The sequence below is a fragment of the Bradyrhizobium sp. MV1.5 genome, assembly GCF_055807615.1.
Genome location: NZ_JBVVPL010000025.1, coordinates 57,672 through 113,081, shown reverse-complemented (window position 1 = coordinate 113,081; position 55,410 = coordinate 57,672). Strand labels below are relative to the sequence as shown.

50 protein-coding genes, 1 other RNA gene and 1 pseudogene (1 of these 52 cut by a window edge) are annotated in these 55,410 nt (G+C 64.4%); 31 read left to right on the top strand and 21 right to left on the bottom strand.

Annotated features, from left to right (window positions below; genetic code table 11):
- Positions 1-965, bottom strand: a 965-nt coding sequence (locus tag AC0L2J_RS22750; RefSeq protein WP_473394568.1) for an ATP-dependent helicase, incomplete at its 3' end; no start/stop codon positions are given.
- 250 nt (positions 966-1,215) lie between these two features.
- Between AC0L2J_RS22750 and AC0L2J_RS22745 the strand changes: the two genes are divergently transcribed.
- Positions 1,216-1,389: a DUF1328 domain-containing protein gene (locus AC0L2J_RS22745; protein WP_007613448.1), complete on the top strand. Its 174-nt coding sequence runs from the start codon at positions 1,216-1,218 to the stop codon at positions 1,387-1,389.
- A gap of 122 nt (positions 1,390-1,511) precedes the next feature.
- On the opposite strand, the gene AC0L2J_RS22740 is transcribed toward AC0L2J_RS22745, so the two are convergent.
- Entirely contained in the window at positions 1,512-2,018 is a 507-nt protein-coding gene (locus AC0L2J_RS22740; protein ID WP_473394563.1) for a thioesterase family protein, read from the bottom strand.
- A gap of 87 nt (positions 2,019-2,105) precedes the next feature.
- Here AC0L2J_RS22740 and AC0L2J_RS22735 point away from each other — a divergent pair, with 87 nt between their 5' ends.
- Both AC0L2J_RS22735 and AC0L2J_RS22730 read left to right on the top strand, forming a co-directional pair.
- Entirely contained in the window at positions 2,106-3,530 is a 1,425-nt protein-coding gene (locus tag AC0L2J_RS22735; RefSeq protein ID WP_247358743.1) for an FAD-binding oxidoreductase, read from the top strand.
- Positions 3,531-3,580: 50 nt separating this feature from the next.
- Positions 3,581-3,943, top strand: a complete 363-nt coding sequence (locus AC0L2J_RS22730) for a hypothetical protein (protein WP_473394557.1) — start codon at positions 3,581-3,583, stop codon at positions 3,941-3,943.
- Between the two features lie 158 nt (positions 3,944-4,101).
- On the opposite strand, the gene AC0L2J_RS22725 is transcribed toward AC0L2J_RS22730, so the two are convergent.
- From AC0L2J_RS22725 to AC0L2J_RS22715, 3 genes are all read right to left on the bottom strand, one after another.
- Positions 4,102-5,769, bottom strand: a complete 1,668-nt coding sequence (locus AC0L2J_RS22725; protein WP_473394554.1) for a SulP family inorganic anion transporter — start codon at positions 5,767-5,769, stop codon at positions 4,102-4,104.
- Positions 5,770-6,017: 248 nt separating this feature from the next.
- Entirely contained in the window at positions 6,018-7,502 is a 1,485-nt protein-coding gene (locus tag AC0L2J_RS22720) for a caspase family protein (protein ID WP_473394550.1), read from the bottom strand.
- A 43-nt stretch (positions 7,503-7,545) separates the two neighbouring features.
- Complete coding sequence (locus AC0L2J_RS22715; RefSeq protein WP_473394547.1) at positions 7,546-7,833, bottom strand: hypothetical protein; 288 nt, start codon at positions 7,831-7,833, stop codon at positions 7,546-7,548.
- 96 nt (positions 7,834-7,929) lie between these two features.
- Here AC0L2J_RS22715 and AC0L2J_RS22710 point away from each other — a divergent pair, with 96 nt between their 5' ends.
- The 3 genes from AC0L2J_RS22710 to AC0L2J_RS22700 are packed head-to-tail and all read left to right on the top strand — an operon-like array spanning position 7,930 to position 11,824.
- A complete protein-coding gene (locus tag AC0L2J_RS22710) occupies positions 7,930-8,961 on the top strand; it encodes a TRAP transporter substrate-binding protein (RefSeq protein ID WP_473394546.1) in 1,032 nt (343 codons plus the stop codon).
- 7 nt (positions 8,962-8,968) lie between these two features.
- Positions 8,969-10,834: a TRAP transporter large permease gene (locus tag AC0L2J_RS22705; protein WP_063995268.1), complete on the top strand. Its 1,866-nt coding sequence runs from the start codon at positions 8,969-8,971 to the stop codon at positions 10,832-10,834.
- Between the two features lie 12 nt (positions 10,835-10,846).
- Positions 10,847-11,824 carry a hydroxyacid dehydrogenase gene (locus tag AC0L2J_RS22700; protein WP_473394542.1) on the top strand — a complete coding sequence of 326 codons (978 nt, stop codon included), beginning with the start codon at positions 10,847-10,849 and terminating at the stop codon, positions 11,822-11,824.
- A gap of 7 nt (positions 11,825-11,831) precedes the next feature.
- Here the strand turns inward: AC0L2J_RS22700 and AC0L2J_RS22695 are convergent, their stop codons facing one another.
- The gene (locus AC0L2J_RS22695; RefSeq protein ID WP_473394540.1) at positions 11,832-12,998 is read right to left on the bottom strand and encodes an ABC transporter substrate-binding protein; all 1,167 of its coding nucleotides are present in this window, start codon (positions 12,996-12,998) and stop codon (positions 11,832-11,834) included.
- Between the two features lie 318 nt (positions 12,999-13,316).
- On the opposite strand from AC0L2J_RS22695, the gene AC0L2J_RS22690 reads away from it, so the two are divergent.
- From AC0L2J_RS22690 to AC0L2J_RS22680, 3 genes are all read left to right on the top strand, one after another.
- Positions 13,317-15,707: a bifunctional diguanylate cyclase/phosphodiesterase gene (locus AC0L2J_RS22690; protein WP_473394537.1), complete on the top strand. Its 2,391-nt coding sequence runs from the start codon at positions 13,317-13,319 to the stop codon at positions 15,705-15,707.
- 258 nt (positions 15,708-15,965) lie between these two features.
- Positions 15,966-17,258, top strand: coding sequence for an MFS transporter (locus AC0L2J_RS22685; RefSeq protein ID WP_088931182.1), 1,293 nt, complete (start codon positions 15,966-15,968; stop codon positions 17,256-17,258).
- Positions 17,259-17,410: 152 nt separating this feature from the next.
- Positions 17,411-19,996 (top strand): EAL domain-containing protein, encoded by a 2,586-nt coding sequence (locus AC0L2J_RS22680; RefSeq protein WP_473394534.1) that lies wholly within the window; start codon positions 17,411-17,413, stop codon positions 19,994-19,996.
- A gap of 39 nt (positions 19,997-20,035) precedes the next feature.
- Here AC0L2J_RS22680 and AC0L2J_RS22675 read toward each other — a convergent pair whose 3' ends face one another.
- Complete coding sequence (locus AC0L2J_RS22675; RefSeq protein ID WP_473250111.1) at positions 20,036-20,347, bottom strand: hypothetical protein; 312 nt, start codon at positions 20,345-20,347, stop codon at positions 20,036-20,038.
- Positions 20,348-20,764: 417 nt separating this feature from the next.
- On the opposite strand from AC0L2J_RS22675, the gene AC0L2J_RS22670 reads away from it, so the two are divergent.
- From AC0L2J_RS22670 to AC0L2J_RS22645, 6 genes are all read left to right on the top strand, one after another.
- Complete coding sequence (locus tag AC0L2J_RS22670) at positions 20,765-20,956, top strand: hypothetical protein (RefSeq protein WP_035974339.1); 192 nt, start codon at positions 20,765-20,767, stop codon at positions 20,954-20,956.
- Between the two features lie 24 nt (positions 20,957-20,980).
- A complete protein-coding gene (locus AC0L2J_RS22665) occupies positions 20,981-21,946 on the top strand; it encodes a class I mannose-6-phosphate isomerase (protein WP_473394531.1) in 966 nt (321 codons plus the stop codon).
- Positions 21,934-24,210 (top strand): glycosyltransferase family 4 protein, encoded by a 2,277-nt coding sequence (locus AC0L2J_RS22660; RefSeq protein WP_473394528.1) that lies wholly within the window; start codon positions 21,934-21,936, stop codon positions 24,208-24,210. Before AC0L2J_RS22665 ends, AC0L2J_RS22660 begins: the two co-directional genes overlap by 13 nt.
- A 44-nt stretch (positions 24,211-24,254) precedes the next feature.
- Positions 24,255-25,559, top strand: a complete 1,305-nt coding sequence (locus tag AC0L2J_RS22655) for a glycoside hydrolase family 130 protein (protein ID WP_035975183.1) — start codon at positions 24,255-24,257, stop codon at positions 25,557-25,559.
- 188 nt (positions 25,560-25,747) lie between these two features.
- Positions 25,748-27,121, top strand: coding sequence for an HD-GYP domain-containing protein (locus tag AC0L2J_RS22650; RefSeq protein WP_473394524.1), 1,374 nt, complete (start codon positions 25,748-25,750; stop codon positions 27,119-27,121).
- A 116-nt stretch (positions 27,122-27,237) separates the two neighbouring features.
- Positions 27,238-27,693, top strand: a complete 456-nt coding sequence (locus tag AC0L2J_RS22645) for a hypothetical protein (protein ID WP_473394521.1) — start codon at positions 27,238-27,240, stop codon at positions 27,691-27,693.
- Between the two features lie 76 nt (positions 27,694-27,769).
- Here the strand turns inward: AC0L2J_RS22645 and AC0L2J_RS22640 are convergent, their stop codons facing one another.
- From AC0L2J_RS22640 to AC0L2J_RS22625, 4 genes are all read right to left on the bottom strand, one after another.
- Positions 27,770-28,195, bottom strand: coding sequence for a hypothetical protein (locus AC0L2J_RS22640; RefSeq protein WP_473394518.1), 426 nt, complete (start codon positions 28,193-28,195; stop codon positions 27,770-27,772).
- 16 nt (positions 28,196-28,211) lie between these two features.
- On the bottom strand, positions 28,212-28,565 hold the full coding sequence (locus AC0L2J_RS22635) for a hypothetical protein (protein WP_084777512.1): 354 nt from the start codon (positions 28,563-28,565) through the stop codon (positions 28,212-28,214).
- A 60-nt stretch (positions 28,566-28,625) separates the two neighbouring features.
- Positions 28,626-29,162, bottom strand: coding sequence for a hypothetical protein (locus AC0L2J_RS22630; RefSeq protein WP_007613402.1), 537 nt, complete (start codon positions 29,160-29,162; stop codon positions 28,626-28,628).
- 192 nt (positions 29,163-29,354) lie between these two features.
- Positions 29,355-29,966: a TetR/AcrR family transcriptional regulator gene (locus tag AC0L2J_RS22625; RefSeq protein WP_007613400.1), complete on the bottom strand. Its 612-nt coding sequence runs from the start codon at positions 29,964-29,966 to the stop codon at positions 29,355-29,357.
- Between the two features lie 129 nt (positions 29,967-30,095).
- On the opposite strand from AC0L2J_RS22625, the gene AC0L2J_RS22620 reads away from it, so the two are divergent.
- The 4 genes from AC0L2J_RS22620 (at position 30,096) to AC0L2J_RS22605 (ending at position 36,914) form a co-directional block, all read left to right on the top strand.
- Positions 30,096-31,325 carry a cytochrome P450 gene (locus tag AC0L2J_RS22620; RefSeq protein WP_007613393.1) on the top strand — a complete coding sequence of 410 codons (1,230 nt, stop codon included), beginning with the start codon at positions 30,096-30,098 and terminating at the stop codon, positions 31,323-31,325.
- 140 nt (positions 31,326-31,465) lie between these two features.
- The gene (locus AC0L2J_RS22615; RefSeq protein ID WP_473394510.1) at positions 31,466-35,095 is read left to right on the top strand and encodes an AsmA family protein; all 3,630 of its coding nucleotides are present in this window, start codon (positions 31,466-31,468) and stop codon (positions 35,093-35,095) included.
- A gap of 399 nt (positions 35,096-35,494) precedes the next feature.
- A complete protein-coding gene (locus tag AC0L2J_RS22610) occupies positions 35,495-36,613 on the top strand; it encodes a DUF2336 domain-containing protein (protein WP_007613391.1) in 1,119 nt (372 codons plus the stop codon).
- Positions 36,614-36,671: 58 nt separating this feature from the next.
- Positions 36,672-36,914, top strand: a complete 243-nt coding sequence (locus tag AC0L2J_RS22605; protein ID WP_007613389.1) for a hypothetical protein — start codon at positions 36,672-36,674, stop codon at positions 36,912-36,914.
- A gap of 44 nt (positions 36,915-36,958) precedes the next feature.
- Here the strand turns inward: AC0L2J_RS22605 and AC0L2J_RS22600 are convergent, their stop codons facing one another.
- Entirely contained in the window at positions 36,959-37,858 is a 900-nt protein-coding gene (locus AC0L2J_RS22600; protein WP_007613388.1) for a LysR family transcriptional regulator, read from the bottom strand.
- 297 nt (positions 37,859-38,155) lie between these two features.
- Between AC0L2J_RS22600 and AC0L2J_RS22595 the strand changes: the two genes are divergently transcribed.
- Together AC0L2J_RS22595 and AC0L2J_RS22590 are read left to right on the top strand one after the other, a co-directional pair.
- Positions 38,156-38,551, top strand: coding sequence for a (R)-mandelonitrile lyase (locus AC0L2J_RS22595; RefSeq protein WP_198287912.1), 396 nt, complete (start codon positions 38,156-38,158; stop codon positions 38,549-38,551).
- 61 nt (positions 38,552-38,612) lie between these two features.
- Positions 38,613-39,794 carry an MFS transporter gene (locus tag AC0L2J_RS22590; protein WP_007613386.1) on the top strand — a complete coding sequence of 394 codons (1,182 nt, stop codon included), beginning with the start codon at positions 38,613-38,615 and terminating at the stop codon, positions 39,792-39,794.
- Here AC0L2J_RS22590 and AC0L2J_RS22585 read toward each other — a convergent pair.
- A complete protein-coding gene (locus AC0L2J_RS22585; protein WP_007613384.1) occupies positions 39,776-40,273 on the bottom strand; it encodes a GNAT family N-acetyltransferase in 498 nt (165 codons plus the stop codon). The two genes, AC0L2J_RS22590 and AC0L2J_RS22585, sit on opposite strands and share 19 nt — an antisense overlap.
- 163 nt (positions 40,274-40,436) lie before the next feature.
- On the opposite strand from AC0L2J_RS22585, the gene soxC reads away from it, so the two are divergent.
- The 4 genes from soxC to AC0L2J_RS22565 are packed head-to-tail and all read left to right on the top strand — an operon-like array spanning position 40,437 to position 43,123.
- Positions 40,437-41,708, top strand: a complete 1,272-nt coding sequence (gene soxC / locus AC0L2J_RS22580) for a sulfite dehydrogenase (protein ID WP_007613382.1) — start codon at positions 40,437-40,439, stop codon at positions 41,706-41,708.
- A complete protein-coding gene (locus AC0L2J_RS22575; protein WP_007613380.1) occupies positions 41,695-42,243 on the top strand; it encodes a c-type cytochrome in 549 nt (182 codons plus the stop codon). The genes soxC and AC0L2J_RS22575 overlap by 14 nt, the downstream gene beginning before the upstream one ends.
- Before the next feature lie 10 nt (positions 42,244-42,253).
- Positions 42,254-42,724, top strand: a complete 471-nt coding sequence (locus AC0L2J_RS22570; RefSeq protein ID WP_007613379.1) for a DUF302 domain-containing protein — start codon at positions 42,254-42,256, stop codon at positions 42,722-42,724.
- Between the two features lie 45 nt (positions 42,725-42,769).
- Positions 42,770-43,123 (top strand): hypothetical protein, encoded by a 354-nt coding sequence (locus AC0L2J_RS22565; RefSeq protein ID WP_007613378.1) that lies wholly within the window; start codon positions 42,770-42,772, stop codon positions 43,121-43,123.
- Positions 43,124-43,157: 34 nt separating this feature from the next.
- Here AC0L2J_RS22565 and AC0L2J_RS22560 read toward each other — a convergent pair.
- Positions 43,158-43,289 (bottom strand): annotated as a pseudogene (locus AC0L2J_RS22560) (GNAT family N-acetyltransferase); the annotation flags it as partial.
- A 142-nt stretch (positions 43,290-43,431) separates the two neighbouring features.
- On the opposite strand from AC0L2J_RS22560, the gene AC0L2J_RS22555 reads away from it, so the two are divergent.
- Both AC0L2J_RS22555 and AC0L2J_RS22550 read left to right on the top strand, forming a co-directional pair.
- Positions 43,432-44,598 carry a GAF domain-containing sensor histidine kinase gene (locus tag AC0L2J_RS22555; protein ID WP_007613376.1) on the top strand — a complete coding sequence of 389 codons (1,167 nt, stop codon included), beginning with the start codon at positions 43,432-43,434 and terminating at the stop codon, positions 44,596-44,598.
- A 281-nt stretch (positions 44,599-44,879) separates the two neighbouring features.
- Positions 44,880-46,541, top strand: coding sequence for a hypothetical protein (locus AC0L2J_RS22550; RefSeq protein ID WP_007613375.1), 1,662 nt, complete (start codon positions 44,880-44,882; stop codon positions 46,539-46,541).
- 169 nt (positions 46,542-46,710) lie between these two features.
- Here AC0L2J_RS22550 and feoB read toward each other — a convergent pair whose 3' ends face one another.
- The 7 genes from feoB to ssrA form a co-directional block, all read right to left on the bottom strand.
- A complete protein-coding gene (gene feoB, locus AC0L2J_RS22545) occupies positions 46,711-48,582 on the bottom strand; it encodes a ferrous iron transporter B (protein ID WP_473394490.1) in 1,872 nt (623 codons plus the stop codon).
- A gap of 20 nt (positions 48,583-48,602) precedes the next feature.
- Positions 48,603-48,878, bottom strand: coding sequence for a FeoA family protein (locus AC0L2J_RS22540; RefSeq protein ID WP_007600961.1), 276 nt, complete (start codon positions 48,876-48,878; stop codon positions 48,603-48,605).
- Positions 48,879-49,008: 130 nt separating this feature from the next.
- Positions 49,009-49,260: a ribbon-helix-helix domain-containing protein gene (locus AC0L2J_RS22535; protein ID WP_007613372.1), complete on the bottom strand. Its 252-nt coding sequence runs from the start codon at positions 49,258-49,260 to the stop codon at positions 49,009-49,011.
- On the bottom strand, positions 49,257-49,445 hold the full coding sequence (locus AC0L2J_RS22530; RefSeq protein WP_007600963.1) for a DUF4169 family protein: 189 nt from the start codon (positions 49,443-49,445) through the stop codon (positions 49,257-49,259). The genes AC0L2J_RS22535 and AC0L2J_RS22530 overlap by 4 nt, the downstream gene beginning before the upstream one ends.
- A 276-nt stretch (positions 49,446-49,721) precedes the next feature.
- A complete protein-coding gene (gene fumC, locus AC0L2J_RS22525; RefSeq protein ID WP_473394486.1) occupies positions 49,722-51,194 on the bottom strand; it encodes a class II fumarate hydratase in 1,473 nt (490 codons plus the stop codon).
- Between the two features lie 87 nt (positions 51,195-51,281).
- Positions 51,282-51,797: an SspB family protein gene (locus tag AC0L2J_RS22520; RefSeq protein ID WP_007613370.1), complete on the bottom strand. Its 516-nt coding sequence runs from the start codon at positions 51,795-51,797 to the stop codon at positions 51,282-51,284.
- A gap of 114 nt (positions 51,798-51,911) precedes the next feature.
- Positions 51,912-52,277, bottom strand: a transfer-messenger RNA (tmRNA) gene (ssrA, locus tag AC0L2J_RS22515).
- An 84-nt stretch (positions 52,278-52,361) separates the two neighbouring features.
- Here ssrA and AC0L2J_RS22510 point away from each other — a divergent pair.
- From AC0L2J_RS22510 to AC0L2J_RS22495, 4 genes are all read left to right on the top strand, one after another.
- Entirely contained in the window at positions 52,362-52,979 is a 618-nt protein-coding gene (locus AC0L2J_RS22510) for a chromate transporter (protein WP_473394480.1), read from the top strand.
- Positions 52,976-53,506, top strand: a complete 531-nt coding sequence (locus AC0L2J_RS22505; protein ID WP_473394475.1) for a chromate transporter — start codon at positions 52,976-52,978, stop codon at positions 53,504-53,506. Before AC0L2J_RS22510 ends, AC0L2J_RS22505 begins: the two co-directional genes overlap by 4 nt.
- Positions 53,507-53,601: 95 nt before the next feature.
- The gene (locus AC0L2J_RS22500) at positions 53,602-54,363 is read left to right on the top strand and encodes a tripartite tricarboxylate transporter TctB family protein (RefSeq protein WP_007613365.1); all 762 of its coding nucleotides are present in this window, start codon (positions 53,602-53,604) and stop codon (positions 54,361-54,363) included.
- Positions 54,364-54,370: 7 nt separating this feature from the next.
- On the top strand, positions 54,371-55,410 hold the 5' portion of the coding sequence (locus tag AC0L2J_RS22495) for a tripartite tricarboxylate transporter permease (protein ID WP_007613363.1). It continues 526 nt past the right edge of the window; 1,040 of the gene's 1,566 nt are visible here — the first part of the coding sequence; its start codon is at positions 54,371-54,373; its stop codon lies off the right edge, out of view.

Genomic DNA, 55,410 nt, shown 5'->3' with positions numbered 1-55,410 from the left:
CCCGGGGGGCACTCCCCCCCCCCCCCGCCCACCGGGGGGGGGGGGGGGGGGGCCGGCCCCCCCTCCACGAGCTCAGCTGGCGGAGAGTCCCCCTCACCCGCATCGCTGTGCGATGCGACCTCTCCCCGCACGCGGGGAGAGGTGAAAGAGGAGGGCGCCTGCGACAACAACCGCAGCCACAGATACTGCGCGACGTTGGTGTCTTGATACTCGTCCACCAGGATGAATTTGAAACGCTGCTGGTACTGCCGCAGGATATCCGGGTGCTCACGGAAGATGCGGATGTCCTCGAGCAGCAGATCGCCGAAATCGGCGGCGTTGAGGATCTTCAGCCGCTCCTGGTAGCTCGCATAGAGCTTGCCGCCCTTGCCGTTGGCGAACACGGCGGCTTCGCCCGACGGCACCTGCGACGGCGTCAGGCCGCGGTTCTTCCAGCCGTCGATCAGGCCGGCCAGCATGCGCGCGGGCCAGCGCTTGTCGTCGATGTTGTCGGCTTGCAGCAGCTGCTTCAACAGCCGCACCTGATCGTCGACATCGAGCACGGTGAAGTTCGACTTGAGCTGCGCCAGCTCGGCGTGGGTGCGCAGGATGCGGCCGCCGATGGAGTGGAAGGTGCCGAGCCACGGCATGCCTTCCACGGCATGGCCGAGCATCTGGCCGAGCCGGTGCTTCATCTCGCGTGCGGCCTTGTTGGTGAAGGTCACCGACAGGATTTCGGATGGGCGGGCGCGGCCCTGGCTCAGGATATGGGCGATGCGCGTGGTCAGCACGCGGGTCTTGCCGGTGCCGGCGCCGGCCAGCACCAGAACCGGGCCGTCCAGCGTCTCCACCGCCTCGCGCTGTTCCGGATTGAGCCCGGACAGGTATTGCGGACCCACGGAGGCGCGCGCGCGCGCGGCGATGCCGCCGGCTGCGGGCTGGTGATCGGGGACGCCCTGGGACGTGATTTTGCTCGGCTCGGTCATGCGAATCATTTGCCCCACGTTGGCACCGCGGGGTGGTGAAAGGGGAGCCTTCTTAACAGGGATTGGTCCCTATATGGGGCCGCGGGCGGGGGTTTTCCACGTGCGCGGAAAGCCAATTTGTTCCTGAGGGTCAGGCGAATTTCCGGCCCCAGCGGCCCGGAACCATTGTTCCGAGTTGGCGATTGGTTCTGCAAGTGAGGCGCGTCAGCCGCGCCGATCGCAGACAGACATCGAAACAGAGGTTCGGATCATGCTTAGCTGGGTAGTGACGTTTCTGGTTATCGCCCTGATCGCCGGTATCCTTGGCTTTGGCGGCCTCGCCGGCGCGTCGATCGAAATCGCCAAGATCATCTTCTTCATCGCGGTCGTGTTGTTCCTGGTCTCGGCCGTTGTTGGTTTGGCCCGCGGCCGCACAAGGGTCTAGCAATGTGATCCTCATGGTGAGGAGCGCGGAACGCGCGTCTCGAACCATGAAGGCCCGGCTGTGGCCTTGCATCCTTCGAGACGCCCGCTTAGCAGGCTTTTCAGGATGAGGAGTCAGCGCCGTTACCGCTTCGAGGGCATCGCCACGGTGCGGCCGATGCCCTCGGGCCGCGGCACGGCACTGTGGGCCTTGACCGCCGCCGCAATGCGCTCACGGATGTCTGGTGGAAAGGCCGCCACCTTTCGTGAGCCCATGTCGATGTGCAGCGACATGTTTTCGGAGGTCGCCGACAACCAGCCTTCGGTCGCGTGTCGCAGCTCCTGGAATGTGTGCAGCCGCTTGTCGTCGGCTTCGAGCAGCCAGACCGACACCTGCACGGGATCGCCGAGGTGGATTTCGCGCAAATACCGCACGTGGCACTCGGCGGTGAAGGTCGAGCCGCCTCGCTCCTTCATGTAGCCCGGCCCGATCCCCAGCGTCAGCCACATCTGGTCGATCGCGCGGTCGAACATCACGTTGTAATAGGCCATGTTGAGATGGCCGTTGTAGTCGATCCATTGCGGCTCGATCTGCATGATCGAGGCGCGGAACGGTGCGCCCTCGATCGTCGTGGCAGCAGTCTCCGGCATGTGTCCTTCCCCAGCTATGCGTCCGGTCGCTTGACTTGACCGGTGAGATGTCCTTTGCCACGGTTCGTCTCGTCGGGAGGAACGTCCGTGGGTACGACCATCACCAATAATCCGCCGCGGCCGGCGCCGAAAGCCCTCGCGAGCGCGCTGGAGCAGCTTGCCGCGCGGTTCGGCAACCGCCTCATCACCTCGCAGGCCGTCCGCGAGCAGCACGGCCATACCACCACATGGATCGTGAACCAGCCGCCGGATGGCGTGGTGATGGCGCAGGAGACCGCCGACATCCAGGACGTGGTGCGGATCTGCGCGAAAAACGGCGTGCCCGTCATCGCCTTCGGCACCGGCACCTCGCTCGAGGGCCAGGTCAACGCACCCGCCGGCGGCATCTGCATCGACCTGCGTGACATGAACAAGGTGCTCGCGGTGCATGCCGAGGACCTCGACTGCGTGATCCAGCCCGGCGTCACCCGCAAGGCGCTCAACGAGCATCTGCGCGACCAGGGCCTGTTCTTCCCGATCGACCCCGGCGCGGATGCCTCCCTCGGCGGCATGGCCTCGACCCGTGCCTCCGGTACCAACGCGGTGCGCTACGGCACCATGCGCGACAGTGTGCTGGCGCTGAAAGTGGTCCGCGGCGACGGCGAGATCATCACGACTGGCACGCGTGCGAAGAAATCATCCGCCGGCTACGACCTGACGCATCTGTTCGTCGGCGCCGAGGGCACGCTCGGCATCATCTCGGAACTGACCATCCGCCTGCGCGGCATCCCCGATACGATCGCGGCCGGAGCGGTGTCGTTCGAGACCGTGCACGGGGCGTGTCAGGCCGTGATCCTGGCGATCCAGACCGGCATTCCCGTGGCGCGCATCGAGCTGCTCAACGCCGCGCAGGTGCGGGCCTGCAACGCCTATTCGAAGCTGACCCTTCCGGAAACGCCGCTGCTGCTGATGGAATTCCACGGCAGCGAGATCGAGGTCGCCGAACAGTCCAAGGCCTTCGGCGAGATCGCAAAGGACTGCGGCGGCGGCGATTTCTCCTGGACCACCAAGCCGGAGGATCGCACAAAACTGTGGCAGGCGCGGCACGACGCCTATTGGTCGGTAAAGGCGCTGCGGCCCGGTGACAGCATCGGCGTGGTCGCGACCGATGTCTGCGTGCCGATCTCGCGCCTTGCCGAATGCGTCGGCGAGACCGAGGAAGATCTCAAGCGTCTCAACCTGTTGTCGCCGATCGTCGGCCATGTCGGTGACGGCAATTTCCACTGCTCGCTGGTCTGCGACACCAACGATGCCGACGAGATGGCGCGCGGCGAGGAGTTCATGCATCGGCTGGTTGAGCGCGCGCAGGCGATGGACGGCACCTGCACCGGCGAGCACGGCATCGGCCAGGGCAAGCAGAAATACCTCAAGGCGGAGCTCGGCCCCGAGGCGATCGACGCGATGCGGGCGCTGAAAAAGGCGCTCGATCCGCAAAACATCTTCAATCCCGGCAAGATCGTGCCGGAGGCGTAGCGCGCGGCGCGGCCGCCGTTTATGCTCGCTCCCTCACCACGGAGCAGGCAATGCAGTGGTTCGCCCGCAAGACGCGCCGGGACATCTGGGACGAAGCGATCGAACGGCCGCTCGGCGACATCGAGGCCGCCGAGCGCATCCGTGCGATCTGTGACGCCGCGGCGGCGAGCGCGGCAAGCAGTGCGCGCAACGACAAGCGCGACAGCGAGCGCTACGAGCGCGCGGCGAAGGTCGCGATGGAAATCGCGATGAAGATCGCGGACGGACTGATGCGCGACGACGCAGTCCGTCGCATCGTCGATCTCTGCATGACAGCGAACGACCTCAAGACGGCGCAGATCCTGTTTCGCGCGATCCACGCCAGCTGGATCCGCGAAACGGTGCAGCGGGATCACCCGACATTGGCGCAGTGAAGGCGGCTTTCCCGATCTCCACTGCATCCAGACCCTCATGGTGAGGAGCGCGTCTTCGCGCGTCTCGAACCATGCAGGCCTGGATATCGCCCGCGGCCATCCTTCGAGATGCCCGCCTTTGCGGGCTCCTCAGGATGAGGATCGAGTGCGTAGCAGGACTATCTCACCAGCTTGCGCACGGCCTCGTCGACGCTGTGGAAGACGTGCTCCCGGGGCAGCGCCTCGAACAGTTTGAACCGCTCGAACGCGTCCTGCGCACGCACCGATTCCAGCCGGGCCAACGCGACCGTGACGCCCTGTTCGCTGCATGCCCTGAACACGTCAAGCAGGATCTGCGCGGCGGTGAAGTCGATCTCGACCATGCCGCTCGCCTCCAGCACCAGCAGCTGCGGGGGCGTCGTGCCGAGCACCTTGGTCACGTCGCTGCGAAAGCCGGGCGCGTTGAGGAAGGACAGCGGCGCCTGCAGCCCGATCACGGCAACGCCGGCGATGCGCTCGCCGGCGATGTGCGGATGCGCCGGCCACCAGATGGTGGTGCCCGGCACGCGCTCGAACTCGACCAGCCGCGCGCGCGTCGTGCTCCAGATGCCGTGCAGCAGCGACAGCATGATGCCGAGGAACGCACCCTGCTGGATCGGCAGCACGACGATCAGCGCGGCGGTGGCAGCGATCAGCAGGAATTCGCTCGGGGATTGGCGAAAGATCGTGACGATCTGCTTCACGCGGATGATGCGCAACGCGACGAACAGCAGGATGCCGCCGAGGGCTGCGTCCGGAACGTGCTGCAGCAATCCCGTTCCAAACGCGAGCAGCGCCAGCACGATCGCAGCGGCGGCGAGGCCCGCGAGCTGCGATTGTCCGCCGGTCTCGGCGACGATGCCCGTCCGCGGCGGGCTGGCATTGACCGGAAACGCGCCGAACAGGCCCGACAGTACGCTGCCGGCACCCGCACCGAGAAAGTCGCGATCGACATCGGCCGGCTTGTCGGGATCGGACGGGAACGAGCGCGTCGTCGCCGCAGTCTGCACCATCACCACGACCGTGATCACGAACGCGAGCGGCACGAGGCGGATCCATTGCTCCGGTGCAAGCTCGGGGAAGGTCGGCCGTGGCAGCGTTCCCGGCACGGCGCCTACGACATTGACGCCCTTGCTCTCGAGGCCGAGCACGATCGTGGCCAGGGTCGCGGCGACGAGCCCGATCAGCGCGCCCGGGATTTTTGCGCTGACCTTCTCGGCGACGAAGACGACGGCCAGCACACCGAGGCCGATGCACAGCGTGAAGGGATTGCTGCGGCCGAGCTCGCTTGCGAGCACACCGATGCGATCGAGCGTCGGCCCGTCCGGCGAGTCCAGACCCAGCACGCCCGGCAATTGCGACACGATGATGTGGACGGAGATGCCGGCGAGGAAGCCGACCATGACCGGCACGGACAAGAGATTGGCGATGCCGCCGAGGCGGAAGGCGCCGCCGGCCAGCATCATCGCACCGACCATCAGCGCCAGCGCGATCGCGAGCCCCTGATACTCAGGCGAGCCGGCGGCGGCCAGCGCCGCCAGTCCGCCGGCGAAGATCGGCGTGATCGTGGAATCGGCGCCGCAGGACAGGAAGCGGTTGCCGCCGAGCATCGCAAAGCCGAGCGACCCTGCCATGAAGGCGAAGAAGCCGATCTGCGGCGCGAAGCCGCCGAGCCGCGCCGTGGCCATCTGCTCGGGAATCGCGATCGCCGCGAGCGTCAGGCCGGCCATGAGGTCGCCAGGTAGCGAATAGGACGCAAGCGAGCGGAATAGCGGCCATGCGCTTCGGGCGCGGGAGTCGTGCGGCATCGTGCTGAAGTCCCCGGAAGACCTGCGTCGAACGTCGAACGATCAGACTACAGCATTTCCGGATCGGAAGGCGGCGGATGGCGGATATCCGCAACTCTCCCCTGTCTCGGACGCGCTGCAGCGCGTAGCGTTGCTGCGCAGAGCCGGGCCCCAGGATGTTGCACATTGCGCTGTCACGGGAGCCGCATCAACAGAAATGTCCGCAAGCCATGGGCTCGCGGACATCTCTCTCGACGTGGGCGAAAGTCTCAGTATCGGCCGCGGTCGTTGTGATAGTCGCCGCCGCGGCCGCCACCCATTCCCATGCCAATCCCGACACCGATGCCGATGCCTTGCATGATGGCCCCGGGCGGCGGGCCGCGATCCGGCGGCGGCGCGCGCTCGTAGATCACCTCATCAGGCGGCGGCCGGCGCTGCCTGGGCGGCGTGTCGACCACCTTGCGCTTCGGCGGCGTGTCGTCGACGCGCTTCTTGATCACGGGCGCGATTGTCGGGTTGACCGGCGAGGCCGGCGCTGTGGGTGTCGAGCAGGGGCAGGTCGGGGCCAGCGCGACGGCGATCGGGGCAGGAGTCGCAGCCGCGGCGACCGGCAAGACGTAGTTCCGGTTCTGCACGCGGAGCAGCAGCCTGCGTGCGGTCGCAGCCAGGTCGCTGTTGTCCCAGTTCGCCAGATACGCCTCGAACGAGGCGCGGGTGTTGATCGCGGTGGCGCGCTCCCACGCCAGCATCTGGCGCCGGCGTTCCATGATCGTGCGCAGCCGCGGCGTACGGGTATCCTGACCATACAACTCGATATAGGCCTGATACGCCGGCACGGTGTCGTCGGTGATCACCATCTCATAGGCGACCATGGCCGGCTTGCCCTGCAAATCCTTGCGCCAGTCCTCGAGGCTGCGCGTGCCGCCCGCAAGTGCCATGGAGGATGCGCCAGGAAGCGCAGTCTGAGCGCTGCTGTCGCCCCCGAAGAACTTGAAGTCGGTCGTCAGCGACGAGCTTTCCCAGGGGATCTGGCGTCCGTCGGTCGATTGCGCCACGGCGACGCGAATGCGCTTGAACACTTCCTCGATCGGCAGATTGGGCTGCTTGGCGACGGTCAGCGCCGCGGTGGTGTAGGGACTGTCGATGCCGGAGCCATCCTCGGCTTCGGAGCCCGGCGAGGTCGAATAGGAAATGAAGGAGCCCGGCGCGCCGGCCTTGGTGTCGACGATCGCAAGCCCGTGTCCGGCGCCGCTCAGCGCCGGGAACGGATTGTTGCGGCAGGCATCGAGCATGAAGATGCGGGCTCGTGTCGGCAGCGCGCCGAGCGTGTTAAGCAGGTCGTTGAGCCGCACACCCTGCAGCGGAATGTCGGCTTCGCGCTTGGGGTCGAGATCGACGGGAACGAGATAGTTCTCGCCGTCGATCTGGAGACCGTGGCCGGCATAGAACACCAGCGCGACAGTGTCGGCGCCGCTGGCGCTGACCTTGCCGGCGAAATCCGAGATCGCCTGACGCATATCGTTCTGCGCCAGATTGGATGCCGTGGTGACGGTGAAGCCGGCATTGCCGAGCAGTTCCGTCATGCCCTTGGCGTCGTTGGCCGCGTTGGGCAGTTCTGGCACGGTGCGATAGGCCGATTGACCGATCACGAGTGCGAGCCGCGCTTCGGCCGCGGCCTCCGTCGGAATCGTCAATTGCGTGAGCGCGAGAAGACCGGATGCTAGAAACAAATTGCGAAGAATTGGACGGCGCATGGTGTCACCTCCATCGGCAATGCGCGCGATAATGTCACCTTTTCTAGGTGGCCGCCATGCGTCCGTCTGTGCACTGGATCACGTTGAGCTGCGGCAAAAAGGGGCAGGGGGTCTGCCAGAGCTGGTGCGGCATCGTTCTGGAGCCATCCATGTGAATCGCGCATTGATCCATGCGCCAATTGGATTGATCGCCGATGTCGCGCGAAAGCATCCTCGCGCACAATCGGCCCGATGCAGGTCTGGGCGAGAATCCCGCAAAAACACGGTTGTTTCGCCGCGCGCTGAAGTCGTCGATGTTCGCGACATGCCGCTTTGCGACGACCGGCCGCAAGTCTTGCCTGCGCCGTCGCTTTGGCCATACAGTCCGCGCAACGGGCTGCGGCAACGTCCGCGGCGCGAAAAACAATAATCGGGGAGAGACCGCACCATGTCCATCGTGCCCGTGAACCGTCGCGCGTTCATCAAGTCGTCGACGGGACTTGCCGCCGGCCTCGTGTTTTCCCCCGCACTCATCGGCCGCGCCGAAGCCGCGACTTTGAAGCTGAAATGCTCCTCCTCGCTGCCGAACGATCCCAAATTCGCCAACGGCCGCGTCTATTACGACAATCTCGTGAAGAGCCTGAAGGCGAACGGCCTCGGTGAGCAGGTCGAGGTCGCGTTCTTTCCCGACAACCAGTTGGGTCAGGAAATCGATGTCATCAACTCGGTGAAGCTCGGCGTCATCGACCTCATGGTGTCGGGCTCGTCGATCTCGGCCAACCTGGTGCCGCTGGTCGGGACCTTCGATCTCGGCTTCCTGTTCTCGAGCTTCCCGCAGCAGACCAAAGCGTTCGATTCGGGCGCCGCCAAGCCGATCGAGGACGCGCTGCTCAAGGGCGGCAACATCCGCATCATCGCCTGGGCCTATAATTTCGGCTCGCGCAGCGTGCTGGCGCGGAAGCCGGTGAAGACGCCGGAAGATCTCGCCGGTCTCAAGATCCGCACGCTGCCAAATCCCGTCATCACGGAATGCCTGCGCCTGATGGGAGCCGCCGCGACGCCGCTGGCGTTCGGCGAAATCTACACGGCATTGCAGGCCGGCGTGCTGGACGGGCTGGAGCACGATCCGCCGACCATCCTGGCCAGCAAGTTCTTCGAAACGGCGAAATTCTATGCACTCACGCAGCACAATTTCTCGCCGCTCGCGATCTATTTCAGCGACGCGACCTACAACCGCATGGATCCGAAGCTACGCGACGGGTTTCTCGATGCCGCGAAGAAGGCCGCGGCCGACACGCGGACCCACGGGCTCGCCGTCGAGAAGGAGGCGCTGTCGGCTCTGACCGAAAAGGGCGTGACGGTGGCCGAATGCGACCGCGAGGCGTTCAAGAAGCGCGTCGCGCCGCAAATCGAGAACTTCATCAAGGCGCGGCCGGACTCCAAGGCCGTCATTGACATCATCCGCGCCACGCAGGCCTGACGTGGCAATGACAGCTGCCGTACCTCTCTCGGGCGGCCGCCACGGGAGCATCGCCCTGCTGCTTCGCGTCAGCGACGCGGTCGCGGCCGTTTTGCTGGCCGCGGATCTGGTCGTCGTCTGCGGTTCCGTGGTGCTGCGCTTCTGCTTCAACGCGCCGGTGGAGTGGTCCGATGACGTGGCGCGCGGCCTGATGGTCGGCTCGGCCTTCTTCGGCGCGGCGAGCGCGCTCGCGCGCGGCGAGAATGTCGGCGTCTCCTTCTTCCGCGACCTGGCGCCAGTCCGGCTGCGTGCGCTGGTCGATGCGGCCAGTGCATTGCTGGTGGTGCTGATTTCGGCCTATGTCGCCTACAATGCCATCAAGCTCGGCTCGCTGACGGCGGGGCAGACCACCGGGTCGGGCCTGCCGCTGGAGCTGACCTTCTACCCGATGGGCGCCGGCGCGCTGTTCATGACGGTGTTTGCGATCGACCAGCTCTGCGCCAGGCCGCTTCCCGATATCGTCAGAGGCCTCGTTGCGGTTGCCGTCGTGACCGGCCTCTATCTCGCCTGGGATTATCTGTCGCCCGCCACGGTGCCCTCGGCGGGCACGCTGATGCTGATCGGTTTCTTCGCGACGTTGGTCGGCGGGTTGCCGATCGGCTTTGCGCTGGCGCTGGCCGCGCTGATCTTCATCTGGGTCGAGGGCGCGCTGCCCGGCGTGATCTTCGCCCAGCAGATGGCGCGCGGCATCGACAATTTCGTGCTGCTCGCGATTCCCTTCTTCATTCTCGTCGGCTACCTCATGGAAGCCAACGGGATGTCGGTGCGGCTGATTGAGCTGTTGCAGCGCGGGGTCGGGCGCATGCGCGGCGGTTTGAACGTCGTGATGGTGGCGTCAATGGTGCTGTTCTCCGGCATCTCCGGTTCGAAGATGGCCGATGTCGCGGCGGTCGGCTCGGTGCTGATTCCGGCCGCGCGCCGCTCCAAGCAGAATCCGGGCGGCGCGGTGGCGCTGCTCGCGGCCTCCGCCGTGATGGCGGAGACCATTCCGCCCTGCATCAATTTGATCATCCTGGGCTTCGTCGCGAACCTGTCGATCGGCGGCCTGTTCGTCGCAGGGCTGTTGCCGGCGGCGCTGATGGCGCTGGCCTTGATCGCCGTCTCGATCATCTTCGGCAAGACTCCGGCTGAGACTGCGGCTGATGCCGAGGAGGTCGCGCCGCAGATGCCGGTGTCGGGGCTGTGGAGCGGCGCGATCGCCTCGTTCGGGCTGATCTTCATGATCTTCTTCGGCTTCAAGAGCGGCTTTGCCACCGCGACCGAGATATCCGCCTTCGCGGTGGCCTATGCGCTCGTCGTCGGCAGTGTCGTGTTCCGCGAACTCAGCTTTACATCGGCCGCGCACAGTTTTGTGCAGGGGGCGACGCGCGCGGGGCTCGTGCTGTTCATCGTTGCCGCGGCGCAATCGCTGGCGTTCACGCTGACCTTACAGCAAGTGCCGCATGCGGTCGGCGATTTCATGCTGGGATTGTCCAAGACCAGCGGCACCTGGCTGTTCATCCTGCTCGCGATCGGCGTGCTGATCGTGATGGGCTCGGTGCTGGAGGGCGCGGCCGCGCTGATCATCTTCGGGCCGTTGCTGCTGCCGGTGGCCGTGCAGCTCGGCATTGATCCCCTGCATTTCGGCGTGGTGCTCGTGATTGCGATGGGCATCGGCCTGTTCGCGCCGCCGCTTGGGCTCGGGCTTTACGGCGCCTGCCTGATCGGCAACGTGCCGATCGAGCAGACTGTGAAACCGATCATGGGCTATCTCGGCCTGTTGTTCCTTTGCCTGCTCGTGATCGCGTTCGTGCCATGGCTCAGCACGGCATTGCCGCGCGCGTTCGGCTACTGAGGGAGTGTTGCCGTGAAAGTCCTGCTGGCCCACACGCCGGAGATGCGCCGCAATTACTACGGTGATCGCAGCCTGAACGGTTTGCGCGCGGCCGCCGAGGTGATCCTGCACGAGAGCGAAGAGACGCTGGTCTCAGCCAGCCTCGTGCGCGCTGCGCAAGATGTCGACATCATCGTGGCCGACCGCATGACCGAGGGACGCGGCGAGATCTTTGCGCAACTGCCGCGTCTGCGCGCCTTCGTGCGCTGCGCCGTCGACATCCGCAATGTCGATGTCGAGGCGGCCTCGAACGCCGGCGTGCTCGTGACCCGCGCCGGGCCCGGCTTCGTGCAGGCGGTCGCCGAGCTCGCGCTCGGCTTCATGGTCGATCTTTCCCGCGGCGTGTCCCGGGCGACGGCCGACTACCACGCCGGCCGCAAGCCGGAAGCGCGGATGGGCCGTCAGCTCGCCGGCAGCAAGATCGGCATCATCGGCTATGGCAGCATCGGGCGTTACCTCGCCGACATCGCCAAGGTGATGCGCATGGAGGTGCTGGTCGCAGATCCGTTTGCGACCGTGAGCGACAGCGCCGTCCGCCAGGTCAGCCTCGACGAGCTCCTCGCCGCGTCCGACTATGTCGTCTGCCTTGCCATCGCCAACGAGCAGACCGAAAATCTGATCGGCGAGTCGGCGCTGGCGCGGATGCAGAAGCATGCGGCCTTCATCAATCTCTCGCGCGGCAACCTCGTCGATGAAGCGGCGCTGGCGAAGGCGTTGCTCGAGAATCGTATCGCGGGTGCCGCGATGGATGTCGGCCGCGCGCCCGACCAGATGCCAAGTCCTGAGCTCGCGAAGCTTCCCAACGTCATCGCCACGCCCCATGTCGGCGGACTGACGCCGCAGGCGATCGAATATCAGTCGCTGGAAACCGTGCGCCAGGTCGAAGCGATCGTCAAAGGCGAGATCCCGCAAGGCGCCGTCAACGCCGAGCGCTGGACGCGCCGGCCGTGATCCGGCTCTACAGCCGGTCCACCGCTTTGAACGTCCCGTCCTTCTGGATCACCGTCAAAAACACTTTTGGTGGCGCGTCGAGCATGCGCATGCCGACCGTGATGGTGCTGCCGCTGATGTCGAAGCGGCCGACATCGTTGATGGCGCGAAGCAGGCCCGCGCGCGTCGGTTGCGGTCCGGCTTGTTCCAGCGCCGCGGCCCCGAGACGGCCGGCGATATAGCCTTCGAGCGACACGAAATTCGGCGTCAGCGCCGGGTCGAACGCCGTCTGCGCCGCCTGGTAGTCGGCGACCAGCTTGAGCGAGCGGTCCCAGGGAAACGGCACGACCTGAGAGACGACGACGCCTTCGCCCTCGGGGCCGAGCTCCCGGGCGAGCGCCACGGCCCCGACGAAGGAGATGTTGACGAAGGTCGGACGAGCGCCGCTGCGGTGCGCGAGCTTGATGAACTCCGCGCAGGGACCGTAGGTTCCGACCATGACGATTGCCTCAGGTTCGACGCGCTTGATCGTGCGCCAGGCCGAAGCGACCGCGCGGGTGTTGCGCTCGAAGGTGCCTTCGGCGGCGAGCTCGAGGCCGCGTTTGGCAAGCGCGCGCTTCACGCCGGAAAGACCGTCGCGCCCGAAGGAATCGTCCTGGTAGAAAATGGCGATGCGGGTGAAATGGCGATCCTCCGTGAGGTGCTTGACCCATGCCTCGGCCTCGGCGCCATAGCTCGCACGGATGTTGACCACGTTCGCAAGCTCGAGGTCGCGCAAGAATTCAGCGCCGCTGAACGGACCGATGAAGGGCACGTTCCTCGCGCTGGTGATCGGTATGGTCGCCACCGCGGTCGGCGTGCCCACCGCGCCGATCAACGCGAACACCTTGTCCTCCTCGATCAGCCGCAGCGTCTGCGCCGCCGAGCGGTCCGGATCGTAGCCGTCGTCGCGGCTGATGAGCTGGAGCTTGCGGCCGTGGACGCCGCCCTTGGCGTTGATCTCGGTGAAGGCTGCGACGATGCCCTGCCGCATCCGCTGCCCGAGTGCGGAGGAGGGACCTTCGAGCGCTGCGGCCTGGCCGAACAGGATCGCATCCTCGCTGACGCCGATCTCGTCGGCTTTCGCCGGGAGCATGGTTGCTGCCAGGAGGACGACCGTCATGACGAGGCATGTCGCAGATCGAGATCGATACATCAGGAAAAGTCTTGCCGGGTGCGGGGAGTGGTTTCGGGAAAGCTATCTCCGCAGGATGAATCGGCGATGTATCGGCTGCTCCGTACTACTCCGGGGAAAACCGGCAACTTATTGCGACAAAGTCCGCATCATCCTGCATTTCATTAACTAAGGCGGGTCATGCGGAACAGCCGTGTTCTGAAATTGTGCAGTTCTTAACCGCGGTCCTGTTCCGATAGTGGCTCCGGCGGCTCAACCAGAGGTTCGGTCGATCGGGAAGAGGGGACGGCGGTTTCTGGAATGGGCGGTCGGGATCAGAACGATCAGGATCGGAGGCGTATGACCGGATGGTGGCGTGGCGCGCCGCTGCTCGGGCTCTATCGTCCTGCGCTCGTTGCGGTCGGAATCGGTATTCTGTTTTCGGTGTTGGCTGCGGCCGCCGTGGCGCGATGGGAAGGCCGCGTCAACAAGATCGAGTTCGAGAACGCGGCCGAGACTCAAGTGATCGTCATGCAGAACGGCATGGGCGAGTACATCTCCAGGCTCGTCGCGCTGCGCACGCTGTTCGAATCGACCAACCAGGAGATCACCCGCAGCGAATTCGAGACCTTCAGCGCCCGCCTGTTCGAGCGCCATCCCGGCATGCTGCGCATCTCCTGGGTCCCGCGCGTGAACCGCAAGGAGCGCGCCGAATACGAGGCCGCGGCAATCACGGACGGCGTGTCCGGCTATCGCATCAAGTCGCTCCAGGGCGATGCGTTCGCGACCGCGCCGCAGAGCGACGAATATTTTCCGGTGCTCTACTCGACCCAGCCGAAGACGTCTCCGGTCTACGGCATGGACTACGCGACCGTTCCGGAGCGCCGCGCGGTCCTCGAGCGCGCGCGCGACACCGACCGCGTCTCGGCCATTCGCACCCGCCTCTACGAGCCGAAGGCGGGCGGCCGGTTGCCCGACGTACTCGTCGCCATTCCCGTCTACGCCAAGGGAACGTCGCGCGACACGGTCGTGGACCGGCGCCGCAATCTCGCCGGCTTCGTCGTCGGCGTCTTCGACCTGCCGCTGCTGATTCAGTCCATTCGCGTGACGACCGGGGCAAGCCCCGCGGTCAGCGTGAACGTCTATCCGCCGTTTACGGGGCAGATCGTCGGCCTGGAGGACATGCTGCCGGATTATTCGTCGGCCCCAACGGCGCCGCAGTCGATGCGGGACGTCGCGCGCGCCCTGCACTGGTCGGGCAATCTCAAGATCGGCGACATGGATTGGCAGGTGCGGGCGGTTCCGGCTGCCGGCGGTCCGCTGGAGACGACCTACGATCGCGCGGGCGCGGTGCTGATCGTCGGCATGCTGCTGACGCTGTCGCTTTCGACCTATCTCGTGCTCGCAAGCCGCAATTCGCAGCGGCTGTCGCTGGCGAACCGGCGGGTGCTCGAACTCGCCCAGACCGACATCCTGACCGGATTGCCGAACCGCGCCTTCTTCCTTGCCCGGCTCGACGAGCTCAATGGCCGTTTGAAGGACGGCGGTCCGACCTTCTCGATCCTGATGCTCGACCTCGACCGCTTCAAGAACGTCAACGACTCGCTCGGTCACGGTGCCGGCGATGTGCTGCTGCGTCAGGTCGCACAGCGGCTGAAATCGGCGCTGCGCCCCAGCGACGTGCTGGCCCGGCTCGGCGGCGACGAATTCGCCGTCATCCAGGAAGCTTGCGAGGATCAGCGCGTCTGCTCAACCGAGCTGGCGGGGCGGATCGCCAAGCTCGTGGCCGAGCCGTTCCTTCTTCCCGGACACCGCGTCGAGATCGGCACCAGCATTGGCATTGCGATCGCGCCCGATCACGGCAGCGATCAGGAGCAGCTGCTGAAGAAGGCCGACCTTGCGCTCTACCGCTCGAAATCGTCGGGCCGCAACTGCTTCACCATCTACGACAAGGCGATGTCGGCCGAGCTCGAGGCGCGCAGCACGCTGGAAGGCGATCTGCGCGACGCCATCGCGCGGTGCCAGCTCGAGGTGCACTACCAGCCGTTCGTCGACGCCCTCAGCGGCGCGCGGCGCGGCTTCGAGGCGTTGGTGCGCTGGCGGCATCCGACGCGCGGCTTGATTGCGCCGGACCAGTTCATCCCGCTTGCGGAGGAGACCGGGCTGATCGTGCCGCTCGGCGAGTTCGTGTTGCGGCGCGCCTGCGCGGACGCGGCCGGCTGGCCGTCCGACCTCGCGGTCGCCGTCAACCTGTCGCCGATCCAGTTCAAGGAGGCCGAGCTGTTCGAGATGATCAGCGCGGCGCTCGCGGATTCCGGGTTGCCGCCGCAGCGGCTGGAGATCGAGATCACGGAATCCGTGCTGCTGGAACGTGGCGTCGAGAACCACGCCTTCATGGAGCGGCTGAAGAGCATCGGCATCGCGCTCGCGCTGGACGATTTCGGCACCGGCTATTCGTCGCTCAGCTATCTGACCGCGTTCCCGTTCGACAAGATCAAGATCGACAAATCGTTCATCCGCAACCTCACGCATCAGCCGCGCAGCTCCGCCATCATCTCCTCGATCGTGACGCTGGCGCGCGGGCTGGACATGTCGGTCACCGCCGAAGGCGTCGAGACCCGCGAGGAGTACGAGCGGCTGAAGGCGCTCGGCGTCAATTTCGCGCAAGGCTATCTGTTCGGCCGCCCGCACCCCATCGAACGCATTTTATTCGACGCGCCGGTCAAACCGTCCCAGCGCGACGCCGCCTGAGCGCGCGCCTCGTCCTTCGAGACGGCCGCTCCGCGGTCTCCTCAGGATGAGGCTAGGTGGCATCGGCGCCTGTTGAACTGCTGCCGTACACTCCGTCCTCATCCTGAGGAGCCCGCCTAAAGCGGGCGTCTCGAAGGATGGCCGCGGGGAAACCGCTCTCGAATGCGATCGCGCTCTCGCTCAACGGGCATGCGCGAAAAACGCTTGACCCGGGCAGTCCCGGATGGTCGGAAGGACCGTCCAGGGATGAAATACACAATGCGGCTTCCGTTCTTCTACGGCTGGGTCGTGGTCGCGGTGACCTTCGTCACCATGGCGATCGGCGTCAACGCGCGCACCGCCTTCTCGCTGTTCTTTCCTCCCATCATCTCCGAATTCGGCTGGGAGCGCGGCGTCACCGCGGGCGCCTTCTCCTTCGGCTTCGTGGTGTCGGGCATGGTCAGCCCGCTGATCGGCCGGCTGATGGACCGCGCCGGCCCGCGCGCGGTGATGGAGCTCGGCGTGGTTCTGATGGGTGGCGGGCTGCTGCTCGCGCCGCTCACGAGCGAGCCCTGGCATCTCTATGTCACCATCGGCGTCATGGTCGGCGCCGGCTCGGTGTGTCTCGGCTATTCCGGCCAGTCGCTGTTCCTGCCGAACTGGTTCATCCGAACGCGCGGCCTCGCCATCGGCATCGCCTTCGCCGGGGTCGGCATCGGTTCGGTGACGCTGCTGCCGTGGGTGCAGCACATGATCGAAGGGACCGGCTGGCGCACCGCCTGCACGGCGATGGGCTTGATGGTCCTGATCGTGCTGGCGCCGATCAATCTGTTCCTGCATAGGCGCCCCGAGGATATCGGCCTGCGGCCTGACGGCGATGCCGCGCCGGCCGCAGGCGCCGCAAAACCCGTCTCCAACATCGTCGATCCCGTCTGGGCCGGGACCGAATGGACACTCCGGAAAGCGGTCGCCACGACGCGGTTCTGGTGGATTGCGCTCGGCTATTTCTGCGGCCTGTACATTTGGTACGCAGTGCAGGTGCACCAGACCAAATTCCTCCTCGACATCGGCTTCAGCCCGGGTGTTGCGGTGTGGGCGCTCGGCATCGTCAGCCTGCTCGGCATTCCCGGCCAGATCCTGCTCGGCCATGTCTCCGACCGGATCGGGCGGGAATGGGTGTGGGCGATCAGCTGCGCGGGTTTTGCGATCTCTTTCGCCGCGCTGATCGCACTGAAATTCCAGCCGTCATTGTGGCTGGTCTACCTCATGGTGTTCACGCAGGGCGCGCTCGGCTACGGCCTGACCTCGATCATGGGCGCGGTGGTCTTCGAGATTTTTCAGGGCAGGCACCAGGGCAGCATTTTCGGCACGATCATGCTGGCGGCATTGGCCGGCGGCGCGGCCGGTCCCTGGGTCACCGGCTTGCTTTATGATCGGGCCGGCGACTACACGCTCGCCTTTGGCGTTGCCATCATCGTGAGCGGATTGTCGGCGCTCTCGATCTGGCAAGCCGCGCCGCGCAAGGTGCGCGCCGTCGCCGGCAAGCTTCCGGCGGGCGCGGGTGCCGAATAGGTTCCGTACGCACCGAATTACCTTCGCGTCTTTTGCGGAACGTTAAGCATGTCGCGTCTTGGCGCGGTGCGAGCGGAGTGCAAAAACGTCTTGGACACCATCGTGGCGCTAGCCTCGGTTGCCATATCTTCCCGATGCCTCCGGGTCTAGCGATGTCCGCCTCCGATCGTGCCATGACAGAAACTCCGGAAGTGCTGTTGGCCGCGCTCGAACGCGCCGACGAGGGCATCGTCATCGTCGACAGCGCGCATCGCATCACGCATTTCAATGCCGGTGCAGAGCGGATCTGGAAACTCGCGCGCGCTGATGTGCTCGGCCGCGACGCCGAAATTCTCACCCTCAAATGCCTTCAGGCCGATCCGGTTGCAGAATTCCGTGACGAGATCAGCCTCGTGCGAAACGACGGCAGCCGCATCCGCGCGGCCATCTCGCTTTCATCCATTGCAAGTGAAGGCATTACCTACCGCATGGTGTTCGCGCGCGATGTCACCGCGGATGCCGAGCGCCGCGCCAGAATCGGGCTGCTCCACGCCGTCTCCGACCAGACCAACCGCGCGGTGCTCATCACCGACACCGAGCAGAATATCGTCTACGTCAATGCCGCCTTCACGACGCTGTTCGGCTACACCAGCGAAGAAGCCGAGGGCCGCCGTGCCAGGGGGCTGATCGCCGGCCGCCACACCGATCGCACGGCCGTTGCGAAGCTCGTCAAGCGCCTGATGGATGGCGGCCACCGCGGCGAGGTCGAGATGCTCGCCTATGACAAGGACGGCGAGGAGATCTGGGTCTGCGCCCGCATCGATGCCTTCCGCGACAGGAAGGGCCAGGTCAAGCACATCTTCGCGCTGCTCGAGGACATCACCGAGACCAAGCAGCTGCACTCGCTGCAGCAGCTCATCATGGGCGCGCTCGCTGATGAGGTTCCGATCGGCGAGATCGCCGACCGGCTGTGCCGCCGTGTCGAGCAGATGGCGCCCGACGTCGTCTGTTCGCTGCTGCACGTCGACGCCGCGGGCCTGATCCATCCGCTGGGCGGCCCAAGCCTGCCCGAGGACTATTCCCGCGCACTGGAGGGCGTTGCCATCGGTCCCAATGTCGGCTCGTGCGGAACCGCGGCCTTCTACGGCGAGCCGGTGCTGGCGACCGATCTGGAGACCGACCCGCGCTGGCAGCCCTACAAGGCGATGCCGCTCGCGATGGGCCTGCGCGCATGCTGGTCGACGCCGGTCAAGGCCAAGGACGGACGGGTCATCGCCACCTTCGCCTTCTACTACCGGGAGCCGCGCGCGCCGAGCAATTGGCACCGCCGCATCGTCGAGGCCTGCGTCAATCTCGGCGCCTTCGCGATCGAGCGCAAGGAAGCGCGCGCCGAGATCGCGCGGCTCGCCTATCACGATATCCTCACCGGCCTGCCGAACCGCGCGCAATTGCGGCGCCTCATCACCACCGCCATCGATGCCTGCCCGACCGGCAGCCACGTCGCGCTGGCCTTCCTCGACGTCGATCATTTCAAGGACGTCAACGACACGCTCGGTCATGCCGCCGGCGACGAGCTCCTGATCCAGCTCGCGCAGCGCCTGCGCGAGCAGATCGGACCCGAGGACATGCTGGGGCGGCTCGGCGGCGACGAGTTCGTCATCCTGCTGCCGCGGCGCAACGCCGAGAGTGCCGAGCGCGTCGCGGCCGGAATCACCGAAGCGCTGGCCGCGCCGCTGCGGCTCGGCTCCAGGCAGCTGCAAATGTCTGCGAGCATCGGCGTCAGCCTCTATCCCGATCATGCGACCGACATCGACACCCTGATGCAGCAGGCGGACGCGGCCATGTACATGGCCAAGCAGGCGGGACGCTCGACCCATCGCCTGTTCAGCGCCGAGATGAACGGGCTCACCGAGCAGCGGCTGGCCTTGATTGCGGCGCTGCGCCGCGCCATCGCCGAGGGCGCGCTGACCCTCCGCTATCAGCCGCAGATCCGCAGCTGCGACGGCGCGATCCATGGCGTCGAGGCGCTGGCGCGCTGGCATGATGCCGAACTCGGCGACGTCTCGCCGGCAAAATTCATCCCGCTCGCCGAAGAGTGCGGCCTCATCGAGCAGATCGGCCTGTGGTCGGTGCGCGAGGCCTGCCGGCAGATGGCGAGCTGGCGCCGCGCCGGGCTCGACATTCCATCCGTGTCGGTGAACCTGTCGCCGATCAATTTCCGCAACGTCACGCTGGCCGCGCGGCTCAAGGACATCCTCGCCGAATACGATCTGCCGGCGGACGCGCTGATGCTCGAGATCACCGAGGGCGCGTTCATGCAGGACAGCGTCGCCGCGCTCGAGACGATGAACGCGATCCGGGAGCTCGGCGTCGGACTTTCCGTGGACGATTTCGGCACCGGCTATTCCAGCCTGAGCCGGCTCGCCCATCTGCCGATCCGCGAGCTCAAGATCGACCGCAGCTTCATGCACGACATCGAGCATGACGCTGGCGCGCTCGCGATCGCCACCGCCGTGGTGCGCGTCGGTCAGGGCCTCGGCATGACCGTCGTCGGCGAAGGCGTCGAGACCGAGGCGCAGCGCAAGGTGCTGGCCGAACTCGGCTGCGACGTTGTGCAAGGCTTCCTCTACGCGCCCGCGCTCGCGCCCGTAGCGTTCGAACGCTGGCTGATCGAGCACTGCGCCGAGCAGGCGCGGGCGATGCTCGCTCGTCTCGACGTTGCACCGGCCGGCGCGACCGCGGTGAAGCGGTCGGCGTAGGGCGTCTGCTCTCGGAGCCGCCACAGCAGCAACGACCGGCTAGCGATCGAAATCAACGAAACGCGCTGCTTGGATCGTGGCTGGTTTTATTTTTGGTCGGCATTGACGCGGCAATGCATAGTGAACGGTCAGCAGACTTTCGTTCCTGTCATCGAAAATCAAATGATCGGTCAAGGCCATTTCCGCGCGCATAGCATTGCAGCAGAAGATCATCCATCGATTGAAAATGGGCAGCTGGCTCATGGACCGGTAAAGTTCGCCACACTCGATGGTCAGGTTCTGGCGGCCTTGCGCATTCGCCAATTCGAGCCGGGATCGAATCTCTTGCCGGAAACGATCCGTTGAAACCATGCGACATCCGATTGCCGAAAACCCTTCTGAGAGGGGGATCAGCCGGCCAGTATTGAAATCGAGCGATGAGCCCCGTCAACTCAGACGTCAGGCCGTGTGACCATAGAGTAACGCCAACACAAAGATACAGCTAATAAAGCCGATCTGGTTGATGCGCTCGTCTCGCTATCGGGCGACGGCGTTCCTATATACCCGATATCGCCGCCCGCCCTTGGCAGTTATCGGTGACTGAGAGCATTGCGCTCCCGCCTCAACCACGCAGGCGGTCGGATGTCCGATATCCCAGAATACAAATCTCCTGGACTGATTGGTATCGCCGGCGCCGGTGCGGGTCACTGCGTCGGCCTTCATGCATCGGAATCCATTTTCAATTGATCTGCAGCAGCGATCTCGCACGCAGATCGTCAGGAGGTTTACGTGGCAAACACAGCAACGATCCGAAACTCGAACGGGCTTCCGGCCACATTCACGGGATCGAAGACCGGGCAGGACGACGCTCCATTTGTCTTCGTCAAGGTCGGCGATGAAGAGCGCCGCATGCGAAGGGCTGAATGGGACGCGCTTCCGCCCTGGACCGGCCCGCGTCCGGCGCGAACGGTCAACGACTGATCGCACAGCCTTTGGGAGGCCCGATTGACGGTCGAACATGCCATCGTGCGAACCAAGCCGAAGCCCTGGGGCAGCCTCGATCTGCGGCCCTGGAGCCTGGCGTCGACGAGCGATGGCCCGATCGGGGAATTGTGGTTCGAGCGCCCGGGTCTTGCTGCGCCCAGGACGACGTTGCTGCTCAAGATGCTCTTCACCACCGAGCCGCTGTCGATTCAAGTTCATCCGGATGATGCGTTCGCGCGCTCGATCGGGCTTGCCAACGGCAAGACTGAAGCCTGGTACATCGTCTCCGCGATTCCCGGTGCCAAGGTCGCGGTGGGGCTGAACCATCAGCGCTCCGCCGCAGAGTTGCGAGCGGCAATCACTGACGGCTCGATCGCCGATATCTTGGATTGGCAGCCGGTTCATCCCGGCGACGTCATCTTCATTCCTGCTGGAACCGTCCATGCGATCGGCGCTGGCATCGTGCTCGTCGAAATCCAGCAGCACAGCGACGCCACGTTCCGGCTGTTCGACTATGGACGCGAGCGCGAACTGCACATCGACAATGCCCTCGCGGTGGCGACGGCGGGCCCACGCGGGATCCAAATGCCTTCCGAGCGCCTGAGCGCCGCGCGAACGGTCCTGACAGTCAATTCCTATTTTGCGCTGGAGCAAACTGACCTCGCTCCAGGCTCCATTTGGATGCTCGACGCACCGAAAGAGACCTGGCTGCTGGCGATCGAAGGCCACGCCCAACTCGGCTCGACCAGGCTGGCACCGGGGGAGGCGTTCTTCCTGGAAGCCGACCATGCGGAAATCGAGGTCGGTGCGAACGGCTTGAAAGCGCTGCTGGCCTATCCCGGCCCGAAGATAAACCCTGCTGCGTTGATAGAGCGCAGCGCCACCAGCGCCAGTCGCGTACCGCACGCCTTTCCCAGCCCCCTGGTCCCGTCTCCCTTCGAGACCGCCGCGCTCAAACAATCGGAGACGCCAAATTGGCTGCCGTAAATCGTATCGCATTCATCGGCAATTCGCTTCCCCGCCGCTGCGGCATTGCGACCTTCACCATCGACTTGCAGAGCGCCATTGCGGCGTCCCGGGGTGATCTGGAGACTGTCATCGTCGCGATGACGGATCACGGCCAGGTCTACGATTATCCTGCCACCGTGGGCTTGGAGATCAATGACGACCGGCAAGATGATTATATCCGCGCGGCCGCCTATCTGAACAGCGGCGGCTTCGAGGCGGTTTCGCTGCAGCACGAATTCGGCATTTTCGGCGGCGAAGCCGGAGGCCACATCATGGCGCTCTTGTCGCGCCTGACCATACCGATAGTGACAACCCTGCATACGGTCCTGTCCCAGCCGACAGAGGCTCAGCGCGATGTCATCGCGCGCATCGTCGAGTGCTCGTCCAAGGTGGTCGTGATGGCTGAAAAGGGTCGAGAGTTGTTGCGCTCCGTCTATCACGTGGCTGACGAGAAGATCGAAATCATCCCGCACGGTATCCCGGAGTTTGCGTTCGTCGAACCCGACGCGGCCAAAGCCGCGCTCGGGTTCAGCAACAAGTCGGTCATCCTGACCTTCGGATTGCTGTCGCCGAACAAGGGTATCGAAGTCATGATCGATGCGATGCCTTCGATTCTGAAGACGCGACCCGACGCCGTTTACGTCGTGCTCGGTGCGACGCATCCCAACCTCGTGCGAGACAGGGGTGAAGCCTATCGGGAGGCCCTGATGGCGCATGCGCGCCAGGCTGGCGTCGATGATCACGTCGTATTCCTCGATCAGTTCGTCGACAAGAAAACGCTGCTCGAGTTCATCTCGATGTCCGACGTCTACGTGACGCCGTACCTCAGTGAGGCCCAGATGACATCGGGCACGCTGGCCTACAGTTTTGGCCTCGGTAAAGCCGTGGTTTCCACCCCGTATTGGCATGCCCGCGAACTATTGGCCGATGGCCGCGGCATCCTGGTTCCGTTTGGCGATGCGGCCGCGCTCGGCGTCGAAATCGCCAAGTTGCTCACCAACGACGTGCTTCGGCAGGCGATGCGCAAGCGCGCCTATTCGAGCAGCCGCGCGATGACGTGGGAAAGAACCGCCGAACGCTATATGTCGGTCTTCGAGAACGCCGGCCGACGGCATCGGCTCAAGACCATTGCGCGCACGGATACTGGTACGCTGCTGCGCGACAGCCGCGCCCCGCCGGAAATGCAGCTCGGTCATTTCCTGTCGATGTGTGACGACACGGGATTGTTTCAGCATGCCGTTCATAGCGTGCCGGATCGTGCCCACGGCTATTGCGTCGACGACAACGCCCGGGCGCTGCTCGTGGCCTGTGCGCTCAACAATCCGGGCGAAGAGCGGCTGCCGGAAGTCCTGACGGCGCGATTTGCCGCCTTTGTCCAGCACGCCTGGAATCCGGATACACGACGATTTCGCAATTTCATGGGCTTCAACCGCTGCTGGTTGGAGGACAGGGGGTCGGAGGATAGCCACGGACGCACGCTCTGGGCCTTGGGCGTGTGCGCGCTGACCGATGCCAGCCCGTCGCGGCGCTCATGGGCCGCGGCGCTGTTTTCCGAAGCGATGGCGACAGTGGAAAGCTTTCGTTCGCCCCGTGCGTGGGCGTTCGTATTGCTGGGCCTCGATGCTTACTGCTCGGCGGTCCCGGACGATGTCCAGGCGACCCGCCTGCGTGCCGTGCTTGCCGATCGGTTGGTCTTGATCTTCGACACCGTGGCCACCGGCGATTGGGTCTGGTTCGAGGACGGCTTGGCCTACGATAACGCCCGCTTGCCCCAGGCGCTGATCATGACCGGCCTGGCGAGCAAGACATCGCGTTATGTCAATATCGGTCTGGAGTCGTTGCGCTGGCTTGTGGAGCGCCAAACCTCAGCAAAAGGCCAATTCCGCCCGATCGGCACAGCGGGATTTGGCGATCGACGCCAGCCGTCGCAAGCCTTCGACCAGCAGCCGCTGGAGGCCGCGGCGACCATCGCGGCATGCCTCGCTGCGTGGCGGGCCGATCACGATGTCGAGTGGAAAGCCGAAGCCGCGCGGGTCTTTGCGTGGTTTCTAGGCAGCAACGATCTGTCGGCCTCGCTGGTCGATCTGGAAACCGGAAGCTGCCGGGATGGCCTGCACCCCGACCGTCCCAATGAGAATCGGGGAGGGGAATCCGTGGTGTCGTATTTGCTTGGTCTTTCCGAGATTCGGCAAATTGCCCGCCTCAGCGAAAGCCGGGCCAAACCTGCTCCTCTCGTCGCTTGACGGAGCAGGACTACGATTTCATCCTTCAACCCATCGAGGCCGTTTTGTCGCAATCTCCCTTCCTCAAACGCCAAGCCCTTCAGCTGCGGCCTGATCCGACCCGTGTCATCGTCCGGCCCTTCAAGCCGGCAACAGAGCCGCGCGACCTCAATCCGACGGACAAGACCCGCGCCAACCATATCGTCGAACGGGTCCTCGCGCTCGATCCCGAGACCGCTGGACGGCAATTGGCCGACGTTCTGGAGAACTTCCTCGGCCGTCACCGCAATCTGTTGCGGACCTTCGAGGCACGCGCCGCGGAAATGGAAGAGGCGCTGGCCGACCATGCTGTCTTCACGCAGGTGCAGCGCCAACTCGCGGGCGCCTATTTTCTCAACGAATATTCGTTTGAGGCCTCGGCATTGTTCAATCCGAGTATCGTGCCACATCCCGATCAATCCGGAACGCCGGAAGGCAGCCTCCGCTTCGTCCTGAGTCTGCGTGCGGTCGGCGAGGGTCATGTGTCTTCGCTGACATTTCGCTCGGGGCTTATTGCGGAAGACGGGACCGTGACCATCGACCCGACGGTGCGTCTGGCATCCAGCCCCGATCTCGTCAGGCTGACATCGGGCGCCGGCGGCGACGAGATTGCTGTTACTTTCGCGGCCGGCCAGGATCTGAGCGAGCGGGTGATTTTTCCGATCACCGAAGCGCAGTCGAACGGGATCGAGGATGCCCGCTTTGTGCAATTCAGCAACGCCGGCGAGACGATCTACTACGCGACCTACACTGCCTATAGCGGACGGGCGATCCGGTCGGAGCTGATCGAGACGTCCGATTTTGTATCGTTCCGGCTGTCGACCCTGAAGGGCAATGCCGCGCGCAACAAGGGCATGGCGTTATTCCCGCGCAAGATCGGGGGCAGATATGCGATGATCGCGCGCCAGGATAACGAGAACCTCTATCTGATCTTTTCCGACGATCTGCATACGTGGGATGGGGGCCAGCCGATTCTGAAGCCGCGATACCCCTGGGAGTTCGTGCAGATCGGCAATTGCGGATCTCCGATCGAGCTCGATGAGGGGTGGCTACTGCTGACGCACGGTGTCGGCCCTGTGCGGAAATATTCGATCGGGGCTGCGCTGCTGGACAAGAAGGACCCTTCGAAGGTGCTCGGTCGCCTGCGCGAGCCACTATTGCGCCCGGACCCTTCCGAACGCGAAGGATATGTTCCCAACGTCGTCTATACCTGCGGCGCGATGCGCCACCGCGACAAGATCATCTTCCCCTATGCGGTCTCCGACACCTTCTGCAATTTCGCGACCATCGAGATCGCGTCCTTGGTCGCGGCCATGGACAGTAGCGCATAGGACCTGCGCTGACCGTTCGCGACATCCATCCGGTGAGATGAAAAAAGCGTGAAGCGGTCGGCGTAGGGGGCGACTTTCGAATGGATCACCCCCAAACAAACCTCTTGTTAATCCTCTGGTGATCAGTTGATCGGCTGGTGATGTGATCCGCGTCTTCACAGGCCGAACCAGCCCCGGAGCCCCCGTCGATGGACCCCATCCTGCACGCCCCCAAGCCGCTCGATCGGATCACGCTTTCTGAACTGCTGGGTGCGCTGAGCCACGCACTCGATCTCTCCGAGGGGCAGCCGGCCGGACATTGCGTGCGATGCAGCCGCATCGGCGTCTTGATCGGCAGGGAGATCGGCCTCGACGAGGACGAGATCGTCGAACTTTACTACGCGCTGTTGCTGAAGGATCTCGGCTGCAGCAGCAACGCTGCGCGCATCTGCGAGCTGTATCTGACCGATGATCTCTCCTTCAAGCAGGACTTCAAGCTCATTGACGGCAGCCTGCCGCAGGCGCTGCGCTTCGTGCTGGGCCATACCGGGCTGAAAGCCGGCCTGGCCGAACGGTTTCGCGCCATCGTCAACATCTTCCAGAACGGCGGCGAGATCGCTCGCGAACTGATCGAGACGCGCTGCCATCGCGGCGCCGACATCGCCCGCAAAATGCGCTTCTCCGAGCCGGTCGCGGAGGGCATCAAAAACCTCGATGAGCATTGGGATGGCGGCGGCAAGCCGCTCGGCCTTCGCGGCGCGGCGATCCCGATTTATTCCCGCCTCGCATTGTTGGCCCAGGTGGTCGATGTGTTCTACATCGCGAACGGTCCCGAAGCCGCCCTTCGTGAGGCGCGGAATCGAGCCGGCACCTGGTTCGATCCAGAGCTGGTCGCCGCTTTTGAGCGCATCGCGGCGCGGCCTGGATTCTGGGGCATGCTTGGCGCTGAGGGTGGGTCCGAGACTGTTCCTCTGCTGCCGCAGCAGGCGAGCGTCCCGGTGGATGAGGACTATCTGGATGATATCGCGGCGGCCTTCGCCCAGGTGGTCGATTCCAAAAGTCCCTACACCAGCGGCCACAGCGAGCGCGTAACGCTGTTTACCGACATGATCGCGGAGCAGCTGGAGTTCGCTGCCGAGCGGCGACGCTGGCTCAAGCGTGCCGCGCTGCTGCATGACATTGGCAAGCTCGGCGTCAGCAACGCAATCCTGGATAAGCCGGGTAAGCTTGACGACCACGAATGGGAGATCATGCGCAAGCATTCCGCGCATTCGGAAGCGATCCTGTCGCGCATCGGCGCGTTTGGCGATCTCGCTCCGATCGCCGGGGCGCATCACGAGCGGCTGGACGGCAAAGGCTATCCCCGTGGGCTCGCGGGAGACCAGATCTGCCTGGACACCCGAATCATCACGACCGCGGATATCTTCGATGCGCTGACCGCGGACCGGCCGTATCGGGCCGCCATGCCGGTGACGAAAGCCATTGCAATCATGTCGGAGATGATCGGCACCCAGATCGACGCGGACTGCTTTGCGGCTCTTCGTCGGGCTCTTGGACGTGTGGACGAGACGCTCGCGGCTTGAGAGGGTCCGTCGTCATCCGGCTTGCAACGTCCGGCGCAACGCGCGTTCATGCCGCGGAAAGGAACGTCCGGCGTTTCCCCACGTTGTCGGCCCACCAGCGCAAACCGGGCCATACGATGAAAAAGATTGCCACCATCCTTGTGATGCTCTGTAGCTTGCCGGCTGCTGCCGGTGCGGAGAGCTGGAGCGGCTATCGTATTCCCGAGACCGGGACCAGCGTCGACATTCCCTCGTCGATCTTCACCGAGCAAGCCGGCCAGCCCGACGGCTATGGCATGCAGTACCGGACCAGCGACGGCCGCGCGGATTTGACGGTGCAGGCCGTTCCCAGTGACGGCAGCTCACCGGCCGCTTTCCTGGCGCGCAAGAATCCGCCGTCCGGCATCACCTACAAGCGCATCACGCCGCGCTTCTTCGTGGTCTCCAGCACCCGGGGCGGCAAGATCTGGTACAACCGCTGCAACTTTGGCCGCCGCTACGTGCATTGCGTGCTGATCAACTACCCGGCCGCCGAGAAGCGTCAGTGGGATGCCGTCGTGACCCGCGTCAGCCGCACGCTGAGCGGCGGTTGATCCGGTCACAAAGAAAAACCTGTTTACGAAGAAAAAGCTGCCCGCAAATCGCGGGCAGCAGTCTCGTGAGGATGGTTCAGCGCAAATTGGTCGATGTCGTCGACATGGTCGGCTTGGAGCCCGGCACGTGCGACATGGTCTTGGTGGTCGACCCGACATCCTCGCCCGCCTTCACTTTCGTGCGGGTGTGGGAGCGGCTGAACGTACCACCCTCGTGCGCCTGCGCGCGCGCATTGGAATTGAGCACCGGACCGTTGCCCTTGTTCATGCTGGTGCCGGACTGCGCCTTGCCGTTGGCGGACGCGGCGCTGCCGCCGGCTGCAATGGACGAGCCGGTCTGTCCGGAGCCCGACGTCGACGTGCCGCCGGTACCGAGCGTGCTGGCCGAGGTGCCGCCAGCCGCAGCCGAGCCGCCGGTGCCGCCGGTCATGCTGGTTTGTGCCGACAACGGCGAGGCGGCGAGCAGGAGTGCGACCGACGAGGTCGCGATCAACATTCTCATCTGTCAAATCCTTTTGCTACGGCGACGATGTCGAGATGGTGCAGCCGTTCACTGTGACGGTGCTCGCGCTGGTCGAACCGGGGCCGCCGGCCGTCGAGGACGAACTCGACACGTTGCCGCCACCGGCCTGGACGTGCACCGACGATCCGCCGGCCGAGCTCGAGCTCGACAGCGAGCCGCTCGATGAGGTCGAGCCGGTTGTGCCTGAACCCGATGACCCCAGCGCGGTAATGCTGCCGTCGGGATGTTTGTCCACCGTGACCCGGCAGGTCTCGCCGGATGCGGTTTTGCCGGTTTTCTGCATGGTTTCCCCCACGGCGGCGCTGCTTATCAAAGTCAAAACTGCGATCGCAACGATTGATCTGTTCATGCCAGTCCTCCTCAGGAAGGACGAAGGAGCGGCATTGCTGCCGCTCCGCCGGCCGGGATGTCAGTCCTTGTCCTTCTTCATCTCGTCCTTGTGGTGGCCTTTGCCCTTGTCCATGCCCATGTCGCTGGCATGTCCCGCGGAGGAGCCGGCCGCTCCCACGGTCGAGCCGCTCTTGCCGCCGCCGGCCGAGGAGCCGCCGGTGCCGAGCGTCGATGCCGAGTTGGAGCCGGAGCCCGCCGCCGAGCCGCCGGTGCCGACGCTGGACGAGCTCTTGCCGCCACCCGCCGACGAACCGCCAGTGCCGAGCGTCGAGGCTGAGCCTGAGCCGCTGCCGGAGCCCGCAGCAGAGCCGCCGGTGCCGATCGACGAGCTGCTGGTGCCGCCGCCGGCCGACGAGCCGCCGGTGCCAAGCGTCGATGCCGAGCCCGAGCCGCTGCCCGAACCTGCCGATGAACCACCCGTGCCGATCGTCGAGTTGCTGGTGCCACCGCCGGCTGACGAGCCGCCAGTGCCGACCGTCGAGCTCGACTGCGCCATCGCGAGCGCCGTACCGGCCAGCAGCGCAGCTGCGGCCGCAGATAATTTCAGAATCCTCATCGCTGTCTCCTCCAAAGATCAAATTGCCAAAACAGGCTCGGGATAAAGTGGTAAGCCGCACAAACGTTCCTTGGATGGGTGCGACGAAGTGGAAAATGCGCGCGCATGATCCTGGCCAGGTTCCAGCCGCGAAGCGCAGCGAACGTGTCGAGCGGGAACAGCGAAGCTCGGCGATCCGAAGGAAAACAAACGCTAGTCCGACGCCAATCCCGTCCTGCGCCGCAGATCCGTGATCGCGCGCAAAAAGCTGTCGGCCGGCGTCGTCTCCGGATCGATCAGGCGGTGCAGGCGAAAGCCGTCTTCCAATGCCAGCACGACGGAGGCCATCCATGGCGGGTTCAGCGTGTCGCCCTTCGCGTTGCTCTTCAGCGTGGCCTCGACGATGTCGGCGACCAGCTTGCGCCGCGCGCGCAGGCGTTTTGCAAGCTCCGGCCGGCGCTTCTCGGCACGCGCGACGAAGAGGATCATCTCCATGTGCAGCAGCGGCGAGCGGCCGAGCGGGTCCTGCCGGGTGCGATCCATCGTCTTCAGCGCCGCGATGAAGTCGTCGAGATTGCCGTGCTGCGCGAGGATGTCCATGTTGCGCCGGATCGACTGCGCGACATGGTCCTCGAGCATGGCGATGATCAGCTCGTCCTTGCTCTTGAAGTTGGAATAGAACGCGCCGCGGCTGAATCCGGCCGCCGCCGCGATCGCCTCGATGCTGGCGCCGCCGATGCCGTCCTCCTCGAACACGCGCGCCGCCGCCTCGAACAGCTTGTCGCGCGTGTCGTCCCTGGTCGGTCTGGTTCTCACCCTTGACATCGGAGCAGGTTAGGGCAGAATGCAACTCGATACAACAATGTATCGAGTTGATAATTCGGGGATGGTTACGCTGCGCAAGAGGGGCTGCCCGGCGTCTCCGATTCATGCGGCAACCGATATGAGGTCACCATGAACGAGCACGTGCAGGGCGCCGGCGGTCCGCTGTTCAATCCGCTGTCGCCGGACTTCATCCGCGATCCCTATCCGCATTATGACCGGCTCCGCGCGATCTTTCCGATCCACGTGACGCCGTTCGGCCAGTTCGTCACGAGCCGCCATGCCGATGTCAGCCTCGTGATGCGCGACAAGCGTTTCGGCAAGGATTTCGTCGAGCGTTCCAAGCGCCGCTATAGCGAGAAGATCATGGAGGAGCCGGTCTTCCGCAGCATGAGCCACTGGATGCTGCAGGCCGATCCGCCCGACCACACCCGCCTGCGCGGCCTCGTCGTGAAGGCCTTCACCGCCCGCCGCGTCGAGGACATGCGGCCGCGGATCCAGGAGATCGTCGACCAGACCATCGATGCCGTGATCGATCGCGGCCACATGGACCTGATCGAGGATTTCGCCTTTCGCCTGCCTGTCACCATCATCTGCGACATGCTCGGCATCCCCGAGGACCATCGCGAGACTTTCTATAACAGTTCGCGCGACGGCGGACGGCTGCTCGACCCCGTGCCGCTCTCGCCGGAGGAGATCGCCAAGGGCAACGCCGGCAACATGATGGCGCAGATGTATTTTCAGCAGCTGTTCGAGCTGCGTCGCAAAAATCCCGGCGATGATCTCATCACCCAGCTGGTGCAGGCCGAGGAAGACGGCAACAAGCTCACCAACGAGGAACTGACCGCCAACATCATCCTGTTGTTCGGTGCCGGCCACGAGACCACGGTCAATCTGATCGGCAACGGCCTGCTGGCGCTGCATCGCAATCCGGACCAGCTCGCACTGTTGAAGGCGCGGCCGGAGCTGATGGTGGGCGCGATCGAGGAGTTTCTGCGCTACGATTCCTCGGTGCAGATGACCGGGCGGGTCGCGCTGGAGGATATCGACGATCTCGGCGGCGCGAAGATCCCGAAGGGCGAGACCGTGCTCTGCCTGCTGGGCTCGGCCAACCGTGACCCGGCGGTCTATCCCGACCGCCCCGATCGGCTCGACGTCACCCGCCAGAACGTGAGGCCGCTGTCGTTCGGCGGTGGCATCCATTTCTGCCTGGGGGCCCAATTGGCCCGCCTCGAGGCCGAGATCGCCATCGCCACGCTGTTGCGGCGGCTGCCCGATCTGCGCATCGACGACGTCGAAAACCCGGAATGGCGGCCGACCTTCGTGCTGCGCGGCCTGAAGCGGCTGCCCGCGAGCTGGTGATAGGTCACCGGCGTTAACCTCCGCGCGCAACAGTCGCTGTGACTTCGCCACACTTCCCCCTATATAAGGGGCTGTTCCGGTACGTCTGAGGCCCTGCGGCTCAGGCAAGGCCCGCATCCGGTTTGGCCGAGGGGAGACCCGTGCAGACGACGCTGCTCGGATTGGCGATTGCCTTTATCTTAGCGCTGCTGGCCGCTCTGATCGGACCGTACTTCGTCGACTGGAACCAGTTCAGGCCCCAGTTTGAAGCGGAGGCCGGCAGGATCATCGGCGTGCCGGTGCGGGTCGCGGGCGAGCTCGACGCGCGGCTGTTGCCGGCGCCGACGCTGCGGCTGCGCGCGGTCACGTTTGGCGGCAACAACGATCTCGGCCGCCTGCGCGCCGACAAGCTCGACGTCGAGTTCAGCCTGAGCTCGCTGATGCGCGGCGAATGGCGCGCCACCGAGCTTTCGGTCAATGGCATGGCGGTCGATCTCGGCCTCGACGCGCGCGGGCGGGTCGATCTGCCGTCTACCGCGAGCGGCAGCTTCAATCTGGCATCGCTGGCGATCGAACGGCTGAACCTCACCGGCCGCATCGCCCTGCATGATGCCGCCAGCCGTTCGACACTGGAGCTCAACGACATCGCCTTCTCCGGCGACGTGCGCTCGCTGGCCGGCTCGGTCCGGGGCGACGGCAGTTTCACCGCCACTGGCGTCCGCTATCCGTTCCGCGTCTCCTCCGGCCCGAGCGCCGACGGCAACGCCACCCGCCTCCACCTCAACATCGATCCCGGCGAGCGCGCGATCCTGGCCGATCTCGAAGGCGTGCTTGCCTTCGACAACCGTCTGCCGAAATTCGACGGCGCGCTGACGCTCGCCGTGCCGGCGCCGAAGAAGCCGGGCGATGCGGGGCCGATGCCCTGGAAGCTCACCACAAAACTCAAGGCCGATCCGGCCGGCGCGAAGTTCGAGCAGGTCGACGCCAGCTTCGGCACTGAAGACTCCGCGCTGAAGCTCGGCGGCGTCGGCGATATCAGGTTCGGCGCTTCGCCGCTGCTGCGCGCGGTGCTGTCGGCGCGCCAGGTCGATGCCGACAAGCTGACGGCCAAGAACGATGCCGAGCCGCAGCGCATCCTTCCGGCGCTTCGTGCGGGCCTCGCCGCAATCCCGCAGGCGCCGATCCCGGCGCAGATCGAGTTCAACTCCGACCAGATCATGCTCGGCGCACGGCCGCTCCAGAACATCACGGCCGAGCTTGCGACCGACGGACGGTCCTGGACCTTCCAGCGGCTCGAGCTGCGCGCGCCAGGCCAGACGCAGCTCTCGCTCAACGGCGCGACACCCGGCGCCGACAGCTTCAGCGGCCGTCTCAGCGTCGATTCCTCCGATCCCGATACGCTGGTGGCGTGGCTCCAGGGCCGCAACGAGGTCAACCGCCGCAGCACGCGGCCGCTGCGCCTTGCCGGTGACGTGACCATCGCCGCCAACCATTTCGCCATCGACAGGCTGAAGGCCGAGATCGAGGGCGGCGCGGTCGAAGGCCGCATCGCTTTCGTCCAGACCGGCGCGAGCAAGGGCTCGCGAATCGACGCGGAGCTCAAGGCCGACCGCCTCGACCTCGATGCCGCCGCAAGTTTTGCGCGCGCGCTTTCGGGGCCGCAGGGCGAATGGCCGGAGGAAGCGAAGCTTTCGCTCGATATCGGCCGCGCGATCTCGGCCGGACAGGAGCTGCGGCCGTTCACCGCAAAACTCGGCTACGGCCCGGCGTCGCTCTCGCTGGAGCAGTTGCGGTTCGGCCAGGCCAGCGGCGTGACCACGGAAGCGAGCGGCAGCTTCGACCGCGCCAAGGCCATTGGCAAGTTCGCGCTGAAATCCTCCGCCAATTCGCTGCGCGATCTCACCGCACTGCTCGAGCCGTTTGCGCCGTCGGTGCGCGCGCGCTTCGACGCCATCCCGTCGCTGCCAGGTGCGACCCGCCTCAAGCTCGACCTCAGCCTCGACAAGAACGCCGAGCACGCCGATCGCAACGACGCGCGCGCGGTGATCGAGCTCGACGCCCCGCAGCTCAAGGCCAGCGCGACGCTGGCCGCGCAGACGCCGGTGGCCGCGGTCAACGGCATCGACATCGACCGCTTGCGCAACAGCGACTTCACGCTGGATTCGAAAGTCTCTACACCGCAGGCCAGTGCGCTGTTGGCGTTGCTCGGGCTCGATCGCCTGGTGGCCGCAGGCGAGGGCGCTTCGCAGTTCGAAGGCCATTTGAGCGGCGCGTGGCGCCATCCGCTGCAATTGAATGCAAAGCTCAGCGGCGGCGGATTGGACGCGGACGCACAAGGCAACGTCGAATTGTCGGAGCCGAAAGGCAGCGTGAATTTGCGCGTGCGCCATGCCAATCTGGCCCCGCTGTTCGGGACCAGCCCGGCCGATAAATCGGTGCAGAGCGTCAATCTGTCCTCGCGCGTCGCCCTCTCCGGCAACCGCCTGACCTTCAACGATCTCGACAGCACTCTGGCCGGATCGCATTTACGGGGTCATCTGGCGGTGACGCTCGATCAGGAGAAAACCGTCGACGGCGAAGTCGGCCTCGATACGCTCGACCTCGTGCCGGCGCTCGCGATGGCTATCGGCGCGGCCGGACACGATGCCAATGAGTCGCTGAGTGCCGGCCTTCTCGGCGGCTGGCGCGGCCGCGTCGCCTTCCAGACATTGCACGGCACCTTGCCCGGCGGCATCGAGCTGCGCTCCTTCGGCGGTACGCTCCGCAGCGACGGTCAGTCGCTCGCGCTCGACGCAATGAAGGGCGGCCTCGGCGGCGGCGAGATGTCGGCGAGCCTCGATGCGCGCAATGGCGCCAATGGTCTGACGTTGAACGCGCGTATCGAGCTCGGCAATGTCGACGCGGCGGCGCTGCGCTACCGCGACCTCGCGCTGCCGAAGGGACGAGCCTCGGCGCAGATGGCGCTGACCAGCCAGGGCCGCAGCGTTGCTGCGCTCACCGGCGCGCTCGCCGGCAACGGCACGGTGACGCTCGAATCCGCTGAAATCTCCGGCCTCAATCCGCGCGCCTTCGAGATCGCCATCCGCGCCAGCGACGGCGGACAGGTTGCCGACGACAACCGGCTGCGGCAGCTGGTCGAGCCCGCGCTGTCGGCGGGTCCGATTGCAGTGGCCTCGGCGCAGATCCCGTTCACGATCCGCGACGGGCGCCTGCGCGTCGGCGCAACGTCGTTGGAGGCGAAGAACGCGCGTGCCATCGTCTCCGGCGGCTACGACATCCCCGCCGACCAGGCCGACATCCGCGCCAGCCTGACGCCGATCATGACCGGGCTCTCCGGCGCGCCGCCGGAGATCCAGCTATTCGCGGCCGGTCCCCCCGACAGGCTCAACCGCACCGTCGATCTCGGGCCGCTGTCGTCGTGGCTCGCGGTGCGCACGATCGATCGCGAGACGCGCCGGCTGGACGCCATCGAGCGCGGCGAGCCGCCGCCGGCGACCGCCGCGCTGCCGACCCTGGTGTCGCCCGACCCGGCGCCGGAGCCGTCGCTGCAGGATGTGCCGATGCCCGGCCGCGATCCGCGCCGTGCGCCGCCGCCGAAGCCCAAGGCCGATATCAGGGTCGCGCCGACACCCAAGGCGCCGCAGGCAGCTCCCGCGGCCCCAAGCCCGCCGCTTGCAAGCACGCAGATCGCGCCGCTGCCCCCGCCGATCGACGTCAGGCCGGCCCCGGGCCCGCCCCCCGCAAAGCCCAAGCCAAAGCCGCCGCTGGTGCTGACGCCGCAGAATCCGTGATTGGTCTGGAGGTCGGGCCGCTGGCCTTCTTAACCTCTCCCGCCTGCGGGCAGGGCTATTGCATATGACGTCTTGGCGGCGCCTGACCGAGCGCCTCGTCCTTCGAGACGACCGCTTCGCGGTCTCCTCAGGATGAGGCTTAGCTGAATCGGTCTCCGTTGAAATGCTGCCGCATACTCATTCCTCATCCTGAGGGCCCGCCGTAGGCGGGCGTCTCGAAGGATGGCTGCAGCTTCACCGGTAAACTCATTCCCTCGCATTTTAACGAATTTTGCTCGGCAAAACTGATCTGCCGACTTTACCGGATTCTCGCGTTTGTTCCCTAGTCTCTGGTCCCAGAGGAACTCGGCGTCCTGCCGGCACAAGCAGGATGGCTAGCCAAGAACTGGGGTCATCGGGATGAACGGCGCGACAACACTTCTGCAGGATCTGGACGACGCGATCGCACGCGGCACCGACGAAAGCCGGACCAAGGCGTTGTGGCACGCGACCGACATTCTGATCACCGGCCGCTACAGCGACGACGAGATCAGCACGTTCGGCGAGGTCATCGGCCGGCTCGCCGACGAGATCGAAGTTGCCGCGCGGGTGCAACTCTCCGAGGTGATGGCAGCCTGCGATCACGCTCCGCTCAATGTCATTGCGCAACTCGCGAGCGCCGACGAGATCGAGGTCGCCGGTCCCGTGCTGCGCGACTCCAATCGTCTCGACGAGAAGCTGCTGGTCGAGAGCGCCATGACCAAGAGCCAGTTGCATCTGCTCGCGATCGCCCAGCGCAAGTCGATCGGCGAGGCCGTCACCGACGTGCTGGTCAAGCGCGGCGACCAGGAGGTCGTGACGTCGGTTGCCCGGAACGAGGGCGCGCGCTTCTCCGGCTCGGGCCTGCTCCACATGGTTCGCCGTGCCGAGGGTGACTCGATTCTTGCCGAGCAGCTTGGGCTGCGCAAGGACGTGCCGCGCCACATCTTCCAGCAGCTGATCTCGAAGGCGTCGGAGGACGTCCGCCGCCGGCTCGAGCACGAGCGCCCCGAGATGATGGCGCAGATCCAGAGCTCGGTCAGCGACGTCACCGGCGACCTGCACTCCAAGTTCGGCCCGTCCTCGCGCAGCTATTTCGTCGCCAAGCGCGTGGTGACGACGCAGTACCGGCAGGGCAACCTCAACCAGGACTCGATCTCGAACTATGCGCGCCAGCACCGGTTCGACGAGGTGCAGATCGGCCTGTCGCTGTTGTCGTCGCTGCCGGTCGACGTGATCGAGCGTGCGATGATGGATCGCAATCGCGAGATGATCCTGGTGCTGTGCAAGGCGCTCGATTTCTCCTGGGACACCACGATGTCGCTGCTGTTCCTCGGCGCCAAGGATCATCTGATCACGGCGCGCGAGCTCCACGACAACGAACGCGATTTCGGCAAGCTCAAGATCGAGACGTCGCGCAGCGTCTTGAAGTTCTACCAGTCGCGCAAGACCGGCTCCGATCCCGTCACGGGTCGTCAGCCCGAGCTGCAGGTGCACTGAGCGGTACACCGAACAGGTACACCGAGCATCATCCGGGAATTGGCAGGGAGTATTTGCAATGTTGCCTCAATTCGGCACCGCCGTTCGCAAGAAGAACCTCAACAAGGCCGCAGCCGGCGAGATCGGCGGCGGAGCAGCGGACCAGGCCTCGGTCGATGCCGCCTGGCTCGTGCTGGAAGCCGCCAACGACCTCGGTGACCACGCTGCGATCGAAGCCTGCCGCCGCGTCATCGACGCCGAGCTGAACGGCACGACGGCCGGCAGCGCGGACGTCGATCTCGTGCTGGGCTATTTCAGGTAGCAGTCGTACCCGGTCGAAGATTGTCAGGCGCAATGAGCGGCAATCTACTTGCCGCGATATCGAAGAGCCTCGACGAGCAGCGAGAATGCCGGTGAAGGTTGGCGCCGACTGGGATAGTAAAGGTGATAACCCGAGAACGGCGGACACCAGTCCGACAGCACCCTGATCAGCCGGCCCTGTGAGATGTATGGCTGCACGTGCCCCTCGGTGAGGTAGGCAAGTCCGAAACCTTTGAGCGCGCCCTCCAGAAGAAGCCCTGCGCTATTGAACACAAGCTGTCCTTCCACGCGCACGTTGAGCTCTCGCCCGTTCTTCTCGAACTCCCACGCGTACAGGCTGCCGCCGTGGGTCGGAAGGCGCAGGTTCAGGCAATTGTGGCCCGTTAGATCCTGAGGCATCCTGGGCCGCTTGCGTTCGGCGAAGTAGGACGGCGATCCCACGACCGCCATTCGCAGATCAGGGCTGACGCGCACGGCGATCATGTCCTTGGCGACGAGCTCGCCCGGACGAATGCCCGCATCGACCTGCTGCGCCACGATGTTGGTGAGCCCGTAATCGATGATCACCTCGACGTGGATGTCTGCATATTGGGGAAGAATCTTCCCCAGCGCCGGCAGCAGGATTTCGGCGGCGGCATACTCCGTTGCCGTTAAACGCACGGTTCCAGCGGGCTTTTCCCGAAGCTCACTCAGCGCAGCGAGATCAGCATCCATCTCGGTGAATTTGGGCCCGACGCTCAGGAACAGCCGTTCTCCGGCTTGAGTTGGCGTGACGCTTCGGGTCGTTCGATTGAGAAGACGGACGCCGAGCCGTTCCTCCAATTTTCGGATGATCTGGCTCAGCGCCGATTGCGTCATACCAAGCTTGGCTGCGGCACGTGTGAAGTTGCGCTCCCTCGCCACAGCGAGGAAGGCCAGGATATCGCTGGCGTCGTCCCGGTTCATTGATAAGCCTGTCTTATGACTGCATTCAGATTTTATCACCTAATCGGGCGGAGGCGGAAGCCTTAGTTGCCCATCAGCATCGGGCGGCGGCCTGTGGCGGGACAAAAAGCGGCTGCAGTGGAAAGAACAACAATGCCCTCGTCGAGAAGCCCTCTCTCGATCGGCGATCAGCGGAGGCATGCGGTGACGACCCGCAGAGGCGTCCTCATTGGGGGGAGCGCAATCGCCATCGCCATCATCGAAGTTCAAAGGGCGCCGGCGCTCGCGTCCGAAGCACTGAAGGAGACTGCAATGGACATCGACATCAAGAGAAACGGGTCCCGTCCTTCCCAGAAGGGGCCCGAAGACTGGTTCACCGGGACGGTGCGTATCGACCCACTGTTCGCGGCTCCCGAGCCGGCACGCGTCAGCGGCGCTCAGGTCACTTTTGAACCCGGCGCACGCACGGCTTGGCACACGCATCCGCTCGGGCAGACGCTGATCGTCACGGCAGGGCTCGGCTGGGCGCAGCGGGACGGCGGGCCCGTCCAGGAAATCCGGCCCGGCGATGTCATCTGGTTTCCTCCGGGGTTGAAGCACTGGCACGGCGCGTCGGCCACCACAGCCATGACGCACATCGCCATCCAGGAATCGCAGGACGGACGAGCGGTCGATTGGATGGAGAAGGTCGGCGACGAGCAGTACCGAATGTGAAGACGCTTCATGCGCCGTATCGAACCCAGGCGAGCGCGCCCAGCCGATCGGAAGAGGTTTCATGAGCGTACAATTCGCAGCAAGAAATGAGACGCTGTCGCGCAGTCCGGCTTGGAGTGCGGTCTTTGCGCTGACCCTATGCGTCGGGACATTGATTGCGTCCGAGTTCATGCCGGTCAGCCTGCTGACACCCATCGGGACCGATCTCCAAATGACCGAAGGGCAGGCGGGCCAGGCCATCGCGGTCTCCGGGCTCTTTGCCGTCTTCACGAGCCTTGCGATAGCCTCGGTGACAAGGGGCATCGATCGACGCAGCCTTCTGCTGGGCCTCACCTCGCTGATGATCGTCTCGGGGCTGATGGTGGCGCTGGCGCCGAACGCGCTGGTGTTTATGGTAGGGCGCGCGCTGATCGGGGTCGTCATCGGCGGGTTCTGGTCGATGTCGGCGGCTACGGTCATGCGTCTAGTGCCTGAACAGCAGGTCGCGCCTGCCCTCAGCCTGCTCAACGGGGGCAATGCGCTGGCGACCACCATCGCCGCGCCGCTCGGGAGCTACCTCGGTCAGTTCATCGGCTGGCGTGGCGCCTTCTTCTGTGTCGTCCCGCTCGCGATCGTCACTCTGGTCTGGCAATACGCCACATTGCCCTCGATGCCTTCCGAGCGCGGTGCCGCGTGGAACGCACTCGGATTGCTTCGCCGGCGGGCGGTTAGCATTGGGATGCTTTCGGTCGCTCTCCTGTTCATGGGCCAGTTCGCGCTTTTCACCTATTTGCGCCCATTTCTGGAGACCGTGACGCGCGTAGACGTCTCGACCCTCTCGGCCATCCTGCTCGTGGTCGGCGTCGCGGGCCTGCTCGGGACCTACCTCATCAGCTTCCTTCTGAGAGGGGGCCTGTACGGTCTTCTGATTGGGATGCCGCTTGCGATGGCCGCCCTTGCCCTTGGCTTGATCGCCTTCGGAGGCTCAACCGTTGTTGTCACTGTGCTGCTGGCCGGTTGGGGCCTCATCGGCACCGCCGCACCAGTCGCTTGGTGGACCTGGATGAGCAAGACGCTGCCTGAGGATGCGGAGGCGGGCGGCGGATTGATAGTCGCGGTGATCCAATTGGCGATAACGGCGGGCGCCTCGCTTGGAGGGGTCTTGTATGACAGCAGTGGATACCGGAGCGCCTTCATTGCCGCCGCCGTCGTGCTCTGCGGCTCCGGGCTTCTCGCTTTTGGTGGCTATCGCCGAATTCGGTAGATCACGACGTCTTCGCCGTGACGGATCGTGCTTTTCTCAAGGAGATAGTTGGACTTCTCCAGAACGCGACGCGATGCGCCATTGCCGACATAGACCAGGCCGATGAGGGACGGCAGCTGGTGGTGCAACAGTCCGATATCCGTCAGTGCGGTCGCGGTCTCGCTTGCAAGGCCACGGCCCCAGACTTCGCGCTTGAACGCGTAGGCAATCTCGATCTCGTCGGTATCGTCCACCAGGATGTGCCGGATGCCCGCTCGCCCGGCGAATGCCCCGCATTTCGTTCGCAGCACCCACAGTCCGAAGCCATGCTGGTCCCAATGCGCCATGTTGGTGTCGAGATAGGTCTTCGTCCTCTCCGCCGGGCGCACGCCGCCGAGATATCGGGACACCTCGGCATCGAGATGCAAGGCGACGAGGTCGGCGAGATGATTTTCGTTCAGCCTCTCGGCAGTCAGGTTCTCGGTGCTGAAATGATCCATGGACCCGGATAGCGACTTTCGGAGCAGGGCAAGATGACGCGTCTTCGCCGCTCCTCATGATTTCTAACACATCCTAACGAGCAATTGCAGCGGCATCCGGTAAATGTCCCGATGGAAAAGAGGCCGGCATTTCCAAATATGCACGATTGTCGACGGAGATCGTATGACGTCCAAAACGGAAATCAAATCACCGCAACGGCCCGCGAGCGTCTCGCGCCGCGGTTTTGTGGGAGGCCTGTCGGCCGGCGTTCTGGGGGCGGTTGCGACCGAAGCAGCGGCCGCGCAAACGCTGGCCGAAATCCCTGATCGCGGGCCCGGCGCCGATCTCGGTGCGCACAGCGAACGATCGCGCTTCGTCAAGATCGATCGCATTCCCGAGGCAGGACCAGGCAAGCGCAACGTCGACTCCGGTGATGCCATCAACTCCAAGACGCCGCATCAGAAGTTGGTGGGCAACATCACGCCGACCGATCTGCACTACGAGCGCAGCCATTCCGGGGTGCCGGACATCGATCCCGCGCAGCACCGTCTGCTCATCCACGGCCTGGTTCAGAAGACGCTGGTGTTCAGCGTCGACGATCTCAAGCGGATGCCCTCCGTAACGCGCGTGGTCTTCATCGAATGCACGGGAAACGGATGGGAAAACTGGAAGAAGGCAGACCCTGATCTGACGGTGCAGAATACGCACGGCCTCGTCAGCACCAATGAGTGGACCGGCGTTCCGCTGAAGTTCCTGATTGGTCTTGCGGGCAAGGAGAATAACTCAAACTGGATGCTCGCGGAGGGAGGCGACGGCGCGGGCGTTGACCGCAGCATTCCGCTGACCGACGAAATCGTGAACGAGGCCTTTGTCGCCTACGGTCAGAACGGCGAACCACTACGCCCTGCGCACGGTTTTCCAATGCGGCTGGTGATGCCGGGCTTCGAGGGCAACCTCAACATCAAATGGCTGCGCCGTCTCAAGTTCGGCACGGAGCCCTGGATGACCCGCTGGGAAACTGCGCGCTACACGCAACTGCTTGCCAACGGCAAGGCCCGCCAATTCCAGCTGAGGATGGAAACCAACTCCGTCATCACGCATCCCTCGGGCACGATGCAGATCCAGCCCGGCTACAACATTATCTCCGGTCTCGCCTGGAGCGGCCATGGCAAGATCGCCAAGGTCGAGATATCGACCGACGGCGCGAAAATCTGGAAACAGGCGCAGCTGAATCAGCCGGTGCTGTCCAAGGCACAGGTTCGATTCCAGATGGACTGGGTCTGGGATGGCAAGCCGACACGGATCGTGAGCCGCTCGACCGACGAGCAAGGCAATGTTCAGCCGGACCGGCAGTCCTTCATCGCCGCGATGGGGAGCAATGCGTTGTTTCACTACAGCGCCCAGCAGACCTGGAGCATCGACGAAGCCGGGAGGGTCCATAATGTCCTCGCATGACAATCGGCTTGTCGCAGCGGCTCTCACGCTTGGCCTGCTCGCGGCGCCCGCATTTGCATTTGATTTCGGCCGTCCCGCGACTCCGGAGGAGATCAGGCTCTGGGACGTCGACGTCGCACCCGATGGCAAGGGTCTGCCTGTCGGCGGCGGCACGGTCGCGCAGGGTAAGCAGGTCTTCGCCGACAATTGCGCGGCCTGTCATGGCGACAACGGCCAGGGCGGGATCAAGGATCGCCTGGCCGGCGGGCAGGGCACACTCGCCTCCGGCGCGCCGGTCAAGACCGTGGGCAGCTTCTGGCCCTATGCGACGACCTTGTACGACTACATTCACCGCGCGATGCCATATCCCACACCGGGCTCGCTCAGTACCGACGACACCTATGCCGTCACCGCCTACATCCTGAGTCTGAACGGCATCGTTCCCCCCGACGGCAAGGTCGACAAGGACAGCTTGCCGAAGATCAAGATGCCCAACCGCGACGGCTTCATTCCGGAGCCGGAATTCGATCCGGCAAAACTGTTCCGCAGGAAATGAGCGTGTGATCATGAGGGTTTCGGCGCTGGTCAAGATCCTCGCTTTGGTTGCTGCGACATGTTTATGGGAGACCCAGGCAATGGCCGTCGACGGACTCATCACGATGAGGAGCAATTTCGGGCCTGAAGAGACGATGAAGCGGCTGGAAGCGGAAGTGACGGCCAAGGGCCTCACAATATTCGCCCATGTCGATCATGCCGCGGGCGCCGCCGCTGCCGGCCTGCCGTTGCGCCCGACCAATCTTATCATCTTCGGGAACGCCAAGGGTGGTACGCCATTGATGCAGCAGGCGCAGACCAGCGGCATCGATCTGCCGCTGAAGGCGCTGGTCTGGCAGGACGAACAAGGCGCGACATTGTTGTCCTACAACGATCCGGCGTATCTCGCCGGGCGTCACGGCATCGGCGAGCCGGTCAAGGCCGCAATTGTCGCCATGACGGCGGCCCTGCACGCGATCGCGACCAAGGTCACCGCACCCTAGCGCAGTGGGACGGCCGTGCGACGCGTGCGCCATGAGGAGAGATCCATGAACAGCACAGACGGGCAACCGGAATCACCCGCTCCCGGTGACGGCAAGATCGCCAGATGGGCGGTCATTGCGGTGTTATGCGCCTTCCTCGTCGGTGCCGGCGCGCTCGGCTTTCTCGGCTGGTTCAGCACGACGACGGAGGTGCCAGCATCGGGTTATGTCGCACTGGTGCTCGGCGTCGTGTTTTCGCTGGTCGTCGGCATCGGCTTGATGGCGCTGGTGTTCTACAGCAGCCGCAAGGGTTACGACGAACCGGCGGTGCTGATCCAGCAGCCGGAGAATGACTCGGACGATGACGGCGTCAGCTCAGGCTCCACCACACCGAGCGAACGCACTGAGCGAGTACGCTGAGCCGGATGCTGGCTTCGAGTTCGGGGTGGGTCTACGTCCTCTCCGCCGAACGGACGCCTCTGAAATATCGGGACACCTCGGCATGGAGATGCAATGCGACGAGGTCGGCCAGGTGATCCTCGCGAAGCCTCTCGGCGGAGAGCCCAGCCGTGCTGAATTGTTCCATTGGGAACAGATAGCCGCTTCCAACGTGGAGCGTCGAGTAACATTGACGCGGAATGACTTGGCTGGCAGTGCTTTTCACGTTGCAACGGCGCGCTTCAGTTGGGGTGACGGTCGTCCTGCGAATGTTCCGATGCGGAGTGGCAATGGATTTCGAGCGCGACATAGCCAGGGTCAGCGGAATCGCTGCGGTCTCGACCATCCTGGACGTGATCAGCCGGACCACCGGCATGGGGTTTACGGCCGTTGCCCGCGTCACCGAGGACAGGTGGATCACCTGTGCCTCGCGCGACCAACTCGCGTTCGGGCTGAAACCCGGTGACGAGCTCAAGGTCGAGACCACGATCTGCCACGAGATCCGGCAGAGCCGTGACGCCGTCGTCATCGAGAATGTCAGCGAAGACGCCGGCTTCAGCACGCATCACACGCCTGCGCAATATGGCTTCCAAAGCTACATCTCCGTGCCGATCATTCTTCCCGACGGATCATTTTTCGGAACTCTTTGCGCGATCGATCCGAAGCCGCGCAAGCTTCGGACGCCCGAGATCATCGGCATGTTCAAGCTTTTTGCGGAGCTGATCGCGTCTCACCTCGATGCGGCCGAACGCGTCGAGCTGATCGCGAACAGGCTCGCGCTGGAACAACGCAATGCCGAACTGCGTGAGCAGTTCATCGCCGTGCTCGGTCACGACCTCCGAAACCCTCTTGCCTCGATCCAGGGCGGCCTTCGGCTTCTGCACAAGAAGGTCGATGACGAGGGGAAGAACTGGATCAACCTGCTGCAGGGAAGCGTGGCCCGGATGGCGGGCCTGATCGACAATGTCATGGACTTCGCCCGCGCGCGGCTCGGCGCCGGGATGCAGCTCAAGCTGAGAGAACAGGCCCTCGAGCCTGTTATCAAGCAGATCGTCGCGGAGTTCGAGAACGTGCATCCGGATCGCGTCATCGAAACTGTCGTCAACGTTCCGGGACCCGTGAGAATCGACGCCGACCGCATAGGTCAGATGCTGTCCAATCTTCTCGGCAACGCGATTTCCTATGGCGCCGCCGACAAGCCGATCAGGGTGCTGGCGCAGACGACCGAAGCCGGCTTCGACATCAGCGTTGTCAACAAAGGCGCGCCAATTCCGGCTGATGCGATCCCGCGCCTTTTCACTGCGTTCGATCGCGGCGACGTTCTGCCGAACCAGAAAGGGCTTGGGCTCGGACTGTACATTGCCCAAGAGATCGTGCGCGCCCATGGCGGGTTGATCGTCGCGTCGTCGATGCTGGATGAGACGGTGTTCACCGCGTCGTTCCCGGCGAGCGGCTGAGAAGGCGTGCTACGCCGGCCTAGCTTGCCGTCACGAAGCGTCGCGCCAATTCCCCGACAATACGATCATGCGCCTGTTTTGCCCGACGGCGCAACCGGCGCCTTGTTGAGATGCCGGGTCTTGCGGACAAGGCATTGGGCCTCTTCCGAGGGAGCTGCACGAAAACTTCCAGAGGGTGTGAATTGGTTCACACACACGTGGTCGCTCCGGATTTACGGTACAGCCTAATTCCGCGTAGAGCGGCCCGTTCGAACTATCTCGCTCAAGAGGGAGTTCAGGCTATGGCTAGCATCGTGTTGGGAATTGTCATTTCCATTTTGCTGTCGACACAAGCCTCCGCAGATCAGGTCGGCGACGCCGCGTCCGACCTGGTTCCTTCGCTGGTGCGCTGGTCCATCACGTTGTTGGGCCTTGTCGTGGCAGGCCGGTTAGCCTGGCAGGCTTTTGGCCGCGCGGTCAACATTGCCGAAGTCCCGACTTTCCCGCGATACATGACGACCCGGCAGCAGTATCGATTGGGCGGGTTCATCTTTGTCGTATTCTCATGCGGCTTCTTCCTTCTTCTCATCCATGAGAACCGCGACGTCATTGCCCTGGCGCCGCTGGTTCCTGCAATCCCGGAGACGGTCATAGAGGCTGCGAAAAGTCAGTCTGCTCCGTACCTGACCGTCGTCGCAGCAATGGGGGCCGTGTATCTGTTCCTCCTGACGAAGGAGGCTCAGTGGAACGTCCTGCTGATGGTGCGCGATGTGATCCAGAGCTGGATCAGCGTGCCTCAGCTCGCGAAGCAGATCATGGCGCAAATCCGCTTTTCGCTGCGTGTGCCGCAGGATGTGCTCTCGAAAGTCATCGCGAATTCTCCGGATGTCGTCGATCAGGACTTCCGCAAGGACCCGAACACCCCGGATCGCATGTGGGCGGAAATCTGTTACATGAAATGGTGGCTGGCGCAGGGACGCGACACCGGAGATGACGCCACCTTCTTCACCGAGGACAGCTTTGGTTTCGACAAGCTGATGGCAGACTTCCAGCAGGCGGCGCCGACGATGAGCCAGTGGAAGGCTGGGACGTTGACGGGCCTTGCTGCGCCCCCGGCCACGCAATTGATCAAGGACCTCTACAATCGATTTGCCCGGCTTGTCGCGTGTTACCTGATCTATCGCAACGGCTCTCGCATCGACCTGCGCAACGAGGCCAGCAAATTCGGCATCGAAATCGATGCGCCCATTCACGACAATCCGCTACGGTACTGGATCGTCTATATCATTGCCTTGATCTGCTCCGTTTATCTGGGAGTGACCATTTCGGCCGTAATTTATGACGTGCTGCAAGGCAGAGGCGTTGTCTGGGCGCAGGACCCCAATCGCTCGATTGCATGGGTCATGTATTCGCTTTGCAATTATGGATTGGCAATCGTCGTAGTTCTCTTGCTTCGATTTGCGATGTCGTCTCTGGGAAGCAATTCAGATCAGTCCCACCTCACCACTTATTGCTGGAGCTTCCTGGTCGCGCTCGCCGTAGGGCCCGCTGGCCTGACGGTGGCCGTGCATAATTTTGGCGAGGGCAATTTGCGGGAAATGTCTCTTGCCAGCCTTTACTTTGCGATGTTGCGGTGGGGCCTCGGGCCGGCGCTCGTGACAGTCTATATTTCGTACTATCTCGACAGGCAGAGCTGCTCCGATCTGCCGGACATCGACAATTCGATGCGAACGGTCGCGTGGCGACTGTTCAATTGCTTCGGCTTTGCGGCAACCAACGTGTTCTTGCTTCTGCCCCAACTGCTGTCGCTGGTGGCACAGGAGGGGGCAATCTGGGACACCAATAAGCTGCGCTTCATTGCGGCTGGGACGACGTTCTGTCTGGCACTCGGCCTCGCATTGGCCGCACAGTTCGCGCTCAAGAAGGAGCGGATTGGAACGGTGCTGGCGCATAGACCGGCTTGACGCCAGATATGGTCGGTCATGGCGCTGATGGCATCATGCTCCTGTTTTGCTCGACGGAGCAACTGGCGCGGCCCTGCGGCCGGATGATTTTCGCCCACGCGTAAGTCATTGATTTTACAACGCCCGTCTACTGTGCATGGGGTTGTTTTCGCAATTTTTGTTTTGGGACCTATCCCGCCCCGAACGCGACCGCGACATTGTAGGTCAGAAGGCTCGCGGCATAGGCCAGCACCAGCATGTAGAAGAAGGTGACGGCCATCCAGGTCCAGCTTCCGGTCTCGCGCCGTATCACGGCGAGCGTGGATGCGCATTGCGGGGCGAAGATGTACCAGGCCAGCATCGACAACGCGGTCGCGAGCGACCATTTCGTCGCCAGCACCTGGCCGATCTGCTCGGCCGCTTCCTTGCCGCCTTCGATCGCATAGACGGTGCCGAGTGCTGCGACAGCGACCTCGCGCGCCGCCATGCCCGGGATCAGCGCGACCGCGATCTGCCAGTTGAAGCCGACCGGCGCCAGCAGCGGCTCGAGTGCCTTGCCGATGATCGCGGCCAGGCTGAAGTCGATCGCCGGTTCGGTGGCGCCCGCTGGCGGCTGCGGGAACGAGGCCAGGAACCAGATCAGCACCATCATCGAGAAGATCGTGGTGCCGGCGCGGTGCAGGAACATCTTGGCCCGCGTGTAGACGCCGATCGCGATCGATTTCAGCCGCGGCATCTTGTAGTCCGGCAGCTCCAGCATGAACGGCGCCGGCGCATAGTCGCGCAGCATGAAGAATTTGATGAGGAACGAGACGGCAAGCGCGCTGATGATGCCGGCAGCGTAGAGGCCGAACATCACGAGGCCCTGGAGGTTGATGAAGCCCCAGACGTCTTTTGCCGGAATGAAGGCGGAGATGATCAGCGTGTAGACGGGAATGCGGGCCGAGCAGGTCATCAGCGGCGCGATCAGGATCGTGGTCAGCCGGTCGCGCTTGTTGTCGATCACGCGCGTCGCCATGATGCCGGGGATGGCGCAGGCGAAGCTCGACAGCAGCGGAATGAAGGCGCGGCCGTGCAGGCCGGCGCCGCCCATGATGCGGTCCATCAGGAACGCGGCGCGCGCCATGTAGCCGAAATCTTCCAGCAGCAGGATGAACAGGAAGATGATGATGATCTGCGGCAGGAACACGATGACGCTGCCGACGCCTGAGATCACGCCGTTCTGCAGGAAGCTTTGCAGCAGGCCGGCGGGCAGGGTGGCGTGCACGAACTCGCCGAGCGAATCGAAGCCGGAATTGAGCAGCTCCATCAGCGGCTGCGCCCAGGCGAACACCGCCTGGAACATCACGAACAGGATCGCGGCGAGCACGATCAGCCCGCCGACGGGATGTAGCACGATCGCGTCGATCCGCGCGGTCCAGGTGTCGGGCCGGCTGGGCAGGCTGACGCAGTCGGCGATGATGCGGTCGGCTTCGCGCTGGGTGGCGCGCAAGTCGGCCACGCTGAGCGCCCGCCAATTGTTCTCTCCCGGCTCGGCGGCGAGCTTCGCCGAAATCTCGTCGGTCAGCGACAGCAGGTCGGCCGTGCCGCCCTTGCGCACCGCGATCGAGGTGACCACGGGCACGCCGAGCTCCTTGGCGAGCCGCTCGACGTCGACAGTGATGCCGCGGCGGGTCGCGATGTCGAACATGTTGAGCACGAGGATCATCGGCCGGCCGGTGCGCTTGAGCTCCAGCAGCAGGCGGATGGTCAGGCGCAGATTGGTCGAATCCGCCACGCACAGCACGAGGTCGGGCAGGGTCTCGCCGGTGACCTTGCCGAGCACGAAGTCGCGAGTGATCTCCTCGTCCGGGCTGCGGCCGCGCAGCGAATAGGTGCCGGGCAGGTCGACCACGGAGACCTGACGTCCCAACGGCGTGACGAAGAAGCCTTCCTTGCGCTCGACGGTGACGCCGGGATAGTTCGCGACCTTCTGCCGGCTGCCGGTCAGCGCATTGAACAGCGAGGTCTTGCCGCTGTTTGGCGTGCCGACCAGGGCGAGGTGGAGTAGGGGCAATTCCATGGAATTGGGGTCCGGTCGCTTCAGGCGACGATAATGGCCATGGCTTCGCGACGGCGGACCGCGATGGTGATGCTGTCGACCCGCACGGCGATCGGGTCGCGCCCGACCAGCCCCTCGTGCAGGACCTCGACCCGGGCGCCCTCGACGAAGCCGAGCTCGATCAGCCGGCTCTCGAGTTCGATGTCCGAGAGCGCCGAGCCTGCGTCCTTGGGGGAAAGGTGCTGGATGACGCCGGTATAGCCGCGCTGGGCCAGGCCCAGCGGCATCTGCGGACGCGTATCATGGATGTCGGTCATGCCCTGTATTTTCAACGCAGGGCATCGAGGTCAAGCGCGCTCGGTCGCTGAAACTGCACCTTAGAGTGATTTTAAAGTACCAGCTTCGTGACGGAGGCGATTGGCGCCAGGATCGGCGTCAAAGCGACTGCTAGGCCGGGACCTTTTCCGCCTGGATGGCGGCCATGGCGCGGCTCTTGAAGTAGTCGAGCACGAACAGGCGGATCGCCGAGGACAGATTGCCCTGCTGGCGGTTGCCGTCGATCTCGCCGACCAGCTCGGACAGCGTCATGTTGCGCAGGCCCGAGATCTCCTTCATGCCGTTCCAGAACGCCTCTTCCAGGCTGACGCTGGTCTTGTGACCGGCGACGACGATCGACCGTTTCACGACGGGCGACTTCATGGCTGCTCCTCGCGATCGATCCGGTGCTGGTCCAGGTGCGCCTTCGCCTGGTCCGCGCGCGTCTCCTCCGCCGACCGCTCCGCCTTCGTGCGGCCGAACTTCGTTCGGTTGGCGTCCGCCTGCTTCGCCGTGGCTTCCCGCTCGGCGCGCTTCCGAAAACGATTCAGGTTGATGACGTTCGCCATGTCGCGTCTCCATCATCCGATCCTCCGTGGGCAGGATGAAACATTCAGAAACTGTGCGCCGCACTGCGCCCGATGAGACTTGATCGCCATTCGCTTGTCCTCGTCAATCGACCCTTGGGCCATCAAACGATGAATTCCGCCCCATGGGGACGGAGGGGCTGCGTAACACGCAATCCCGCCGCGACATTGACGGTAATCAAATCCCGTCCTTTAAGCCCTACATTTAATGGAGCTAGGGGCTCCGTATCATTACGGATGGCTATCGGAATTCGGAATTTATCCCGGGCTGGTCATCTTCTCGGGGCGCACCAGGCGGTCGAACTCCCCCGCCGAGACGAAGCCGAGCCGGAGCGCCTCTTCCTTCAGGGTGGTGCCGTTGGCATGCGCCGTCTTGGCCACCTTGGCCGCGTTGTCGTAGCCGATCTTGGGGGCGAGCGCCGTCACCAGCATCAGCGAACGCTGCATCAGTTCCTTGATGCGCTTCTCGTCGGCACGGATGCCGCTGACGCAATGCTCGGTGAAGGAGCGCGCGGCGTCCGCCATCAGCCGGATCGAGTGCAGCATGTTGTAGGCCAGGACGGGCTTGTAGACGTTGAGCTCGAAATGGCCCTGGCTGCCGGCGACCGTGATCGCGGTGTGATTGCCGAACACCTGGCAGCACACCATCGTCATCGCCTCGCACTGCGTCGGATTGACCTTGCCCGGCATGATCGAGGAGCCCGGCTCGTTCTCCGGCAGCATCAGTTCGCCGAGGCCCGACCGCGGACCCGATCCGAGCAGGCGGATGTCGTTGGCGATCTTGAACAGGCCTGTCGCGACCGAGTTGATGGCGCCGTGCGCCAATACATAGGCGTCGTTCGAGGCCAGCGCCTCGAATTTGTTGGCGGCGCTGGTGAAGGGCAGCTTCGTAATCCCGGCAACGTGCTTTGCGAACAGTTTTGCAAAGCGCGGCTTCGAATTGAGGCCGGTGCCGACGGCGGTGCCGCCCTGCGCCAGCGGATAGAGCTCCTTCACCGCGACCTTGAGCCGGGCGATGCCGCTTTCGACCTGCGCGGCATAGCCGGAAAATTCCTGGCCGAGCGTCAGCGGCGTCGCATCCTGGGTGTGGGTGCGGCCGATCTTGACGATCTTTGCGAACTCCTTCTCCTTCTTGCGCAGCGCGCGCAGCAATTCGCTGAGGGCAGGGACGAGATCGGCGGTGATGCGGCTTGCCGCCGCAATATGCATCGCGGTCGGGAACGAGTCGTTCGACGACTGGCTCATGTTGACATGATCGTTGGGATGCACCGGTTTCTTGGCACCGAGCTCGCCGCCCAGGAGCTCATTGGCGCGGTTGGCGATGACCTCGTTGAGATTCATGTTGCTCTGGGTGCCCGAGCCGGTCTGCCACACCACCAGCGGAAAATGATCGTCCAGCTTGCCCTCGATCACCTCGCGCGCGGCGCGGATGATGGCGTTGGCGCGGCGCTGGTCGAGCAGGCCGAGCTCCTGGTTCGATTGCGCCGCGGCGAGCTTGACGATGCCGAGCGCATGCACGAGCGAGATCGGCATGCGATCGGTGCCGATGCGAAAATTCTGGCGCGAGCGTTCGGTCTGCGCCCCCCAATAGCGATCGGAGAGGACCTCGATCGGGCCGAAGCTGTCGGTCTCGGTGCGGGTCGCCGGGCGTGAGGAACGGTCGGTCTTCGAGCGGGCAGCCTTCGAGCGGGAAATCTTCGAGAGGGAAGTTTTGGCCATGAGCACATCCATTCCGCCGCGCGAAATACCACGCGGCCTCTTCATGTGCCTCTATATAGGGAGTTTGGCCGCCTGCGACGGGCGCCAGTCCGATCTAGATCATTTCTTGCGGAAACGATCCAATCGCACGACTTCGGCGCCGCCCTGGTTCGGAGCCGCCGGCTCCTCGCTGCCTTCCGCAGGTTCAGTGGCAGGGGCCACCGCGACTGCGGACGGGGCGGGAGCGGCCGGCAATGTCTCGGCCGAGAGGTCGGCGACATCGGAGGTGTCGAACTGGAGGCCGAATTTCACGGACGGATCGAGGAAGCTCTTGATGGCGCTGAACGGCACGATCAGCCGCTCCGGAATGCCGCCGAAGGACAGGCCGACCTCGAAGCGGTCTTCGAGCACGGTTAGATCCCAGAACTGGTGCTGCAGGATGATCGTCATCTCTTCCGGATATTGGGCCAGCAGCCGCGACGACAGCTTCACGCCCTCGGCCTTCGACACGAAGGTGATGAAGAAATGATGCTCGCCGGGCAGTCCCTGCGACGCGGCGTCGGTCAGCACCTTGCGCAACACGCCGCGCAGCGCGTCGCGAGCCAGCACATCGTATCGGATATGATCGGTCGCCATGGTGGTCCTGTTGCATTCCAGGAGCTGGGCCCTGCCGGCCCGACTCGCCAAGCCGCAATAGTACCGCGCCTGACGGGTCAGCAGGAGTCCCCGCGGGGTAGGAAATAAGAGGTAAGTGGAGGCTTCTGTTGCCAGGTGCCTCCGAACCCCGCCTAACGGAGCTTAACCCGTTAGGACTTCAGAATGGTCTTTCAAACTGCGTTACGCAGCCTGAGCAACCGGAGCAAAGTTGTCGTTGGCAACTATTGCATAGCCCGATAACGGCGGAACAATACCGGGAAAAAGAACGCCCTTTACGCCCTCGTCGATCCTATTTCGCCCCCGCCAAAGCCCGCTTCAGGGCCAGCCCGCTGGTGGGCTTTGGTGGAGGCGCCGGGTACCGCCCCCGGGTCCGAATGGTTTATTGCGACGACCGTTTATTTCCATAGCCGGCGGACCGGCACTCCCAATATAGGGGGCAAACGTTTCAAATAACAGGTGTTTCGAGCGATCATTCCGAGGTTCCCTCTGGATAGGTTCCCGGCAGGCTTGGCCGCGCGTCGGCCGGCGTTCTAAGCTCCTGACATGTCCGAGGATTCCGCACCGGCCGCCCAACAACCAGTTCAAGAGCCGGACCGGCCAGCCACTCGCGCCGTTCCGCCGGGCTTGCTCGCGCTGTTCCTGGCCTTCGCCCGGATGTCGCTGGCGGGCTTCGGCGGGGTTTTGGTATTCGCCCGGCAGGCCATCGTCGAGCGGCACCGCTGGATGACGGCGGACGAGTTCAACGAAACGTTTGCGCTCTGCCATTTCCTGCCCGGGCCCAACATCGTCAATCTGTCGATGGTGTTCGGCGCGCGGCTGCGCGGGATCGCCGGCGGCATTGCCGCTTTTGCGGGGCTGTTGCTGCCGCCCACGCTGATCATGACGGTGCTCGCGATCATCTATGCCCGGTTCGGCGATGTGGAGGTGCTGCGCCGCATCCTCGCGGGCATCTCCTGTTCGGCCGTCGGTCTCTTGATCGCGGTGGTCTTCCGGATGATGACGCCGCTGCTCAAGCGGCTGGACGCCCTCGCGCTCGTCCTGATGCTGGGCGTCTTCCTCGCCATCGGCGTCCTTCGCCTGCCGCTCCAGGCCGTGCTTTTGGTTGCGATCCCCGTCAGTGTCAGCGCCATTTTCCTGATGCGGCGGAAGGTAGCAGCATGAACGCGGAGAACCCGATCTGGGCGCTGATCTCGACCTTCGGTCTGATGTCGCTGTTCGCAGTCGGCGGCGCCGCCGCGGCGGTGCCCGAGATGCATCGCATCGCGGTCGAGGTGCATCACTGGATGACCGACAAGCAATTTGCCGACGCCTATGCGATCGCGCAGCTTTCACCAGGTCCGAACGTCCTTATCGTCACGTTAATCGGCTATGCGGTCGCTGGCATCCCCGGCGCCCTGGCGGCGACCTTGGCCATGTGCCTGCCCACCGCGCTGCTTGCCTATTATGTCAGCCGGCTCCTCAACCGGCCGAGCCAGTCGTGCTGGCCCGGGCTGATCCAGACTGCACTGGTTCCGCTCTCGATCGGCTTGATGGCGGCGAGCGCCCTGATCCTCGCCGAGTCGACCGATCGCACGCTTGCTGCGCTGCTTCTGACCGCAACAGTTGCAGTGGTCGCATCCGTCTCGCGCATCAATCCACTTTGGATTTTGCTCGTCGGGGGCTTGTTGGGTTTTGCTGGCATTGTGTAATGAAAATGGCTAGGCAGGGATCCGGGCGGGGGCATCGATTTCCAGCCGATTAGAACAACAGTGCTCGTGGCTTACGGGTCGCGGAGGAGACATGCATGGCCGATACGATGGGCCACTCGGCGACAGCCAACCGAAACACTTCGGTGGTGATCAGCTTTTGTCTGCTGGCCATAGCGCCGCAGATTTTCGAATTCATCTGGTCGTTCGGGACGATCTTTGGCTGGGGCGCCGGACGCGGCCCGGCGGCGGTGGTGATCAGCCACGCTACGGCGCTGCTCGCGGGCGCGCCCGGCGCGTTGCTCGGGGCGGTCGGCGGTGACACCAAGAAGGCGTCATCCGATGTGCTGCTGGCGCTGATCTATTCCTATCCGATCTTGGCCGTGGCGATTCTCACGATCTTCATGACGATCAGGTCGGCGCAGGACTATGTCGGCGGGATCGTGCTGATGGCGCTCGCCTTGTTCGCACTGTGGGCCTCCAGCGATTTGCAGGGCATGCGGGGCTTCTCCTTCGGCGCCGGCACGGCGCCGCGGATGTTTGGCGGGCTCCTGGTTGCACTTGGCGCCGGCATTGCGTTGACGGGACTGCTGACCGACGGGCCGGCGATGGCGCACTATGCCTGGCGCGGGCCGCTCTTCGTGATGATCTCGATCGTCTTCTTCGCCCTGGCGATTCGTCCACTTGGCGTGGTGGTGACGGCGTTCACGAGCTTCCTGATCTCGGCGATGGGCACGCATGAAACGCGCTGGGTCGAAGCGATCATCGTCGGCGCCTGCCTGACGCTCGGTTGCGCGCTGCTCTTCCCCTATGTGCTGGGGCTGCCGATGCCGATGTTCCCGCGCTTCCTGGTTCAGTGAGGGTGTGATGTTCGATCTCTTCCACAATCTGGGCCTTGGTTTCGGTGTGGTGTTTCAGATCTCGTGGTGGTCACCCTGGTGGCTCTACGGTTTGTCGCTGCCGATCTCGATCAACATTCTCATGTGCCTGATTGGCGCATTGGTCGGCACGCTGGTCGGCGTGTTGCCCGGTATCGGCACCGTCGCAACCGTGGCGATGCTCCTGCCGATCACGTTCGGATTGCCGCCAGTCGGTGCGCTGATCATGCTCGCCGGCATCTATTACGGCGCCCAGTACGGCGGCTCCACCACCTCGATTCTGGTCAATATTCCCGGTGAGGCGACCTCGGTCGTCACCGCCATCGACGGTCACCAGATGGCGAAGCAGGGCCGTGCCGGCCCGGCGCTGGCGATCGCGGCGATCGGCTCGTTCTTTGCCGGCTGCGTCGCGACCGTGCTCATCGCCGTGCTCGGTGCGCCGCTGACCAAGCTCGCGCTGGCGTTCGGCCCGGCCGAATATTTCTCACTGATGGTGCTCGGCCTGATCTTCGCGGTTGTGCTGGCCAAGGGCTCGGTTCTGAAGGCGATCGCGATGATCGTGTTCGGCCTGATGCTGTCGATGGTCGGCTCCGACATCGAGACCGGCGCCTCGCGCATGGCGTTCAACATTCCGGAGCTTGCCGACGGTCTCGGCTTTGCGACGGTGGCGATGGGCGTGTTCGGCTTCGCCGAGATCATCCGCAACCTCGACGCCGGCGCCGAGATGAACCGCGACCTCGTGCAGCAGAAGATCACCGGCTTAATGCCGACCAGGAAAGACCTGATCGACTCGGCGCCTGCGATCTTGCGCGGCACCGTGCTCGGCTCGATCCTCGGCATCCTGCCGGGTGGCGGCGCTGTCATCGCGTCCTTTGCGTCCTACACGCTCGAGAAGAAGATCGCCAAGAACCCGTCGCGGTTCGGCCGCGGTGCGATCGAAGGCGTGGCGGCGCCGGAAAGCGCCAACAATGCCGCGGCGCAGACCTCCTTCATCCCGTTGCTGACACTCGGCATTCCGCCCAACGCCGT

Coding starts and splice junctions, on each gene's coding strand:
- AC0L2J_RS22710 (WP_473394546.1), top strand. CDS start 7,930: ATGTCCATCGTGCCCGTGAACCGTCGCGCGTTCATCAAGTCGTCGACG.
- AC0L2J_RS22645 (WP_473394521.1), top strand. CDS start 27,238: ATGAAAAAGATTGCCACCATCCTTGTGATGCTCTGTAGCTTGCCGGCT.
- AC0L2J_RS22505 (WP_473394475.1), top strand. CDS start 52,976: ATGAACGCGGAGAACCCGATCTGGGCGCTGATCTCGACCTTCGGTCTG.
- AC0L2J_RS22510 (WP_473394480.1), top strand. CDS start 52,362: ATGTCCGAGGATTCCGCACCGGCCGCCCAACAACCAGTTCAAGAGCCG.
- AC0L2J_RS22530 (WP_007600963.1), bottom strand. CDS start 49,445: ATGGCGAACGTCATCAACCTGAATCGTTTTCGGAAGCGCGCCGAGCGG.
- AC0L2J_RS22620 (WP_007613393.1), top strand. CDS start 30,096: ATGAACGAGCACGTGCAGGGCGCCGGCGGTCCGCTGTTCAATCCGCTG.
- AC0L2J_RS22685 (WP_088931182.1), top strand. CDS start 15,966: ATGCGGCTTCCGTTCTTCTACGGCTGGGTCGTGGTCGCGGTGACCTTC.
- AC0L2J_RS22500 (WP_007613365.1), top strand. CDS start 53,602: ATGGCCGATACGATGGGCCACTCGGCGACAGCCAACCGAAACACTTCG.
- AC0L2J_RS22590 (WP_007613386.1), top strand. CDS start 38,613: ATGAGCGTACAATTCGCAGCAAGAAATGAGACGCTGTCGCGCAGTCCG.
- AC0L2J_RS22565 (WP_007613378.1), top strand. CDS start 42,770: ATGAACAGCACAGACGGGCAACCGGAATCACCCGCTCCCGGTGACGGC.
- AC0L2J_RS22635 (WP_084777512.1), bottom strand. CDS start 28,565: ATGAACAGATCAATCGTTGCGATCGCAGTTTTGACTTTGATAAGCAGC.
- AC0L2J_RS22585 (WP_007613384.1), bottom strand. CDS start 40,273: ATGGATCATTTCAGCACCGAGAACCTGACTGCCGAGAGGCTGAACGAA.
- AC0L2J_RS22540 (WP_007600961.1), bottom strand. CDS start 48,878: ATGACCGACATCCATGATACGCGTCCGCAGATGCCGCTGGGCCTGGCC.
- AC0L2J_RS22570 (WP_007613379.1), top strand. CDS start 42,254: ATGAGGGTTTCGGCGCTGGTCAAGATCCTCGCTTTGGTTGCTGCGACA.
- feoB (WP_473394490.1), bottom strand. CDS start 48,582: ATGGAATTGCCCCTACTCCACCTCGCCCTGGTCGGCACGCCAAACAGC.
- AC0L2J_RS22745 (WP_007613448.1), top strand. CDS start 1,216: ATGCTTAGCTGGGTAGTGACGTTTCTGGTTATCGCCCTGATCGCCGGT.
- AC0L2J_RS22625 (WP_007613400.1), bottom strand. CDS start 29,966: ATGTCAAGGGTGAGAACCAGACCGACCAGGGACGACACGCGCGACAAG.
- AC0L2J_RS22630 (WP_007613402.1), bottom strand. CDS start 29,162: ATGAGGATTCTGAAATTATCTGCGGCCGCAGCTGCGCTGCTGGCCGGT.
- fumC (WP_473394486.1), bottom strand. CDS start 51,194: ATGGATGTGCTCATGGCCAAAACTTCCCTCTCGAAGATTTCCCGCTCG.
- AC0L2J_RS22680 (WP_473394534.1), top strand. CDS start 17,411: ATGTCCGCCTCCGATCGTGCCATGACAGAAACTCCGGAAGTGCTGTTG.
- AC0L2J_RS22690 (WP_473394537.1), top strand. CDS start 13,317: ATGACCGGATGGTGGCGTGGCGCGCCGCTGCTCGGGCTCTATCGTCCT.
- soxC (WP_007613382.1), top strand. CDS start 40,437: ATGACGTCCAAAACGGAAATCAAATCACCGCAACGGCCCGCGAGCGTC.
- AC0L2J_RS22725 (WP_473394554.1), bottom strand. CDS start 5,769: ATGCCGCACGACTCCCGCGCCCGAAGCGCATGGCCGCTATTCCGCTCG.
- AC0L2J_RS22640 (WP_473394518.1), bottom strand. CDS start 28,195: ATGAGAATGTTGATCGCGACCTCGTCGGTCGCACTCCTGCTCGCCGCC.
- AC0L2J_RS22675 (WP_473250111.1), bottom strand. CDS start 20,347: ATGGTTTCAACGGATCGTTTCCGGCAAGAGATTCGATCCCGGCTCGAA.
- AC0L2J_RS22610 (WP_007613391.1), top strand. CDS start 35,495: ATGAACGGCGCGACAACACTTCTGCAGGATCTGGACGACGCGATCGCA.
- AC0L2J_RS22520 (WP_007613370.1), bottom strand. CDS start 51,797: ATGGCGACCGATCATATCCGATACGATGTGCTGGCTCGCGACGCGCTG.
- AC0L2J_RS22695 (WP_473394540.1), bottom strand. CDS start 12,998: ATGTATCGATCTCGATCTGCGACATGCCTCGTCATGACGGTCGTCCTC.
- AC0L2J_RS22605 (WP_007613389.1), top strand. CDS start 36,672: ATGTTGCCTCAATTCGGCACCGCCGTTCGCAAGAAGAACCTCAACAAG.
- AC0L2J_RS22600 (WP_007613388.1), bottom strand. CDS start 37,858: ATGAACCGGGACGACGCCAGCGATATCCTGGCCTTCCTCGCTGTGGCG.
- AC0L2J_RS22555 (WP_007613376.1), top strand. CDS start 43,432: ATGGATTTCGAGCGCGACATAGCCAGGGTCAGCGGAATCGCTGCGGTC.
- AC0L2J_RS22740 (WP_473394563.1), bottom strand. CDS start 2,018: ATGCCGGAGACTGCTGCCACGACGATCGAGGGCGCACCGTTCCGCGCC.
- AC0L2J_RS22535 (WP_007613372.1), bottom strand. CDS start 49,260: ATGAAGTCGCCCGTCGTGAAACGGTCGATCGTCGTCGCCGGTCACAAG.
- AC0L2J_RS22550 (WP_007613375.1), top strand. CDS start 44,880: ATGGCTAGCATCGTGTTGGGAATTGTCATTTCCATTTTGCTGTCGACA.
- AC0L2J_RS22720 (WP_473394550.1), bottom strand. CDS start 7,502: ATGCGCCGTCCAATTCTTCGCAATTTGTTTCTAGCATCCGGTCTTCTC.
- AC0L2J_RS22705 (WP_063995268.1), top strand. CDS start 8,969: ATGACAGCTGCCGTACCTCTCTCGGGCGGCCGCCACGGGAGCATCGCC.
- AC0L2J_RS22650 (WP_473394524.1), top strand. CDS start 25,748: ATGGACCCCATCCTGCACGCCCCCAAGCCGCTCGATCGGATCACGCTT.
- AC0L2J_RS22575 (WP_007613380.1), top strand. CDS start 41,695: ATGTCCTCGCATGACAATCGGCTTGTCGCAGCGGCTCTCACGCTTGGC.
- AC0L2J_RS22730 (WP_473394557.1), top strand. CDS start 3,581: ATGCAGTGGTTCGCCCGCAAGACGCGCCGGGACATCTGGGACGAAGCG.